This is a genomic window from Ruegeria aquimaris, assembly GCF_025751555.1.
GTDB classification, from domain to species: domain Bacteria; phylum Pseudomonadota; class Alphaproteobacteria; order Rhodobacterales; family Rhodobacteraceae; genus Ruegeria_B; species Ruegeria_B aquimaris.
This window is the reverse complement of record NZ_JAOWLB010000010.1, coordinates 1-55,859: the sequence shown is the minus strand read 5'-3', so window position 1 is coordinate 55,859 and position 55,859 is coordinate 1. Positions and strand designations below refer to the sequence as shown.

Here is a 55,859-nt window from a genome sequence, read left to right as displayed (position 1 = left end):
GCATCACGCCCAATGTGCCGGTGTCACCGGCCGCCGCGATCACACCACAGGCGCCCATCGCCGCGACCGAGACCCAGATCAGCACCCAGCGGCGGTCATACTTGTCGGCCAGCCACCCGACCGGGTATTGCGCCGCTACCCCGCCCAGCACAAAGGCGGCAAGGAAGAAGGCGATCTGGTTCACCGCCAGCCCAACCTCCTGACCATAGACCGGTCCGACCATCCGGAACGAGGCGGAACTGACGGCGGCCACAATCACACCGGCGACGGCGAGCGGCGAACAAGCCCAGGCCAACCCGGGCCGCAGACGCGGGGCGTCGGGGGTTTCGGGCTGGGACGCCTTGCTCAGCGTCAGCGGCAGAAGCGCCGCACAGCACAGGATCGCCAGCAGGTTGTAGGACACGTAGGCGGCAGGCGGCAGCACCGCGATAATCAGCTGCGCACAGAGCGAAGCGCCGGAATCGGCGATCCGGTAGGTGCCCATGGCGCGACCACGGATCTCGTTGGTTAGCTTGGCGTTAAGCCAGGCCTCAATCACCGTATAGCAGCCCGCGACGCAGATGCCCGACGCGACCCGCATCACGGCCCAGGCATAGGGATCCTCGGTCAGGGTATGGCCGATCAACCCCATGGCGCCCAGGGCGGTGCAGGCGGCAAAGGCGCGCGAATGGCCGACCGACCCCATCAGGCGCGGCGCCCACCAGCATCCGATGAAAAAGCCGAAGAAATGCGCCGAACCCAGCATGCCGATCTCTCCTTTGGAGAAACCCAGCGTGAAGCCTGAAATCGCATCCAGCGGCCCGACACCGCCGGTCGAGAGTTGCAGCAGGATGACGGACAGGAACAGGGCGGCAAAGGAAATGATTGTGCGCATGGTCTTGGCTGGTAATGGGGCGGGGCAGAACTGTCCTCTGATTTATCGACGTTTTGAGGTCGATTTCGACCCTTTTGTCATTCCGCGCGCCGGATCGTGGCGGTTATGTCCAGGTCGACCCGGTCCCGCACGATATCGGCGCGGCCCGATGCGCCAAAGGCACGGCGGCTGATACTGCCAGTCAGCCGGATTTCGAGGAGATCCAGATCCTCGGGCGGGCTTCCGGGCTGACGGTAAAGCGCCGCTCGCAGCGTCACGGGCCGGGTGACATCCCGGATGGTCAGGTGGCCGACGATTTCGGCGCCCTCAGAGATTCGGCCTTCGGGTCCAAGTCTGACGCGGGCCGAAACAAACCGAATCTCGGGATAGCGTTCGGCCCACAGGACCTCGGGTCCCAGCATCGCCTGCCGCGCCAGCGGCAGCGCGACCCGGGCCTTGGCGACATCAAGCGTGACATCGACATTGCTGCGGCTCAGGTCATTGAGATCGACCAGCACCTCGGCGCGGGCCACCGGCATGGTGCCGCGCAGCCGTGTCCCGGCAAGATCGAAGCTGAAGCCGACCTCGGACCGGTCTTGATCCAGAACATAGCGGACCGGGGCGGCGGCCGCAGGTCGCCACGCGGGCAACAGCAGGAAAACGGAAAGCAGGGCGCGGCGGGTGAGCAGGGGCATGGAACGACCTCCTTTGTGCCCTTGTCCGGAGAGATGTCAGGCGGGAACCGCCTGTGCCCGCGGCCGGGACCGCGACAGCAGCCAGAGCGCGATGGCGATGTTGAGTGCGTTCCAGGCGATGCCGTTTATGAAGGCGAGCTGATAGCTGGAGGTCAGATCGTAGATCCAGCCCGACATCCAGCCGCCAAGCGCCATGCCCAGAATGGTCATCATCAGGACAAAGCCCACCCGGGCACCGGCCTCGCGCGGAGGCATGTATTCGCGCACGATCAGTGCATAGCTGGGCACGATGCCGCCCTGGCTCAGACCAAAGAGCGTGCTGATCACGTAAAGCGGCACCATCCCGTCATAAGGCAGGAACAGGAACAGCGCCGCGCATTGCAGCACCGAGCCGATGAGCAGGGTCCTGAGCCCGCCCAGGCGGTCGGCGACAAGGCCGGACACGATCCGGCTCACCACGCCACCCAAGAGCATCAGCGACAGCATCTCAGCCCCCACCGCCGGGCCATAGCCCAGCCCGACGCAATAGGACACGATATGGACCTGAGGCATCGACATCGCCACGCAACAGCCGATCCCGGCGATGCCCAGCAGGTATTGCAGCGGCCGGGGGCCGAGCCCGACACTGCGCGCGTTGACCTGAGCGGTGGCGGCGGCGGCCAGATGCGCCTCGTCCGGCAGCCTGCGGCGCAGCACCAGCGACAGCGGGATCACCACCGCCAGTGTCAGCACCGCCAGCGACAGATACACCGCCTGCCAGCCGCGCCCGGCCAGCACATCGGCCATCAGGGCAGGCCAGATGGCACCGGCCAGGTAGTTGCCGCTGGCCACCACCGCCACGGCAATGCCGCGCCGGCGCATGAACCAGTGCGAGATATCCGCCATCAGCGGCCCAAATCCGATCGCGGTGCCCAGCCCCATCAGCAGATGCGTCACCGAGAGCAACAGGATGGTTGGTGCCAGGGTCGCCAGCAGATAGCTCAGCGCCGACAGCAGCGCCGCGCCGATCAGGGCGCGGGTCACGCCCATGCGGTCGACCAGACGTCCCAGCCACATGTTGCCAAAGGCAAATCCGATCATCGTCAGCGTATAGGGCATCGACGAGGCTGCCCGGCCGGTGCCGAATTGCGCCTCGATCGCGGGCATCACAACGATCACCGCCCACATACCGGCAGAGGATACCGCCGCTATTGCCAGGGTGATGGCAAGGCGGAACCAGGAATAGGCGCTGTCGTGAACCGGATGTGTCATGCCGGCACGCTAGGGCCGGTCAAGCAAATGCACCAGTGACTTTTTCGGCATCGCAAAGCGCCCGGTCGCTGCTCCGGGCGCGCTTGGGTTTGCGGCAAGGGCCATCTGTCCGCGTCACGCGCGTGTCACATGCAATATCTATGCCGTGAAGAACCGGACAGACCCGCAACCTCCCCTTTGTTGCGGGCCTGACGCTTGGTGAGTGGCGATGTTTCGCTAACACACAAGTAGCAAACGGCAGCGGCAGGTGCCAAAGCTCAAGGGGATAGCGCCGCTATACCAAAGGATAGTGCCTAATCCGATCGTTCAGCCGCAAGGGGCACTGACTGCCGCAGTTTTCCGGTGGTCTTGTCAAAGATCAGGATGCGGTTGTCATCGGTGACAACCGCGTACCAATTGGATCCGATGGTCACGGCAAGCGCCCGGGCCCCGTCCGGCAATTCGACCTGTTCGGGCAGTGTCGGGGTTCTGTCGCTCAGGCGGATGACAATCAGCGCGAATGTTACTAGAACCCCGCCAATCATCACCGCGGTCAATGCCATGACCATGCGCCGCAGCAGTTTCAGCTGCGGGGTTTCCTGCGGTATCTCGGGATCGGAAGGAACGTTCATGGGCACCCGCATCGTGGAATTCGACATCGCGGCCGCACCGCCGCCCCGCCTTGATAAGGCGCTTTCTCGCGATGTGCCAGACGCCGCCGCCCTGTCGCGCACGCGTCTGGCCCGGCTGATCGCCGAAGGGGCCGTTTCGGTCGACGGGCAGGTGATCACCGACCCCAAGGCGCGCATCGACGAAGGCGCCCGGGTGAAGATCGCCATCGAGGAAGCTGATGAGAGCCATATCGCACCCGAACCCATCTTGCTCGACGTGGTCTTCGAAGACGATGATCTGATCGTGATCGACAAGCCTGCCGGGCTGGTGGTGCATCCGGCACCCGGCACGCCCTCGGGCACGCTGGTCAACGCGCTGCTGGCCCATTGCGGCGACAATCTGTCGGGGGTGGGCGGCGTGAAACGGCCCGGCATCGTGCACCGGATCGACAAGGACACCAGCGGCCTCCTGGTAGTGGCCAAGAGCGACGCCGCGCATCACGGCCTTGCGGCCCAGTTCGAGGCGCATAGCGTCGATCGCCACTATTCGGCGCTTTGCTATGGTGTGCCCGATGGCAGCGATCCGCGCCTGCGCGGGGTGAAAGGCGCCAGTTTCGAGCCGGGCAATGTGCTGCGCCTGACCACCCAGCTGGCCCGGCACCCGCATGACCGCCAGAAACAGGCCGTGGTCTTTCATGGCGGCCGCCACGCGGTGACACGGGCGCGGGTGGTCGAAAGCTTTGGCGCCCCGGCAGCGGTCTCGCTGATCGACTGCTGGCTGGAAACCGGCCGTACCCATCAGATCCGTGTGCATATGGCTCATGCCGGGCACGGACTGCTCGGTGATCCGGTCTATGGCGGGCGGCGCAAACTGTCGCCAAAGGCGCTGTCGCCCGAGGCGGTCGAGGCGGTGGCGGGTTTTCCCCGCCAGGCGTTGCATGCCGCCAGCCTGGGATTTGAACATCCGGTTACCGGCAATGCGATGCAGTTCAACTCTCCGCTGCCGCAGGATTTCGAAACCTTGCTCGACACCCTGCGGGGACGGTGAAACAATCCGCACGTCAAGGTGATGTCCAAGGTCTCACATTTTCTTAATCGAAGCTTAATATCACTACTGTACCGGTTGGGACTTGAATGGGCTATAAAGGTGACCCATATCCTATGTTAAGTCCTTAAACATTATGGGAGGGACACGAACAATGGCGAATTATGCAAATCTCCCGGCGCCTACGCCCGAAGGCGGCCTGAACCGTTACATGCAGGAAATCCGCAAGTTCCCGCTGCTGGAACCGGAAGAGGAATACATGCTGGCCAAGCGCTGGGTCGAAGAGCAGGACAGCGCGGCGGCCCACAAGATGGTCACCAGCCACCTGCGGCTGGCGGCCAAGATCGCTATGGGCTATCGCGGCTATGGCCTGCCGCAGGCCGAGGTGATTTCCGAGGCCAATGTGGGCCTGATGCAGGCGGTCAAGCGGTTCGACCCTGAAAAGGGGTTCCGTCTGGCGACCTATGCCATGTGGTGGATCCGTGCCGCGATCCAGGAATACATCCTGCGCTCGTGGTCGCTGGTGAAGCTGGGCACCACCAGCGCGCAAAAGAAGCTGTTCTTTAACCTGCGCAAGGCCAAGGCCAAGATCGGCGCCCTCGAAGAGGGCGATTTGCATCCCGACAACGTGCGCCAGATCGCCAAGGACCTGGGCGTGAGCGAGGATGACGTGATCAGCATGAACCGGCGCATGTCGGGCGGCGACGCGTCGCTGAACGCGACCGTGGGCGCCGAGGGCGAAGGCTCGATGCAGTGGCAGGACTGGCTCGAGGATGAGGATGCCGATCAGGCCACCGATTACGAAGAGCGGGATGAGCTGGAGGCGCGGCGCGAGTTGCTGGTTGCGGCGCTTGACGTGCTGAACGACCGGGAAAAGGACGTGCTGACCCAGCGCCGCCTGATGGACCAGCCGGTGACGCTGGAAGATCTGAGCGCGCAATACGGGGTCAGCCGCGAACGCATCCGCCAGATCGAGGTGCGCGCCTTTGAAAAGCTGCAAAAGCGCATGCGCGACCTGGCCCGCGAAAAAGGCATGCTGATCCCGGCCTGACCGGCCCGCAGGTGAGTATTTATGGCGGAATGAAGAGAGGGGCCCGGTGGGGCCCTTCTTTGTGCGCAGACGCAGATCAGACACGACTTCGCATTTTGTATCGACCCTGCCGGTATTCTGTGCTGCGGTCCCGTGTTCCGCGCCTTATGCGCAAGTGGTGCAGGAACAACCCGCCACGGTTTTGCTTTCGGTATGATTGTTGTGTTGAGGGCCAAAACCATCATTCTTCGTTTTGACTAGTGTGGGGCACTGATTGTCATAAGACAGATTTGCCTGACCATGGAACCACCGAAGACAGACTGCGCGGGGGATTTATGAGAGCGATTTTGTTGCTGATAGGAATTGCTTTGCCGCTCCTCACGGCGTGCGCAACGGGCAACCGAACATTCGAGCAAATACCTTCTTATGCACCGGAACAGCCGACGCGAACGAAACTGGCGCGCGCGGTACGGGAACTTGGTGATCCGGGCGACGGGCGCTCGGGAGTTAAGCTCATAGGAAACGGCGAGGAAGCTTTTGCGGCACGCCTGGCGCTGGCTGCGGCAGCGGAAAGGACGATAGACGCGCAATACTATCTTCTGCACAATGACCTGACCGGACAGGTCTTTGCATGGAGCCTGCTGGAGGCCGCGGATCGCGGGGTCCGGGTTCGCCTCTTGCTCGATGACATGGATACCAAGGGGTACGATGCCGCGACTGCCGCCTTGGATTCTCATGAGAACATCGAGATTCGACTGTTCAATCCTTTCTGGCGAGACCAGAGCCTGATCGTAGCGGGCCTCACGGATTTCAGGCGGATCAACCGACGCATGCACAACAAGTCGATGACCGCCGACAATGCCATGTCCATCGTGGGCGGCAGAAACGTAGGTGATGAATATTTCCTTGCCAAAAGGGAAATGAACTATGCTGATCTCGACGTTCTTGTGGCGGGACCTGTTGTCGGGGAGGTTTCGAACAATTTCGATGCGTTCTGGAACAGCAGTTTCGCGGTGCCAGCACGGGCCGTCGTTGGCGAACCTGACGAGTTAGGGTTGGAGGATGCGCGCGCTCGGCTCGCAGAGATCATAGGTGACGCGCGGAAGACGGAGTATGCCGATGTCGTGCGCGAGGCCGGACGCCAGAATTTCACTCCCTCCACGCTGAAGCTCAGGTGGGTTCCTGCGAAGATGTATTCTGATCCGCCGTCGAAAGCTGCCGGCAAGAATAGCGGCGAAGAAATCCTTGCGTCTCAGTTGACGCGGTACTTTGTCAATGCGCAATCCAAGGTCGAAATAATATCGGCCTATTTCGTACCGCGCAGACCTGGCACGGATTGGCTTCGCGAGCTTGAGGCGCGTGGGGTGGAGGTGACTGTTGTTACCAACTCACTGGCATCGAACGACGTAAAACCGGTCTATGCACATTACGCCAAGAGCCGTCGCAGCCTGCTGGATGGTGGTATCGAACTGTACGAACTGAAACCCGATGCAGATCAGGAACAGCAACGCGGTATCAACTGGGGCGAGTCCCGATCGGGCCTGCATGCCAAAGCTTTCACCGTTGACGACCGATATCTGTTCGTCGGCTCGTTCAACTGGGACCCAAGATCCGTGAACATCAATACAGAAATGGGGATCCTGATCGATTCAACTGCGTTCACAAGTGAGACGTCGGCAGCTCTGCGGCAGGTCTTGAAGAATGAAACCTATGTCGTAGGGTTGTCCGAGGGCGGGCGAATGTCGTGGACGGAAACGATACAAGGCAACAGGCATAGAATCTACTACTACGAGCCTACCGGATCGTTCTGGGAAAAGGTTGTATCGGGAATCTACGCCGTGCTTCCTATCGGATCGCAACTCTGAGTATCCGGCCGGTCCGACTTTGGCCTGTCCCTAACGCAACCTGGCGCGCAGGACGCGGACCATGTTCTCGCCCATCACCTTGCGGATCTGGTCTTCACTCACGCCCGCATCCAGAAGCGCCGAGGTAAGCGCCGCCAGTTCAGACGTGTCGAAAGCAGTTTCCACCGAACCGTCATAGTCCGACCCAAGCGAGACGTGATCGGCGCCCACTGTCTCGATCGCCTTGACGATCATCCTGGCGATACCGGTGGGGGTGATGTCGTCACAGGCGACCTCGGCCCAGTAGCCCATGCCGATCACCCCGCCGGTGGCGGCGATCTCGCGCATCAGCTCGTCGGGATAGTTGCGTTTCACCGGGCAATGGCCGTGCAGCCCGCCATGGCTGACCACCAGCGGCATGTCGGTCATCGCCAGCACGTCGCGCGCCACCTGCTGGCTGGAATGGGCCAGGTCGATCACCACCGGGCGGCGGGCCAGTTCCGTCACCACCGCGCGCCCGAATTCGGTCAGGCCGGTATCGGCCTCGCCATGCAGTGAGCCGCCCAGTTCGTTGTCGAAGAAATGTTGCAGCCCATAGACCCGGTGCCCGGCGTCATAGATCGGGTCGAGATTGGCCAGATTGCCCTCGAGCGGATGCGCCCCCTCGATGCCCAGGATGCCGCCCACCACCTCCTCGCCGCGCGCCTTGGCGGCGAGCACCTGCTCCAGATCGGCGGCGGTCTTGATGATCTTGAGGCGCCCATCAGATGCGGCCTCGACCTTGTGCAGCTTTTCGGCCTGCCAGATCGCCCGTTCGCGCAGGCTGGTCCAGGTGCGCAGCGGCCAGAGCTGGCCCACCGCCAGCAGGGTGATATTGTCGAACGCCTCGGCCGAGTTGCTGTCATAGTTCAGTCCGGCGGGCGATTTCGTAACGGCGGTAAAGACTTGCAAGGCCACGTTACCTTCGAGCAGGCGCGGCACATCGACCTGGCCCCGGCTGCCGCGCTGGCTCAGATCGCGGCTCCACAGCAGCGGGTCGGCATGCCAGTCGCCCACGATCAACGTCCTGTGCAGGGCGGCGGCGCGGTCGCTGACCGGATAGGGCGCGTGGTCGATCACGTTGTTCGATGTGTCCTCGACATAGGCGGGCAGAAAGCCGAAGAACCCCACCGCCCCGATCACCACCGCCAGCGCGATGAGCTGCGCCACCCATTTCAGAACCTTTCGCATGATCCTCTCCCTGATGCGATTTGGCGCCAGCCTATGCCGCGAACATGTCAGGACAAAGACTGACCCTGCGTCGGGCCCTCGGATTCGCGCGGCGGTATGGCAACGTCCGACCCCGGCAATCATCGGGGCGCTTCATCGCCCGGTCGCCGCAAGAACGGCATGCTTCATGCGTCGGGGTCCAGGAACAGTCGACCGTGTTTTCAGCGGGCCGGGACATCAAGGCTCGGGACCGTCATTGCGCTTGATCACGGATTGCGGGAAGCTGGAGAAATTCAGCGCAGTGGAGCCCGATGAAAAACGCGCAACAACCGCATACCGTTGGCGGCCGTGAACACCCGCTGGACCCGGTCTTGCGGGCCCGTTTGCATCTGTCCGAAGAAAACCGGTTGGGCCTGGGGGTCGTGCGCTCTTGCCTGAGCGCGACCGATGCGATCAGTCGGCTGCTATTCCGCCAACCCTTCATCGCCTTGCGCGAAACCGAGGATCTGCTGGACGAGATTGCCGGACTGGGCGGCAAGGCGTTGGTCGAGCATATTCTGGGCCGCGACGGGGGGACGACGGTTTCGGCCCCTGGCATGGAAAATGTCCCGGCCACGGGACGTGTGATCATCGCCGCCACACATCCCACAGGGATGTTCGATTTTGTCGCCCATGCAGGCGCGCTGCTCGCCCGGCGGCCCGATTTGAAGGTGGTCGCGAACCGGGAAACCGAGCGGTTCCTGGGCAAGGACAGCATCGTCGCGGTGGATATCGACAAACGCAACCGCGCGGTGTCCGCCGGCGCCACCCTGGCCGCGATGGAAGCGCATCTGATGGGTGAGGGCGCGTTGCTGGTGTTCGGATCGGGGCGAGTGCCAAGCTTGCGGAACGGTCGGCTTGTCGAACCCGCGTGGCGCAGCGGCACAACCCGCATGTCGCTGCAATGCCAAACGCAGATCGTGCCAGCGGCGCTGGATGCGCGAAACACCGGCTATTACTATGGCTTGCGCAGGATCGCACAGTTTGTCAGCGGCGGTGACGAACATTTTGGTGCCATGGTCGGTTCATTGCGTTATGCGGCAGAACTGCTGGCGAAACTGGGCGGCTCCTACGATGTGTTCTATGGTGCGCCACACCCGCCCGGCACGCGGCCCGAAGATCTGAAGGCCAGCGCCGAGGCGCTGGTGCCGGGGCTCTACTGGACCGGCGCGCATGGTCAGTCGCCCATGTGACCCGAGCGGCAGGGCTTTGCAAGGCCCGGCGCGGGGGATAGTCTCAATGCCAGAGCGGAGGTGAAACATGGCCGGAGGCTGGGCCCGCGACGGCGCGGTGAGCGAACAGATCGAGGCGTCGATTTCCGACGAACTGGCGCGCATGCAGGCACGCCGCGCGCCGGTGGGCGAGAGCCTGACCCATTGCGCCGAATGCGAAGAGGAGATCCCCGAGCCGCGTCGGCAGGCGATCCCGGGGGTGAAACTGTGCCTCGATTGCCAGCAGGAACGCGACGGCGCCTACAAGGCACGCGGCGGCATCAACCGGCGCGGTTCCAAGGACAGCCAGCTGAAGTGACGCCGGATCAGGCCGCGTTTTTCCGGCCCGGCCCGATGCCGCCGATGCGGTCGAGCAGGGCCAGGACCTGCTCCACACCCTCTCCGTGCCGGACCGAGGTGAAAACGAAGGGCCGTTCGCCGCGCATCCGCGCGGCGTCCCGTTCCATGACACCCAGATCGGCCCCGACATAAGGCGCCAGATCGGTCTTGTTGATCACCAGAATATCAGACCTCGTGATCGCGGGTCCGCCTTTGCGCGGGATCTCCTCGCCAGCGGCTACGTCGATCACATAGAGGGTCACATCGGCCAGTTCCGGGCTGAACGTCGCCGACAGGTTGTCGCCGCCGGATTCGATCAGCACAATTTCGATATCCGGATGACGCCGCTCCATCTCGGCGACGGCAGCCAGGTTGATCGAGGCATCCTCGCGGATCGCGGTATGCGGGCAGCCGCCGGTCTCGACGCCGATCACCCGGTCCTGCGGCAGGATTTGCATGCGCATCAGCGCCTCGGCATCCTCCTGCGTGTAGATGTCATTGGTGATCACACCGATCGAGTGGGTGTCACGCAGCGCGCGGGCCAGCGCGGCGGTCAGGCTGGTCTTGCCCGCGCCCACCGGGCCACCGATGCCGACGCGCAGGGGGCCATTCATCTGGGTCATGTGCGGAATATCCTCGGTTCCTGGGTTTCGTGTTGCATGGCCGCGATCTCGGCCAGAAAGGCGGTGCCGGACAAGGCTGACAGATCGGCGGCAAGCGCCGCCTCTGCCCGCGCGGCGCAGAACGGTGCCATTTGGTGCACCAGCGCCTGTGCCGCGCTCTGGCCCAGCGGCATCAGCCGTTGCGTTGCCGAGACAAGGTTCGAGACGAAGGCATGCAGATACATCTTCGCCGTCAGGTCCACGGGCAGGTCCGCCGCGCGCGCGGCGCGGCCAATTGCGACCGGATAGGACAGGTCGCCCTCGTGACTTCCCCAGATCTTTGACGTGATCCGGACAAAGGCCGCGCCTTGCTGAAGGGTTTCCAAGCGGCGTTCGGCGGGTCCGGCAAAGGCGCGCGCCATCGCGTCGATATCCAGCACCTCGTCGCCGGTGCCTGCGCGCCAGGCCGCGACAAGAAACAGGCTATCGGACCAGCCCGAACCGAAGTCGAGCAGGTCATGCAACCAGTCTTGCAGGTCTGCGACATTCGCCACGGCGCCGGTTTGAACCAGCCGCTCCAGCCCATGCGAATAGGCAAACGCGCCTACCGGATAGGCGGGCGACAGCCATTGCATAAGCGTCAGCAGATCGATGTCAGTGGCCGTTTGCATGCGCGTGCCCGTGACTGTGCCCATGGGTGCGCCCGTGCCCATAGGCTCCACCCTCGGGGGTAAAGGGCGCGTTGACCTCGGTCACACTTGCACCGAGCCTTTCAAGCATGTCGCGGATCACGTGATCCTGCCGGATCAGCAGCCGGTCCGCCTCGATCTGGCAGGGTGTGTGCCGGTTGCCGATGTGCCAGGCCAGCCGGGTCAGGTTGTCGCCCGTGATGGCCAGCAGGGGTTCGTTTGCGGCGACAACCTCGATCAGGCGCCCGTCGCCAAGCTCGAAGGCGTCGCCGCCGTCCAGCGATGTGGTCTGTGCCAGATCGACAAGAAAGTCCTCGCAATGCAGGGTGGTCAGCATCTTGCGGCGCAGGAACCGGTCTTCGTAAGTGAGCAGGACAGACCCGTCTGGCTCGCTCCACTCACCACAACGGCGAATACTCTGGCTGGTGACGACTTGCATCTCGGCTCCCTTCAAAACAAGAAATAGCGTTGCGCCATCGGCAAGACTTCGGCGGGCTGGCAGGTGAGCAGTTCGCCATCCGCGCGCACCTCGTATGTTTCGGGATGGACCTCCACATGGGGCAGGGCGTCGTTCAGCCTCAGATCCCGCTTGCCGATATTACGGGTGTTGCGGACGGCCAGCGTCTGCTTGGCCAGCCCCAGTCTTGCGCGCACGCCATCGGCCTGCGCCGCCTCGGAGACGAAGAGCACGGCCGAATGCTCGACCGAACGGCCATAAGCGCCCCACATCGGACGACTGTACACAGGCTGCGGCGTCGGGATCGAGGCGTTGGGGTCGCCCATCTGGGCACAGACGATGGTGCCGCCCAGCAGCACCATTTCCGGTTTGACCCCGAAGAAGGCCGGGTTCCAAAGCACCAGATCGGCGCGCTTGCCCTCCTCGATGCTGCCGATCTCATGCCCGATCCCATGCGCAATCGCCGGGTTGATCGTGTATTTCGCGATATAGCGACGGACACGGAAATTGTCGTTATCGCCGCTTTCCTCGGCTAGTCGGCCGCGCTGTTTCTTCATCTTGTCGGCGGTCTGCCAGGTGCGGATCAGCACCTCGCCCACCCGGCCCATGGCCTGGCTGTCGGACGCGATGATGGAAAACGCGCCCATGTCGTGCAGGATATCCTCGGCCGCGATGGTCTCGCGCCGGATGCGGCTTTCGGCAAAGGCCACATCCTCGGGGATCGACTTGTCGAGGTGATGACAGACCATCAGCATGTCTAGATGCTCCTCGACCGTGTTCACGGTAAAGGGGCGCGTGGGGTTGGTCGAGGAGGGCAGAACATGCGCCTCGCCGCAGATCCGGATGATATCGGGGGCATGGCCGCCGCCTGCACCTTCGGTGTGGAAGGCGTGGATGGTACGGCCCTTCATGGCCTTGACCGTATGTTCCACGAAACCGCTTTCGTTGAGCGTATCGGTGTGGATCATCACCTGCACGTCCAAGGCATCCGCCACCGACAGGCAACAGTCGATCGCGGCGGGCGTAGTGCCCCAGTCCTCGTGCAGTTTCAACGCGCAGGCCCCGGCCAACACCTGTTCCTCCAGCGCTGCGGGCAACGAGGCATTGCCCTTGCCCGCAAAAGCAAGGTTCATCGGAAAGGCATCGGCCGCCTGCAACATCCGCCCGATATGCCAGGGGCCGGGGGTGCAGGTGGTGGCCAGCGTGCCATGCGCGGGGCCGGTGCCGCCGCCCAGCATGGTGGTGAGGCCGGAATGCAGCGCGTCCTCGATCTGTTGCGGGCAGATGAAATGGATATGGCTGTCGAACCCGCCTGCGGTCAGGATGCGGCCTTCGCCCGCGATCACCTCGGTTCCGGGGCCGACGATGATGTCGACGCCAGGCTGGGTATCCGGGTTTCCGGCCTTGCCGATCTTGTGGATGCGCCCATCCTTGAGGCCCACGTCCGCCTTGTAGATGCCGGTCCAGTCGACGATCAGCGCGTTTGTGATCACGGTATCTACGGCGCCCGCCGCGCGCGTGACCTGAGCTTGCCCCATGCCGTCGCGGATCACCTTGCCGCCGCCGAACTTGACCTCTTCGCCATAGGTCGTCAGGTCGCGTTCAACCTCGATGATCAGATCGGTATCGGCCAGCCGCACCCGGTCGCCCGTGGTGGGGCCGTACATGGCGGCGTAGTCCGCGCGGGAGATAGTGGTGGGCATTTCGTCCTCACGATTGTTTCAAATTGCGTCGGCGTCCGAATGAAAAGCTTTCAGGCAATGTATAACTATTTGATTTAAATACAATTTTTCGAAAAATCAAAAAGTGAACTCTGGTGTTACCTATTGTTTTTGAAAGGTATTTTGAAAGAAATGACGCGAGCATTACAGGAGGTAAAAAAACGGAAAATATTGATACGGTTGCATCTGCAACTGATTTTTGATCAGTGGCTGATATTTCAATGTCAAAAAATAACCACAATGAACCAGATTTATTGACTATTTGTTTGGTCGCCCGAATGCGCGTTGACTGCGCCCAACCAATGAAAGGGGTGACTGTGACATTAACTGAATTGTGCTTGCGCTTGTCTGCGATTGCACTCGCAGCAATTGTGGTCTGGGGAAAATACCGTGGCTGGTTTTGAGGCAAGTTCCTCCGAATCGTCCGCCATTCTGATTGTGGCCGATCTGCCTTCGTCGCGGAGAGTTTGTTCGTGTCCCGCGACGGATCGTGTGATTGCAAATACCATCGGTCGGGGTGCGATGCCATTGAGAGTAGGAGAGACATCACAGCGGTCCCATGATCTGACCGTTGAAGCCGAAGATGCGACGGTTCCCGGATACCGGGATCAGCTGCACCTCGCGGCGCTGACCCGGTTCGAACCGGACGGCAGTGCCCGCGGCGATATCCAGCCGCATGCCCCGCGCCGCCCCGCGATCGAAATCCAGAGCCGGGTTGGTTTCGGCAAAATGATAGTGCGACCCGACCTGAACCGGGCGGTCGCCGGTGTTGGCGACCATCAGGATGGTCGCGGTCCTGTCGGCGTTCAGTTCGATGTCGCCGGGGGCCGGGATTACCTCGCCCGGGATCATCTTGTGGCCTTCAGCCAGGCCAGCAGGGCCAGGCCACATGCGATCAGGCCCAGCGACACGGCGAGCCAGTCGCCGGAACCGTGCGGATGCAGGTGCACGCCGTCATGTGCCATTGCAGGGGCGGCGATCAGGGTCAGTGGCAGGGAAAGCATGGTCTTCATCTGGGGTCTCCTCAGCGGATCGGTTGGTGAACGGTGACAAGCTTGGTGCCATCGGGAAACGTGGCCTCGACCTGCACCTCGGGGATCATGTCGGGCACACCCTCCATGCATTGGGCGCGGCGCACCACCTGGGCGCCTGCTTCCATCATGTCGGCGACCGAGCGGCCGTCGCGGGCGCCCTCGACCACCGCATCGGTGATCAGGGCGATGGCCTCGGGATAGTTGAGCTTGACGCCGCGCGCGAGGCGGCGGCGCGCCACCTCTGCCGCCATGGCGATCAGCAGTTTGTCTTTTTCGCGCGGGGTCAGTTGCATGTCAGATCATCCAGGGTCGGGGCAGGGCGTTGCGGGTCAGGCGGTTGAGGATCGGAACCAGCGTGCGGCGCAACAGGAAACTGTCCGGGGCCAGCAGGCGCATCAGCAGCATGTCCTCGCCCACCAGGCTGGCGCCGCCCGTGGCGGGTAGCGCGGCCCGTACCGGCGCCAGATGCGCGGCCGCATCAGGCCCGATCAGCACGAGGCTGGCCATCGCTCCGGCAGCTGCGGCCACGTGCGGCCGGGCCAGATGATCGGCGACATTGCCATCAAAGTGGAGCGCATCAAGATGCGCGATCCTGCCATCGCGCCGGATCTCGATCCGGTCGCGGAACTGCGCGCCGGTCAGGGTCTCGCCCATCGCCGCGCGACCGAAAACCAGCGATTCCACCATCAGCAGGCGGGCATCCCCGGCCATGTCGATCCGCAGGTTTCGCCGGATCGCGCAGCCATTGAACAGGATGGTCTCTTGCGGCACCCAGTTCAGATGCGCGCGCTCGGCCAGGGTCAGGCGGGTGTCGATCCGGCCCGGCGCGGCGCCCCGGGCGCGGTAGGCCCGTTCGGCCGCCTGGGTGGTCAGGGTCGCCGCGGCGCCCGGCCCGACCTCGGCGCGCAGGGAAAACCGGTCGCCACCGGTGACGCCGCCCGCCGTATTGACCAGAACCGCTTGCAGCGTGCTGTCGTCGCGCCGCGGGAACAGCAGCTTGAGCGATCCGGACTGGCGCAGGCCCTCCAGCTCGCTGAGCCCAGCGTGTGTTTGCACCGACAGAAAGGCCTGCCCGATCGCGCGGGGCTGCGCATCGCCGGAGCGGTCCGGGTGTATGTGCTGCGCTGCGGTAATCTTGGCCTCCGTCTGCGGCGTTCTTTGCTCAAAGAGACAGCACAGTGTCGGTCCGGTGTCAGGGATGCAGGCTGTTTTGCATTGGCCAACCGCTGGATTTGCACGGAAATTGAGCGAATTGCATGGCGTTGGCCTAAAAATCCGGCAACTGGCTTTGGGGTGGGGGGAAAGCTACATCCCAGTGTTGCGATTCATGCTGCGATGCAGAACCGATAAGCCACCCAAGGCGCAAAAGGCCGCGCCGCAAACGGGTGTGTGGCGACCAGACGAATTGGAGCTCTGACCGGCCGCCACACGGGTGCAACGATTTGTTGCAGGGGTCACCTAGGTCGATTTGCCCTTTTCGGCAAGGCCCGGATGCGCGCCCCTGCGAGGAGAAACATATGACTCATCTTAAATCCTCTCTCGCAACCGCCGCTCTGCTCGCCGGGTTTGGCGCCCCGGCCCTGGCGGCAGATTGCCCGGTCAAGGTCGGCGTGCTGCATTCGCTGTCCGGGACCATGGCGATTTCGGAAACCACGCTCAAGGACACCATGCTGATGCTGATCGAGCAGCAGAATGCCAAGGGCGGCTTGCTGGGCTGCGAGCTTGAAGCGGTGGTGGTCGACCCGGCCTCGGACTGGCCGCTCTTTGCCGAAAAGGCGCGCGAGTTGCTGACCGTGCACAATGTCGACGTGATCTTTGGCAACTGGACCAGCGTCAGCCGCAAGTCGGTCCTGCCGGTGATCGAGGAACTGAACGGCCTGCTTTTCTATCCGGTGCAGTACGAGGGCGAGGAAAGTTCGAAGAACGTGTTCTATACCGGGGCTGCGCCGAACCAGCAGGCGATCCCGGCAACCGATTACTTCCTCGAGGAACTGGGGGTCGAGAAATTCGCGCTGCTGGGCACCGACTATGTCTATCCCCGCACCACCAACAACATCCTCGAATCCTATCTCAAGCAAAAGGGAATCGCGGATTCGGATATCTTTGTGAACTACACGCCCTTTGGCCATTCCGACTGGTCCAAGATCGTGGCTGATGTGGTCGCCCTTGGCGCCGATGGCAAGAAAGTGGGCGTGATCTCGACCATCAACGGCGACGCCAATATCGGGTTCTACAAGGAACTGGCGGCGGCCGGCGTTTCGGCGGATGACATCCCGGTGGTGGCCTTCTCGGTGGGCGAAGAGGAGCTCTCGGGTCTCGACACCACCAACCTCGTCGGGCATCTCGCGGCCTGGAACTATTTCCAGTCGGCCGATACCGAGATCAATGCCGATTTCGTCAAGGCGTGGAAGGCCAAGATGGGCGAGGACCGCGTGACCAACGACCCGATGGAGGCCCATTACATCGGCTTCAACATGTGGGTGAACGCGGCCACCGCCGCAGGTTCCACCGATGTGGATGCCGTGCGCACCGCCATGTACGGGCAGGAGTTTCCGAACCTGACCGGCGGCACCGCCGTCATGCTGCCGAACCACCATCTGGCCAAGCCGGTGCTGATCGGCGAGATCCAGGCCGATGGTCAGTTCGATATCATCAGCCAGACCTCCGAAGTGCCCGGCGACGCCTGGACCGACTTCCTGCCGGAATCTGCGGTGCTGATGTCGGATTGGAAGGATCTGGGCTGTGGCATGTACAACACCCAGACCAAGACCTGCGTCCAGACGCTGTCCAACTACTGAGCCAGACAGAGGGGAAGGGGCGTTCCGCCCCTTCCGACCCACAGGCGGAAATCAAGACATGACAAGACTGATGATCGCGCTGGCGGCGCTGGTGCTGTTCTGCGCGCAGGCCATGGCGCAAGAGACCACGGTACAAAGCGTGCTCCAGGCGCATCGCGAAACCATCGAGAAGGGCTCGCGCACATCGATCGGTTCGGCCATCGACGCAATCGCCGCCAGCGGGCTGCCGCAGGCGCAGGAGGTGCTTCAGGTCTGGGCCGCCAAGGAGATGTGGCAGCGCAGCGATGACGGTCTGTTCTATCGCGGGACAGAGAAACCCGCCCGCCAGGTCGAGCTTTTCGATTTCGACACCGGACAAAGCTTTGGGACAGTGAGTCGCGACGAACTGAGCCAGATCAAGCCTAACAGCGGCGTGCGGGCGATGATTGGCACCGCCCTGGTGCAGTTTCAATTGTCAGACCCCGATCCCACCCGCCGCGCCGAAGCGCTGGATGCGATCCAGCGCAGCCCCGGAGCCGATTTGCTGGCGCCTCTGCGCGCGTCGATCCCGGCAGAGCCGGACACTGCCCTGAAAGCCCGCAAGATGCGGGTGGAACGCCTGTTGACCATCGCCTTCGATCCCGACGAGCCGTCCCGGATCGCCGCGATAGAGGAGATGTCGGGCGATCTTGGCGTCGACATGCGCGCGACACTCAATCCGCTGCTGGTCACCCGAATTGCGCTGGCCGAAGGCTTGCCAGAGACCGCAAACATCCGGCGCGAGGTGAAACCGGGCGATCCCGCGCTGGGCGTAGCAGCCGCCTATGACATGCTGATTGCCGCCGGACAGGCGCAACCTATCCCGGATAATGAGGCGCGCAAGGCGCTGTTGATCGCGAACATGGTCGATGGCCAGGTCGCCGGCGTTCCAGTCCACCGCCTCGATAGTCAGGAGGCGCGCGACGCGGCCTATGTGCAATTGGCGCAGGCCGGGTTGGTGCCGCGTTGGTCCACCGCCGAGGCGCCCGAGGTGGTGGTGACCCGGCACCGGTTTGTCGAGGTCTATTCCGAACCCTCCGCCGCCGTTACCGAAGCCGCCGAACAGGCGCTGGCCGAAATCGAGAGGCGCGTCGGCCTCAATCAAGCCATCGACCTAGGGCTGGATGCACTGTCGCTGGCCTCGATCTATTTCCTCGCCGCCATCGGGCTGGCGATCACCTTTGGCGTCATGGGGGTGATCAACATGGCCCATGGCGAGTTCATCATGATGGGGGCCTATACCGGCTATATGGTGCAGCAGGTGATTGCCGATCACACCCTGTCGATCCTGGTGGCGATCCCGCTGGCCTTTGCCGTCACCTTCGCCGCCGGTGTCACGATGGAGCGGCTGGTGATCCGACACCTCTATAACCGGCCTCTGGAGACGCTGCTCGCGACCTTCGGCATCTCGATCGCCTTGCAGCAACTGGCCAAGAACATCTTTGGCACGCAAGCGCGTCCGTTGACCGCGCCGGGCTGGCTGGACGGCGCCTGGGTGCTGAACGACGTGGTGTCGATCAGCTATATCCGCATCGCTATCTTTGTCCTCGCGCTGATCTTTCTGGGTCTCTTCCTGTTCATCATGCGGCGCACCCGGCTGGGGCTGGAGACCCGCGCCGTCACCCAGAACCCGCGCATGGCGGCGTCGATGGGCATCAACCCCGACCGTATCAACATGCTGACCTTTGGCCTCGGCTCCGGCATCGCCGGGATTGCCGGGGTGGCCATCGGCCTCTTTGCCAAGGTCACATCGGAACTGGGCAGCGACTACATCGTGCAAAGCTTCATGACCGTGGTGGTGGGCGGTGTCGGCAATATCTGGGGCACGCTGGCCGGGGCCGCGATGATCGGCACGCTGCAAAAGGGGATCGAATGGCTGAACCCTTCGAACACCCTCGCGGCGCAGACCTACATGATCATCTTCATCATCATCTTCATTCAGTTTCGGCCGCGGGGGATCATCGCCCTCAAGGGCCGCGCGGCGGGGGATTGACGCCATGAGAAACAGCTTTGTCGCGCGTCACCCGTCGGTGCTGGCCTTTCTTGCGCTTCTTGCCCTGTTCACCCTGGGCGTCAGCGTCCTGTCCGAAGGCTTTGGCATCGGCCTGATCTCCACCAGCTTCGTCAAGACGCTGGGCAAGACGCTCTGCCTGTGCCTGATCGCGGTGGCGATGGACCTGATCTGGGGCTATTGCGGCATTCTCAGCCTTGGTCATTTCGCCTTTTTCGGGCTGGGCGGCTACATGATCGGCATGTGGCTGATGTATGAGCGCACCCGGCTCATCGTCGAAGGCTCGCTGGCACAGGGTGCGCTGCCGCCCACGGAACAGGAGGTCGTGGATGCCATCGGCACTCAGATCTTCGGCGTGGTCGGTTCCTCGGATTTCCCCCTGGTCTGGGCCTTTGCCGACAGCCTGATCCTGCAACTGGCCATGGTGGTGCTGGCCCCCGGTCTGCTGGCGCTGGTCTTTGGCTGGCTCGCCTTCCGCAGCCGGGTGACCGGCGTCTACCTGTCGATCCTGACCCAGGCGATGACACTGGCGCTGGCGCTGTACCTGTTCCAGAACGACAGCGGGTTGCGCGGCAACAATGGCCTGTCCGGATTGCAGAACCTGCCCGGCGTAGAGGCGCCGCAAGCGGTGATCAGCCTGTGGTTCTTCTGGGCCTCGGCGCTGGCGCTGGGCCTGGGTTACCTGCTGGCCGCCTGGATCGTGTCGGGCAAGTTCGGCTCGGTCATCCGCGGCATTCGCGACAACGAGGCGCGGGTGCGGTTCCTCGGCTACTCGGTCGAGACCTACAAGCTTGCCGTCTTTACCCTGACCGCCTGTATCGCCGGGATCGCAGGCGCGCTCTACTACCCGCAGGCAGGTATCGTGAACCCGGCCGAGATCGCGCCCATCGCGTCGATCTACCTTGCCGTCTGGGTCGCCATCGGCGGGCGCGGTCGGCTTTACGGCGCGGTGATCGGGGCGGCCTTCGTCAGCCTTGTCTCGTCGTGGTTCACCGGCGGGCAGATCCCCGACCTTGTGTTGGGTCCGCTGACCATCAAATGGGTGGACTGGTGGACCATCGTTCTGGGTCTCTCCTTCGTGCTGGTCACACTCTTCGCGCCCTCGGGCATCGGCGGGCTGTTCGATCTCTGGCAGGGCAGGCGTCCTCCCGACCGGCATGGCGCCGATCTGGGTCCCGATGCGGGCGCCCTGCGCGAACGGGAGGCCACGGAATGAGCACACTTCTCGAAGTTTCCGGCGTCTCGGTCAGTTTCGACGGATTCAAGGCAATCAACAACCTGTCCTTCCGCATCGGCCAGGCCGAAATGCGGGCGGTGATCGGCCCCAACGGGGCGGGCAAGACCACCTTCATGGACATCGTCACCGGCAAGACCCGGCCCGACGAGGGCCGGGTGCTCTGGGGCGAGCGCAGCTTGTCGCTCTTGGGCCTGTCCGAGGCACAGATCGCCCGGGCCGGGATCGGGCGCAAGTTCCAGAAACCCACCGTGTTCGAGGATCAGAGCGTGCACGAGAACCTGCTGATGGCCCTGCAAGGTCCGCGTGGGCCGTGGTCTGTCCTGTTCTATCGCCCCAACGCGGCCCACCTTGCGCGGGTCGGGGAACTGGCTGCCGAAATCGGCCTTGGTGACCATCTGCCCCGCAAGGCGGGTGAGCTGTCGCACGGGCAGAAGCAATGGTTGGAGATCGGCATGCTGCTGGCGCAGGATCCGCGCCTGCTGCTGGTCGACGAACCCGCCGCAGGCATGACCCCCGAGGAACGCGAACACACCACCGCCATTCTGGTCGAGGCGGCAAAGACCCGCGCCGTCGTGGTGGTGGAGCATGACATGGAATTCGTACGGCGGCTGAACTGCAAGGTGACCGTCCTGCACGAAGGCGCGGTTCTGGCCGAGGGCAGCCTTGATCACGTGACCGCCGACAAGCGGGTCATCGACGTTTACCTGGGACGCTGACAGATGCTGAAACTTGACGATATCACCCTGCATTACGGCCATTCGCGCATTCTGGACGGTATCTCGATGGAGGCCCGCGCGGGCGAGGTGACCTGCCTGATGGGATCGAACGGGGTGGGCAAGACCAGCCTGATCAAGGCGATTGCGGGCACCCATCCGCGCTCGGGCGGGCAGGTGACGCTGGATGGCGAGGCGCTGGGCGTGCTCCCCGCCCATGCCATGGCGCGCAAGGGCGTGGCCCTGGTGCCGCAGGGGCGCGAGATCTTTCCGCTGCTCAGCGTGCGCGAGAACCTTGAAACCGGGTTTGGCTGCCTGCCGCGCGCCGATTGGCAGGTCCCCGAAGAGATGTTCCAGCTTTTCCCGGTCCTCAAACAGATGCAGAACCGGCGCGGCGGCGACCTGTCGGGCGGTCAACAGCAGCAACTGGCCATCGCGCGGGCCCTGATCACCCGGCCAAAGCTCTTGCTGCTCGACGAGCCGACCGAGGGGATCCAGCCCAATATCATCCAGCAGATCGGCGAGGTGATCGCGCATCTGCGCATGCAGGGCGGCATGGCCATCATGCTGGTCGAACAGTTCTTCGACTTTGCCTATGGGCTTGGGGACAGTTTCGTGGCGCTCAAACGCGGGCAGGTCTGCCTGCGGGGCCGGGCGGGCGAGGTCGCGCGCGACGATCTGCTGGCCGCCGTCTCGGTCTGACTAGCGCCGTTTGCGCCGTTTCCAGCGGCGATAGAGGTCGACATCCATCGCCGCCACCATGAATCCCAAAGGGATCATCCAGAAGCCGAGCACAGGCAGAAAGCCGAACACGCCACCGACCATCAGCAACGCGCCCAGCACAATCCGCAATCCGCGCGGCACGTTGCGGCGGATGCGTTGCAGCACCGGGCGCAGGCGCATGCGCAGGGCGATGCGCCGCTGGTGCCAGTCGCTCAATCCTCCATCGCCTCCAACTCGTCGATGAAGCCCGAGATCATGTTCAGCCCCTTGTCCCAGAACTTCGGGTCCGTCGCGTCAAGGCCGAAGGGCGCCAGAAGCTCCTTGTGGTGCTTGGAACCGCCCGCCTTCAGCATCTCGAAATAGAGATCCTGGAATCCCGGCTTGCCCTCGGCATAGACCGAGTAAAGCGCGTTCACCAGCCCGTCGCCGAAGGCGTAGGCATAGACGTAGAAGGGCGAGTGCACGAAATGCGGGATATAGGCCCAGAAGCTTTCATAGCCTTCCATGAAGTCGAATGCGGGCCCAAGGCTTTCGCCCTGCACGCTCATCCACAACGCGCCGATATCCTCGGGCGTGAGTTCCCCCTGGCGGCGGGCGGCGTGCAGCTTGCATTCAAAGTCATAGAACGCGATCTGGCGCACCACCGTGTTGATCATGTCCTCGACCTTGCCCGCCAGCAGCACCTTGCGCTGTTTCTGGGTTTCGGCCTTTTCCAGCATCTTGCGGAAGGTCAGCATCTCGCCGAACACGCTTGCGGTCTCGGCGAGCGTCAGCGGGGTCGAGCTGAGCATTTCGCCCTGACCGGCGGCCAGCACCTGATGCACGCCATGGCCCAGTTCATGGGCCAGTGTCATCACGTCGCGCGGCTTGCCCAGATAGTTGAGCATCACATAGGGGTGCACCTCGGTCACGGTGGGATGGGCAAAGGCGCCCGGCGCCTTGCCGGGTTTGACGGCTGCGTCGATCCAGCCCTTGGAGAAGAAGGGCGCGGCGATTTCCCCCATGCGCGGGTCAAAGGCCTCGTAAGCCTCCATCACCATGCGCTCGGCCTGCGCCCAGGGGATGGTGCGGGTGTCTTCCATCGGCAGCGGCGCGTTGCGGTCCCAGACCTGCATACGGTCCAGCCCCAGCCATTTGCGTTTGAGTTCGTAATAGCGGTGGCTCAGCTTGGGATAGGCGGCAACCACCGCCTCGCGCAGGGCCTCGACCACTTCGGGTTCCACATCGTTCGACAGGTGCCGGCCGGTCTGGGCGCTGGGCATCTTGCGCCAGCGGTCGATCACTTCCTTTTCCTTGGCGGCGGTGTTGTGTACGCGGGCGAAGGTCTTGATGTTCTCGCCAAAGACGCGCGCCAACTCGTGGGCGGCGGCCTCGCGCTTGTTGCGGTCCTGCTCGGTCAGCAGGTTCAGCGTGCCCTCGATGTTCAGCTCTTCGCCGTCGATGTCAAAGGTGAGCCCGGCGATGGTCTCGTCGAACAGCCGCTCCCAGGCGTCGCCCACCACGCCCAGATCGTGCAGGAACCGTTCCAGCTCGTCGCTCAGCTGATAGGGTTTCATTGCGCGGATGCGGCGGAACACGGGCGCATAGCGCGCCAGTTCGGCGTTTTCTGCAAAGCGGGCGGCCAGAGCGTCATCCTCGATCCGGTTCAACTCCAGGGTAAAGAACACCAGCGGCGTGGTGAAATTGGTGATCTTTTCCTGGCAGTCGGACATGAACTTGGCCCGGCCCCCGTCGATGGTCAGCTGGTAATAGCGCAAGCCTGCAAAGGACATGATGCGGCCCGCGATGGCGCTGATCTTTTCGTTACGCTGCACACAGGTCAGCAGGGCGGCCGCATCAAGATCGGCCAGCTTGCCCTCGTAATCGGTGGCGAATGCGGCGCATTCGGTTTCCAGCCAGTCGAGGTCGCGCTTCAGTTCCGGCGCATCCTCGCCGGAATAGAGGTCGCTCAGGTCCCATTCGGGCAGGTTGCCGAGATCCTTGGAACCGGAACCGGCATTGGCGTCGCGAAGGGGAAAGGGCAGGTGGAACATGAGAGCCTCGTCATTTCTGGTTGCCTCACACTTAAGGAGCATGGCCGCCCGCCGCAACCGGCAACGCGGCTCAGGTGCCGGGCGGGTCGAGCAACTGTTTGAGATCCTCCAGCCGGTTGGCCTCGGCCGCGGGCTTGTCGCGCCGCCAGCGCAGCATGCGCGGAAAGCGCAGGGCGATACCGGATTTGTGGCGCGGGCTTTGCTGGATACCCTCGAATGCGATCTCGAACACCAGCTCTGGCTTCACCTGCCGCACCGGACCGAACCGTTGCAGCGTATTGCTGCGCACCCAGGCGGTGATCTCGCGAAACTCGGCATCGGTCAGGCCGGAATAGGCCTTGGCAAAGGGAACCAGCGCATCGCCATCCCAGACCGCAAAGGTGAAATCGGTGTACAGCGTGGCGCGCCGCCCATGGCCCGCCTGCGCATAGATCATCACCGCATCCACCGTATGGGGGTCAAGCTTCCATTTCCACCAATCGCCCTTCTTGCGCCCTGCATGATAGGGACTGGCGACCCGTTTCAGCATCAAGCCCTCGGCTTGGCGGTTGCGGGCCTCGGTTCGGATATCCGCCAGCGCCTGCCAGTCGTCAAAGCCTACCAGCGGCGAGGGGCGCACCGGCGCATCCGGGGGCAGGCCACTCAGCGCGCGGTCCAGCAGCGCGCGCCGTTGTACAAACGGCGCCGACCGCAGGTCGCGGCCCTGCCATTCCAGCAGGTCATAGGCCAGCAGGATTACCGGCGCCTCGGCCAGCAGTTTCTTCGGCACGCTCTTGCGCCCGATCCGGCGTTGCAGCGCCGCAAAGGGCAGCGGCGCGATACCGTCCCAGGCCAGGATCTCGCCATCCAGCACCGTGCCCGGCGGCAGGAAATCGAGCGCCCGCGCCAGTTCGGGAAAGCGGTCGGTCATCAGCTCCTCACCGCGCGACCAGACGAAATGCCGCCCCTCGCGCAGGATCAACTGGCCGCGTATGCCGTCCCATTTCCACTCGGCGCGCCAGTCCTGCGGCGGGCCCAGATCGTCCGGCGCGCTCTCCAGCGGATGCGCTAGGCAGAACGGATAGGGGCGCGAGGCATCGGCTCCACCATCCTCCGCTTCGATCAACCGCTCCCAGCTTGTCATCTCGGGCGACCAGCTTCCCATCAGTCGATGCGCCAGCTCTGCCGCATCGTGGCCTGTCGCCTGTGCCAGCGCACGGGTCATCAGCTTCTGGCTGACCCCCACGCGGAACCCGCCGGTGACCAGCTTGTTGAACAGGAAACGCTGCGCGGTGTCGAGCTCGGCCCAGGCCTGAAGGATCGCGGCCCGGCGGGCCGCCTCCGGCTGCCCGGCCAGGTCGCGAAGCAACGCCATCCAGCCCGACAAAGATCGCCGGGACAGGCGATCCGGCGGCGGCAGGATCAGCGCGATGGTCTCGGCCAGATCGCCGACCACGGGATAGCTCTCTTCGACCAGCCACAGCGGCAGCGCTGCCGCCTCCGCCGCCCAGTTGCGCAACTCGGTGGTGGTGACCGCCCGGCGCGGTCTGCGACCCGAGAAGAGCGCCACTGTCCACAGCCGGTCCAGCGGTTCCGCCTCGGCGAAATAGGCGGCCAGCGCGTTGACCTTGTCGGTCGTGCGTGTGCTCTGATCGAGCGCTTCGAAAAGGTGGGCGAACCGGATCATTCAACCTGCGCCTCGTCGCCTGTGAACCGGGTTGGGACGATATCCGCATCCAACCCTCTCGACCTGAGCCATTGCGTAAAGACTTCGGTGTAACCATGCGTTACAAATATCTTTTCCGCACCACTCTCCTTCACCGCCGTGTTCAGCCCAGGCCAATCGGCATGATCGGACAGGACAAAGCCCCGGTCCATCGCCCGCCGTCGCCGCACGCCGCGCAGCATCATCCAGCCGCTGGCGAAGCCGGTCGAGACAGGGCCGAACCGCCGCATCCAGGCACTGCCAAGCGCCGAGGGCGGCGCCAGGACCAGCGCCCCACCATGCGCGCGCGGGTCGGTCTCGGGCGTCACCGCCACCGTCGGTGGCAGGCTATACCCCTGCGCACGCAGAACCGAAGTGGCCGTTTCAATCGCGCCATGGGTCAGGAGCGGACCGATGCCGGGGTCCAGCATCGACAACAGCCTCTGCGCCTTTCCCAGCGCATAGGCACCCAGCACCGGCGTCCGGCCCGCCGCGACACTGTCACGCCACCAGTCGTTCAGGTCCCGCGCCACCTCCGCCGGATCGGGCCAGCGAAACACCGGCAGGCCGAATGTGCTTTCGGTGATGAAGCTGTGGCACCGCACCGGCTCGAACGGCTCGCTCAGCCCGTCGGGTACGGTCTTGTAATCGCCCGAAACTACCCAGATCTCTCCGGCCACCTCGATCCGGATCTGCGCCGACCCCGGCACATGTCCGGCAGGATGAAAGGAAACCAACGCATCGCCGATGCGCAGGCGCGCGCCATAAGAGACGGTCTCGAGCATGATATCGCCCAGACGCTGGCGCAGAATGGGCGCCGCACCGGTGGTGGATAGATAGCGGGAATGGCCGGGGCGGGCATGATCGGCATGGCCATGAGTGATCAGCGCCCGGTCGACCGGGTGCCAGGGGTCGACGTAGAAACCGCCCGCCGGGCAATAGATGCCCCGTTCGGTAAACTCAAGAACCGGATCGCGCGCCATGCGGCAAGTCTAGCCCGAAGCCGGGCGGATGCCAGAGCACGTCACGGGCGGCCCAAGAAAATTCGTCGAATTTTCTTGGCTGGCGCGCGCGGAGAGCGGATTAGCCGGCGGCCCGGAAATGGGCCGCCAGCCGATCATAGACCGGCCCCCGCACTGCGGGCGCCTCCATCAGAACCTCGTGCTCGCCACCGGGAATTTCCACCAGCGCTCCACCCGGCCAGGCCGCCATGCGTCTGCGGATCGCCTTGCGGTCGACGATTTGCTCATGGCTGCCCAGATAGGTCAGGCAGGGTAGGGCAGGCGCGGCGCGCGCTGCCAGCAGGCGGCATTCATTCAGGGCCTCGCGCAGCCAGATATTGGTCGGCGCCCCCAGCGACAGTTCGGGATAGGCGGCCAGTTGATCGCGCATCATCTGGTACATCGCCGGGTCGCGGGTCAGGCTGTTGCCCTCGAACTCTTGCACGACCACATAAGGCTCGGGCGAGGTGGTGGCCGGGTTCTTGTGCCCCATCCCCAGCACCGGCGCCAGGGTCGAGGTGACCCAACTCAGGGGTTTCATCACCGGGGTAAAGAAGATGCCCCACATCGGCCCGGTAAAGGCGCAGGCCACCACCGGTAGCCCCTCCATCACCGCGCGCAGGCCGATGGCGCCGCCCATCGAATGACCGATCACGAACCACGGGCGCGGCAGCTCCAGCGCCGCGGCCAGATCGACCACCGCCGCGACATCGCGCTGATAGTCCGGGAAAGACACGACATGGCCCAACCGCCGGTCGTCCAGCAACCGGTCAGCCAGCCCCTGTCCGCGCCAGTCCACCGCCAGCATGGCCAGGCCGCGCCGGGTAAACTCGCGCGCGGCATCGCCGTATTTCTCGACATATTCGGTGCGCCCGGGAAACAGGAACACGGTGCCTTGCACCGTGCCCTCGGGCCGCCAGTGGCCGACCCGGATGCGAATGCCGTCATCGGTACGCAGCCAATGCGCCGCCCCGCCGGGCGGTCCGCCGGCCACATCCTCGAACAGCGGGGCCGGCGACAGGTCCATCAGGCCAGCGCCGAGGCCAGTTGCATGGCGACACCCATGTCGCCGTCGATGGTCAGCTTGCCCGACATGAACGCGCCGGTCGGGTTCATCTCGCCGCTGATGATCTGCTGGAAGGTGTCGGCATCGGCCGACAGGGTCACATCCGCATCCTCGTCGCTGATCCGCGCGCCGCTGGCGTCCAGCACGATCGAACCCACTTCGGCGATCGCGAACTTGGCCGACGAGGCAAAGCCCGCGCCGCTCATCTTTTGGTTCAGCTCGGCCACGGCCTGGTCAAGAATTTCGCTCATCTTCATCCTCGTTTCGTGACATTGTCCGTGATTGGACAACGGCGCATACCGCGCTAATGTGAGATTTGTTATGACAACTGCGCCACTCAATCTCAAAGGTATCGTCGCGGCAATCGGGCTGCTAGTCGCGATTTCCGGCAGCCTCGCTGCGCAACAGGCCGATTCCAGCGACGAAACCGCGTTGCTGGCGGAACTGGCACAGGCCGATACCACGCGCGCGCGCCAGCTCGACCGGCAATTGCAGGCGCTCTGGGCGAAATCCGGCTCACCCTCGGCCGATTTCCTGCTCAAACGTGGGCGCGACGCGCTCGAGCTACATGACTATGGCGCGGCAATCGAACATCTCACGGCGCTGACCGATCATGCGCCGGATTTCGCCGAAGGCTGGCATGCCCGCGCCTCGGCCTATTTCGCGGTCAATCTCTTCGGGCCCGCCATTGCCGATCTCGAACATGTCCTGGCCCTGAACCCGAACCATTATAACGCGATCTACGGTCTGGGCCTGATGCTCGAAGCACTGGACCGGCCCGAGGCGGCCTTTGCCGCCTATTCCCGCGCGCTGGCTATACATCCCCATCACGAGGAAGTAACCAGTGCCGTGAATCGGCTGAAGCCCCGGATCGAGGGCCAGGCGCTCTGAAGCAGGCCAGGGGCAGGGGGCAGACAGGTGAACGGATCCTCGCGGATCGTGGCCGTTCTTGGCCCGACCAACACAGGCAAGACGCATTACGCGATCGAACGGATGCTGGGGCACCGGACGGGGGTGATCGGCCTGCCGCTGCGGCTGCTTGCGCGCGAGGTCTATGACCGTATCGTGGGCCTGCGCGGGCCGTCGGTCGTGGCGCTGGTCACCGGCGAAGAGCGGATCGTGCCGCCGCGCACGCAATACTGGGTCTGCACGGTCGAGGCGATGCCCGAGGGCATGGGCGCCGATTTTGTCGCCATCGACGAAATCCAGCTCTGCGCCGATCCCGAACGCGGCCATGTGTTCACCGACCGGCTGCTGCGCGCGCGGGGTCTGCATGAAACCCTGTTCCTGGGCTCGGACACCATGCGCGGGGCGATTGCCGCGCTGGTGCCTCAGGCGCAGTTCATGCGCCGCGAGCGGATGAGCCAGTTGGTCTATACCGGCTCGAAAAAGATCACCCGGATGCCGCCACGCAGCGCCATTGTCGGCTTCTCGGTGGAAAACGTCTATGCCATCGCCGAGCTGATCCGCCGGCAAAAGGGTGGTGCTGCCGTGGTGATGGGGGCGCTCAGCCCGCGCACCCGCAATGCGCAGGTGGCGCTCTACCAGAATGGCGAGGTCGACTATCTGGTCGCCACCGACGCCATCGGCATGGGGCTGAACCTCGATATCGACCATGTGGCCTTTTCCAGCTTGTCCAAATTCGATGGCCGCCGGATGCGGCAACTGGCCCCGAACGAGCTGGCCCAGATCGCGGGCCGGGCCGGGCGCGGCATGTCCGACGGTACCTTTGGTGTCACCGGCGAGGCGCGGCCGCTGGACGACGGCATGGCGCAGGCGATCATGGAGCATCGCTTTACCCCGCTCAAGAAGCTCAACTGGCGCAACAGCGACCTCAGTTTCGGCACGGTCGAGGCGCTGATCCGCTCACTCGAACAGCCCCCCGTCGGCGAGGATCTGCTCAAGGCGCGCGAGGCCGATGACCTGATGGCGCTGAAATCGCTGGCCCAGATGCCCGAGGTGATGGCCCGCGCAAGCTCGGGCCAGGCGGTGCGGCTCTTGTGGGATGTCTGCCGGATTCCCGATTTCCGCGGCATCTCTCACGCCGAACATGCCGGGCTTTTGCAGGTGATTTACGAGCATCTGCATGAGCACGGTCATATCCCCGACGACTTCATCGCGCGCCAGATCCGGCGAATCGACCGGACCCATGGCGACATCGACGCGCTGTCGAAACGGCTGGCATATATCCGGACGTGGACATATGTCGCGCAGCGGAACGGCTGGGTTCGTGACGAAACCCATTGGCGCGAGGAAACCCGCGCTGTAGAAGACAGGGTGTCGGACGCCCTCCATGAACGTCTGACGCAGAGATTTGTGGACCGGCGCACCAGCGTGCTGCTGCGCCGGCTCAAGCAGAAGGAGGCCCTTTTGGCCGAAGTGAACGACAAGGGTGAAGTGACCGTCGAAGGCGAATTCGTCGGACGTCTGGAAGGGTTCCGGTTCAGCCCGGACAAAAGCGCGCAGGGCACCGAAGCCAAGGCGCTAAAAGCCGCGTCGATGCAGGCGCTGGCGCCGCAGTTCCATCTGCGAGCGGACCGCTTCTATAACGCGCCCGATACCGAGATCGACTTTACCGAACAGGGCGGGCTGATGTGGGGCGAGAACGCCGTCGGCAAGCTGGTGGCCGGGGCCGATGCGCTGAAACCTCAGGTCGAGGTCTTTGTCGACGAGGTCGCCGGACCGGATGTCGAACAGAAGGTCCGCCGCCGCCTGCAACATTTCATCGACCGCAAGGTGGCCGCGCTGTTCGAGCCGCTATTGGCGCTTTCGCGCGACGAGGCCCTGACCGGGCTGGCGCGTGGCTTTGCCTTCCGCATGGTCGAGAATTTTGGCATCCTGCCGCGCGCCGATGTGGCGCAAGAGGTCAAGGATCTGGATCAGGAGGCGCGTGGCGCCCTGCGCAAGCATGGCATCCGTTTTGGCCAGTTCACCATTTTCATGCCGCTCCTGCTGAAACCGGCGCCGACCCGTCTGCGCCTGGTGCTCTGGTCGCTGGCCAACGGGCTTCAGGAATTCCCCGAGGCACCGCCGCCGGGTCTGGTGACGGTGCCCTCGGTCAAGGATGCCGAGCCGGGCGTCGACACCATGTGCGGCTACCGGATGGCGGGCGAACGGGCGGTGCGCATCGACATGCTGGAACGTTTGGCCGACATGCTGCGCGCCAAGGACAGCCGCGCCGGGTTCGAGGCGACGGCGGACATGCTGTCGATCACCGGCATGACGCTGGAACAGTTCGCCGACCTGATGCAGGGGCTGGGCTATAATGCCGAGCGCGGCGAACGGGCCAAGGTCAAACCGGGCACGCCGGATACCGCGCCCGAAGCAACTGCCGAAGCCGCCGTCGAGCCCGCAGCAGAGCCGACGACAGCGGAGCCGGTCGAGACCGAACCGGTCGAACCCGTAGCCGCAGAGGCCGAAGCCGCACCCGCCGATGCGGCGGCTGCCGAAGAGCCCGAGGTCGAGGTCTTCTACACCTTCACCTGGGCCCGCACGCGCCCGCAGGGCCGTGGCCCGCGCCGCGAGCCGCGCGGCGAAGGCCAGCCCCGACCGCAGGGCGAGGCCCGCCAGGGCCGCCGCGACAAGCCGCAGGACAAATCCCGGGGCAAGGCCAAGGACGGCGAACGCCGCCGCGATGGCAAGCCGTATGGCGGCAAGGGCGGCAAACCGGCTCAGCAGGGGGCCAAGACCTATTCCTCGCGCCCGCCGAAAAAGGAAAAGGCCATCGACCCCGACAACCCCTTTGCCGCGCTGCTGGCGCTCAAAGAGGGCAACTGACGACGGATGGTCGACCAGCCGTCCAAGATGCGGATCGACAAATGGCTCTGGCACGCGCGTTTCTTCAAGACGCGCGGGCTGGCGGCGGAGGCGGCCGGAAACGGCCGCACGCGCGTCAACGGCAGCCGGATCTCGAAACCCGCCCATGCGGTGGCGCCGGGTGATGTGCTGACCTTTGTGCAGGCGGGCAATGTCCGGTTGATCCGGGTCGAAGCGCTGGGAACCCGGCGCGGCCCGGCCAGCGAGGCGCAGACATTGTACCGGGATCTGGACGAAAACCGGGACACTCCCCCTGCGACGGACTAAAGAACGAAACCGCGTCGTCCCTCCGTGGCAAAGCCGCGCATTTCCGGTCTTTCCGTCGCGGAGCAGGGGCGATCCTGACTTGAAGAATGGTCCGCTGTGATTTAGCTAGTCCGGCAAACGAGAAGTGGATTTCTGCCCATGACCTACGTCGTCACCGAGAACTGCATCGCCTGCAAATACACCGACTGCGTCGAGGTCTGCCCGGTCGACTGTTTCTACGAGGGCGAGAACACGCTGGTCATCCATCCCGACGAATGTATCGACTGCGGCGTCTGCGAGCCGGAATGCCCCGCTGACGCGATCCGTCCCGATACCGAGCCGGGGATGGAGCCTTGGGTGGAGTTCAACCGCAAATACGCCGAGCAATGGCCGGTGATCGTGACCAAGAAAGACCCGCTGCCCGATGCAGAGTCGCGGGACGGCGAAGAGGGCAAGATGGAGAAGTATTTCTCCGAGGCGCCGGGACAGGGCGGCTGACCCCCAGGTGATTCGCAGTGCCGCGCCGCCCCGCGCGCGGCTATGCACTGGCAACATGCTGAAATTGCAGTGCAAACATAGCTCTCTTTAGGGTGCATCTTTCAGGATGCCCATTTTTATGGTATGCTTCCTGCCGAAGTAACGCAAAGAACTGGGATGGGACCCAAAAGCCAGGGTGCTTTTGGCAGAATTCGATTGTGACAGTATCAACCCGCTATCGGGGACGCAGTTGCCCCGCGCGTGGTTTTTTGTCGCCGCAAACCCGGTTCGCAACCTAGGAAAGATCTGAATGACCAAGTCGAAGAAGCTCGAGTTCCGCCCCAATGATTATGTGGTCTATCCCGCGCATGGCGTTGGCCAGATCATCTCCATCGAGGAGCAGGAAGTCGCCGGGTTCAAGCTCGAGCTGTTTGTGATCTCCTTCGAAAAGGACAAGATGACCCTGCGGGTTCCGACCAACCGGATCACCGAATCTGGCCTGCGCTCCCTCAGCTCGCCGGACGTGATCAGCCAGGCCATGAAGACGCTCAAGGGCAAGGCCAAGGTCAAGCGCGCGATGTGGTCGCGCCGCGCCCAGGAATACGAGCAAAAGATCAACTCGGGCGACCTGATCTCGATCGCCGAGGTGGTCCGCGACCTGCACCGCACCGACGATCAGCGTGAGCAGAGCTATTCCGAGCGTCAGCTCTACGAGGCCGCGCTGGAGCGTCTCACCCGCGAAGTGGCCGCCGTGTCGGGCGCCGACGAGATCGCCGCCGCCAAGCAGGTGGATGACGTCCTGACCTCGCGCGCCGCCTGATCGGCACGCTGCAAGGCATTCGGGGCCGTCCTTCGGGGCGGCCCTTTTTGCATTCACCTAACCCCTTGCACAACATGCGTCCGTCGGTCTTTGATGGGCTGCCAAAGGGGACAACGGCGACATGCGCGCACTAAAGCTGTGGGTTCGAAGACTCTATGTCGGACGCAACCGGGCGTCGGTTCGGTTTCGCTATGCGTTGATCCTGTTCGATCTGGTCACGATCCTGTTCTTTGTTGCCACCGCCTACATGGTGCACGGACCGGTCCTGACGGCGATCAGCGTTTTTGTGGGCCTCGTGATCCTCGCCGATTTCCTGGCCCGGCTTTGGATCGCACGCAGCAGGCGCGAGTTTCTGACCCGGATCTATACGCTGGCCGATATCGTGGTCATCCTGTCGCTGTTGCTCGATCCGTTCCTGACGCAGAGCCTGGCCTTCCTGCGCATCCTGCGGGGGATGCGCCTGATCCACTCCTATCACCTGCTGCACGACCTGCGCCGCGACAGCCAGTTCTTTCGCACCCGCGAGGATGCCATCATCGCCGCCGTCAACCTTCTGGTCTTCATCTTCCTGACCACAACGGCGGTTCTGGTGTTCTTCATCCCGCCCGGCAGCAGCGAGACCCCCTATATCGACGCGCTCTATTTCACCATGGCGACGCTGACCACCACCGGGTTCGGCGACATCACCCTGTCGACACCTGCGGGCAAGCTGTTTTCGGTCTTTGTCATGGTGGTGGGTGTGGCCCTGTTCGTCCGGCTGGCCACCGCGATCTTCTCGCCGCAAAAGGTGCGCTACAAATGTCCGGGATGCGGGCTTTATCGGCACGATCCCGATGCGGTGCATTGCAAGCATTGTGGCGGGCTGATCAATATCGAAACCGGCGGTGTCAACTAAGCTGAGCCGCCAGCGCCAGCAGGAACACGATCTCGGCCAGTTGCTGACTGGCGCCCAGGATGTCGCCGGTCTGTCCACCGATCTTGGCCTTTGCAAGCGCGCCAAGCCCAAGAACCGCGACGGCGGACAGCAGCGCCGGACCCAGCCCGGCGGCTCCCATGACCGCGACGACCAGCGCCGCCGCCAGCGCAAGCCCCAGCCCCACCGCCTGCGGTGCGGGCCGTCCGACCGACTGGCTCAACCCCGCACCGCGCGCATTGGGCAGGGCGGTCATTACGACCGGCATCAGCGCGCGCGACCAGATCGCGGCAGCCAGCAGCGACCAGAGCGCGCCAGCGCTCACCAGCGCCGCAAGGGCCGACAATCGCAGCAATTGCGACAGGATCAGCGCCAGCACGCCATAGGTGCCGATATGGCTGTCCTTCATGATCTCCAGCCGCCGCTCGGCGGTGAACCCGCCCCAGAGACCGTCGGCCGTATCGGCCAGCCCGTCCTCGTGCATGGCGCCGGTGACCATCACCGAGACGGCCAGCATCAGACCGGCTGCGATCCAGGCGGACAGCCCGACCGCCTGTGCCAGCCAACCGGTGACACAGATCAGGGCACCCACGGCCAGCCCGGCCAGCGGAAACGCCCAGATGGCGGCTGCCTGCCGTGCAAACACGGAATCCGGCAGCCGGGGCAGCGGCAACCGGGTCAGCAGCACCAGCGCCAGCAGCGGATCCCAGGGGGAAATGCCCGTGATGTCGTTTTTGCGCACCTCTCCGCCTTTCAAGGTCTTGTCGCACCGGATGCAACGGTTAAACACGGGCGGACCCCAGTTGCAAAGAGGCTTTCCATGCTGCCGACCCTTACCGATCTCGACCAGTTCCGTGACCTGCTGGTGAATGCGCCCGGGCCCGACAGCGCCGCCCGCGCCGGGGCCGAGGCCCGCAACGGCCAGCTTACCAAACCGCCCGGCGCGCTGGGACGGCTCGAGGATGTGGCGATCTGGTATGCCGGCTGGCGCGGCGATGCCCGACCCCGGATCGAGGCGCCGCAGGTCATCGTCTTTGCCGGCAATCACGGGGTGACGGCGCAGGGCGTCTCGGCCTTTCCGGCCGAAGTGACGGTGCAGATGGTGATGAATTTCGAACATGGCGGTGCCGCCATCAACCAGTTGGCGCGCGCCGCCGGGGCGCGGATGGATGTGCACGCGCTGGAACTGGACCGCCCGACCCAGGATTTCACCCAAGCCCCGGCGATGACCAAGGCCGAATTGCTGACCGCGCTGCAAACCGGCTGGGCCGCCGTCGATCCGGCGGCCGATCTGCTGGTGGTGGGCGAGATGGGCATCGGCAACACCACCCCTGCGGCGGCCATCGCGCATGCGCTTTACGGCGGTACGGCGGGTGACTGGACCGGGCGCGGCACCGGGGTCGACGACGCAGGGCTCGCCAACAAGACGCGGGTCGTGGCCGAGGGCGTTGCCCGGCATACCAGCCGCGACGGGCTGGAGGTGCTGCGCTGCCTGGGCGGGCGCGAGCTTGCCGCCATGGCCGGTGCCATCGCCGCCGCCCGCCAGCTGCGCATACCGGTGATCCTGGACGGGTTCATTTGCACCGCGGCAGCGGCAACGCTGGCGGCGGTCGCGCCGGACGCGCTCGATCACGCGATCGCAGGCCACCAAAGCGCCGAGGGCGCCCATGGCGCGCTGCTTGCCAAGCTGGGCAAAGAGGCGCTGCTGTCGCTTGGTCTGCGGCTGGGCGAAGGCTCGGGTGCGGCGCTGGCGATCAACATCGTCAGAAGCGCGGTGGCCTGCCATTCCGGCATGGCCACCTTTGCCGAGGCGGGTGTCTCGGACGGCTGACCGCCGTCCGCTCAAGCGGCGCTCAGGCCGAGCGCCGCGACGCCAGTTCCTCGTTCAGCTCCATCAGCGCGGTTTCCAGATCCTTTTGCAGCGCCTGCGAGCGCTCGACATAGGCTCTGTTCTCGGCGGTCGGGACGTTGGGGTCCCAGACCTCTGCCAGATCACGCACCGCCTTGCGGTCGTGATGATAGAAGGTCTGCGCCGCCTGCGCCGCCTCGTACTCGCTGAGGCCGACATTTTCCAGCACATAGCGCCCGGCGCGGACCGAACTGTCGAACATCTCGCGCACGATGTCATTGGCACCCGCGCGGTAGAGCTCATAGACATGGTTGCGGTCCCGCGCGCGGGCGATGATATGCAGGTCGGGCCGCTGGCGCCGGGCATAGGCCACCAGTTTCGTGACCTGGGCGTCATCGTCCAGCGCCGCCACCAGCACCTGCGCCTTGGCCAGGCCCGCCGCCTTGAGCAGTTCGGGCCGGGTCGGATCGCCCAGGAAGCCCTTGACGCCGAACCGCCGCATGGTCTGGATCGTTTCCATGTCGTGGTCCAGCACGATGGTCTTGAACCCGCTGGCGGTGACCAGCCGGTTGACGATCTGCCCGAACCGGCCGATGCCCGCAATGATCACCGGTCCCTGCTCGTCGATCTCGTCCGGCACCATATCCGCGACATGCTCGCGTATCCGGCGCGACAGCACCTCGTAAAGGATGAACAAGAGCGGCGTGATCAGCATGGTCAGCGCGATGATCATCAAGAGCTTCTGCGACAGATGCGCCGGGATGACGTTCTGCTGGGTCGAAAACGCCAAGAGGACAAAGCCGAACTCGCCCGCCTGTGCCAGCCCCAGCGTGAACAGCCAGCGGTCGCGTCCCTTGAGCCTGAAAGCGCGCCCGACGACATAGAGGATCACGCCTTTGAACAGGATCACCAGCAACGCCAACCCGATCAGATCCAGCGGATCTGCAAAGAAAAACCCGACGTCGATGCCCGCGCCCACGGTGATGAAGAACAGGCCCAGAAGCAGCCCCTTGAACGGTTCCAGATCGCTTTCAAGTTCGTGTCGGAACTCCGAGTTGGCCAGAACCACGCCAGCGAGAAAGGCGCCAAGCGCGGGCGACAGGCCCACCAGGGTCATCAGAAACGAGATCCCCACCACGATCACCAGCGCCAGCGCGGTGTACATCTCGCGCAGGCGGCTGGCGTGAATAAAGCGGAACAGCGGCCGGGTCAGATAGATGCCCGCCAGCACCACAAAGCCGACCGCGCCGATGGTGACCAGCGTGACCGCCCAGCCGGGCAGCCCCTCGACGAGAGACAGGTCGTGCGCGCCCTTCTCGTCGTCGTGCAACAGGTTGATTGACCCATCGGGGGTAAGCTCGGCCAGCCCCGGCACACTGGCCAGCAGCGGCAGGAGGGCCAGGATAGGGATCACCGCGATATCCTGCGTCAACAGGACCGAGAAGGTGGCCCGCCCGCCATTGGTCTGCATCAACCCCTTTTCCGACAGGGTCTGCAACACGATCGCGGTCGAACTCAGCGACAGGGTCAGGCCCACCGCCAGCGCCACGCTCCAGGGGTGGCCCGCCACCATCGCCACAACCATGATGGCAAGGGTCGAGACCCCCACCTGCAACCCGCCCAGACCCAGCAGCTTGTCCCGCATGTCCCAGAGCGCCCGCGGTTCCAGCTCCAGCCCGATCAGGAACAGCATCATCACGACGCCGAACTCGGCCACATGCTGAAGATCGGCGGTTTCGTCGCCGACAAGACCCAGTATCGGCCCGATGATCAGCCCCGCCGCCAGATAACCCAGCACAGATCCCAGACCCAGGCGTGCCGACAGCGGCACCGCGATCACCGCGGCCGCCAGATAGATCGTCGCCTGGTAGAGGAAGCTTTCCATGCTTGTCCTTTCGTCCGGCTCAGGTGGGCAGCGGAGCGTCCCGTTTCAGTTGGTCCATCACGATCTGGCTCTGCACCCGCGCCACTGCCGGATGCGGCAGGATCACCTCGTGCAGCAACCGATTCAGCGCGGGCAAATCAGCGCAGTAGACATGCAGCAGATAATCCGCTTCGCCGGTCATCGTCCATGCGCTTGTGATCTCCGGGCGGGAATTCACCATCCGGGCGAACTTGGCCGATTGCTCCGGCCCATGGGTGCCCAGATGCACCTGGATGAAGCCCTGCACATGCAGGCCCAGCTTCAGCGGGTCAAGCTTGGCGGCATAGCCGGTGATATAGCCCTCGGATTCCAGCCGCTGCCGCCGCCGCCCAGCCTGGCTGCTGGACAGATGCAGCATCTCGCCCAGCTGCTGGGCGGTCAGATGCGCGTCCTTTTGCAGCGCATCGAGCAGGCGCAGATCCATCGAATCCAACATGTGCGCATTTTCCTCGTTTTTTCTTATTTTAGTGCGTAAATCGCGCACGTAAATGTTGGAATCCAAAAAACAATGCGCAGAACCAGCATGGCTGAACGCGTATTCTCGACTCAGCAATTATTCCGCCAGCCGAGGAGACGCGCCATGGGTCCTTTCCCGCATAACGCCCCGAAATCCGAAATCACCCCCGAAAACCCCGCCGGAACCGACGGGTTCGAATTTGTCGAATTCGCCCATCCCGAGCCGCAGGTGCTGCGCGATCTCTTCGCGCGCATGGGCTTTGATATGGTCGCCCGCCACAAGGACAAGCCCGGCATCGAACTGTGGCAGCAGGGCGATGTGACCTATATCCTGAACGCCGAAAAAGGCAGCTTTGCCGAGAAGTTCATCGAACTGCACGGCCCTTGTGCCCCCTCGATGGGCTGGCGCGTGGTGGATGCGCAGGCCGCCTTCGATCACGCGGTGAAGATGGGCGCCGAACCCTATGAGGGCGACGACAAGACCATGAACGTGCCTGCGATCAAGGGTATCGGCGGCTCGCTGCTGTATTTCATCGACCAGTATTACCACACCTCGCCCTACAACACCGAGTTCGAGTGGCTGAAGCAGTCCAAGCCGCGCGGCGACGGGTTCTATTACCTCGATCACCTGACCCACAATGTCTACAAGGGCAACATGGACAAGTGGTTCAAGTTCTATGGCGACCTGTTCAACTTCCGCGAAATCCGCTTCTTTGACATCCAGGGCAAGTTCACCGGCCTCTACAGCCGGGCGCTGACCTCGCCCTGCGGGCGCATCCGCATCCCGATCAACGAGGATCGCGGCGAAACCGGCCAGATCGTCAGCTACCTGAAGAAATACAATGGCGAAGGCATCCAGCATATCGCCGTGGGCACCGACGACATCTACGACTCGGTGGATGCGATCGCGGCCAAGGGCCTGAAATTCATGCCCGGCCCGAACGAGGCCTATTACGACATGTCCTATGAGCGGGTCGCGGGCCATGACGAGCCCAAGGACCGGATGATGGAACACGGCATCCTGATCGACGGCGAAGGCGTGGTGGATGGCGGCGAGACCAAGATCTTGCTCCAGATCTTCTCGAAGACCGTGATCGGGCCGATCTTCTTCGAATTCATTCAGCGCAAGGGCGATGACGGGTTCGGCGAGGGCAACTTCAAGGCGTTGTTCGAAAGCATCGAGCGCGAGCAGATCGAAAGCGGTGAGATCAAGGCCGCCGAATAAGTCGACCGGGGCAGGGGTGCTGCCCCGTCGCCTGACGGCGACTCCCCGGGAGTATTTTGAGCGAAATGAAGGACGGGGCGCGGGCTCCGTCCTTTTTTGTCAGCCACTGGGGATTTTCAGGGTCAGATTGCGGCCGCCCTTCTGATAGCGCAGCTCGCTGTCGCCGATGGCGGTGATGCGGCCACCCTCGATGCTGTCGCCGACCTTGACCTTCTTGTAGCGGCCAGATGGCAGCCGCACCAGCGCGCGCCGGTTCGACGGGGTGCCATAGACTCCGATAAGGTTCAGGTCACGCAGGTTGATCGCGTTGTCCAGTGTCGCCTGGCGCGCGACCGAGGTCGGCGAGGGCGCCTTGGGCTTGACCGTCGCCGCGACAAACCCGTCGCCGGAAATGTTGGACCCGGCGCCGCGGCTGGGATTGGCCAGCGATCCCAGGTTGGTGTTTGCCGCCGCTGCGGCCACCGCCAGCCCCTCCGGGCGCGGCTTGGGTTTCTTGGCGCTGGCCACCGCCAGCGGGCTGACCGCCTGGGCCTCGTCCTCGGGCGATGCGGCCTGTTCCGCCTCGGCCTGTTCCTGCACCGATGCCGGCCGCGCCTTGGGGCGCAGCGTGGCGAGCTCGGTCAGGGACCGGCCCCCGAACTGCGACCGTTCAGCCTGTTCCACCAGGTCGTCGGGCCGCGCCTTGGGCCGTTTCGCGGCCAGCCGTTCCTGCGCAGGGTCAGCTTCGGGCGCGGCTTCGAACCGGACCGGCGGCGCGGGCGGCACCCGGGCGGGCCGCCCGGCAAAGATCAGCACGCCATCGGGGTTGAGCGCGCCTTCGGGGCTGGGCTCGACCAGCCCCTTGTCATCCAGGGCAAAGGCCTGTCCGGCGGCGGCGGGGGCATTGTTGCCCTCGGGCAGGGCGTCGGTGTCGAACCGGGTTCCATCCGGCAGCGCCACCGCGTCCTGAAAGATATCGGTGCGGTCGATCGAGGCGACAAAGAGATCGCCCAGCCCGATCAGCCCCGGCACCTCGGGCGCGTCCGGGGCGGTGACCAGAATTCCGGCCTCGTTCTCGCCCGTAGCCGTATCCGGCTCGGGTTCGAACTCCATTTCCTCGACCTGTTGCGGCTCCACCTGAAGCGCCTGAAGCACCGCATCGTCGGTGCTGCTCAGGGCCGGGCGGTCGGCCGGATCCTGTAGCGCCGAGAGCTGTACCGGATCCTCGTCGATCGAGGCCGGTTCCAGAGCGGGTGCCGGGCCGTTGTCCGGACTCTCCGCCAGTGGCGCGATCGCGGGCGCCTCGGGCTCCGGGGCGGCCGCAGGATCGGTCGCAGGATCGGTCGGCGGGCTGAATGCGGCGGGCGCCGGATCGCCACTGCGGTCGGACCCGTCCCGGAACACGCCGGTCCCCACCACTGCGGCAAAGACAGCAATCGCGGCAAGGAACAACAGCAGACCCACGGTCAGCGACAGGCCCAGGAACCGTGGCTTGCCGCCGATCATGCCGCCCTTGCGCGCGCCAAAGATGGTGAGCCGGTCGGCCTCGTCGCGCGGGACCTGGTCGGGCCGCGCGGCCGGGGTAAACGCGGGGGGCGGCATCTCCTCGGTGATCAGGCGCGCCGCGACCGGTGGTGCGACCGGTGGCGCAACCGGTGGCGCGACGGGTCTTGCCGGAGCGGGAGCGCTGGTGGCCTTTGGTCTGACCGGCGGCGGGGCCGCCGGCTCGTCGCCGCGAACCGACTGGAAACTGAGGCCCGCCGCGTCTTGCGGCGGCGCATCGGCGGGCGGCGCTGCGGCAGGGGCCTCGGACACAGCCGCGCTTTCGGGCGGTTTGGCGGCGATGCTCTCGTCGGGTTTGCTCCGGCGCGATGAGAACCCGACCACCGGCGCGGCGCTCTGCGCCTTTGGCGGCTCGGCCTTTTTCGCCACGGGCGCCTTGCTGGACGCCTCGGGTGCCTGGGCCACGGGCGCGCTGTCGGGGATCACCGCCGGGCCGATCACCACAACTGCGATGCCGTCGGGTTCCACCGCATCGGTGCCGGTCAGCTCCCGCAGACCCGAGGCCGGGCCAAAGAACGGCTCGCCGAGAAAGGCATTGTCATCGGGCACCGCGACAAAGCTGACCGGATGAAACCCGTGCTCCTCGGCAAAGGCTTCGGCCTCGGCCAGGGTTTCCCGCGCCACCGCCGCCACATGGGTCACGCTGCCATCGGGCGAGGTGTCCCAGATCAGCTCCTCCAGCGCATAGGGGGTCGCGTTGGCAACCGCGTCCTCGATGACATTCAGCCGCGTCTCGCCCCGGAACGGGCCGGTATCGACGGTCAGATACCGGATCTGGTCGTTGGGCAGGATCAGCTTGCATCGCAGGTCCGGGTCCAGCCGCAGGGCAAGGTCGCGCAGACGGGCCAGCGACCGGGCCAGATCGGGATCGTCAAGCGTCACCGCCCCCACCTGCCGCCAGCCACCGGCGGCACGGTGAAGAAGGGAGATCCCCTCAAACGACAAGGATAACGCAAACGCGGGTTTCATCTGACCAGTTAACCAATCCAATCAAGGCCGTAGCACGCGCCGCGGCGCATCCCGGCGCGACATTAGAGCAGAGAACCGCCGAGGGAAAGAAAAACGCGTAACTTCCCCTTGTCGCGCGACATGCCGCCGCCCCATCTTTGGAACAAAGAATAACAGGAGAGCAAAGTTGAGGACATTGGTTTTTCTGGTGGTGGCGTTGCTGTTTGCCGCAGTGGGCTTGGCCCGCGCCGACGAGCAGCCCGGACAGATCACCGTAACCGGCACAGGGGTGGTGGAAACCGTGCCCGACATGGCCGTTATCACCCTTGGCGTGACGCAAGAGGCCAAGGAGGCGCGGGCGGCGCTCTCGGCGACATCCGAGGCGGTCGGCCGGGTTCTTGCCCGTCTGACCGAACTGGGGGTCGAGGCGCGCGACATGCAGACCTCGGACCTGTCGCTGTCGCCGGTCTGGTCCAACCGTGGGTCCAGCACCGAACCCCCGGCGATAACCGGCTTTCAGGCCTCGAACCGGGTGACGGTGCGGGTCCGTGACCTGGCGCGGCTGGGCGAGATCCTGGATACGGTCGTGTCCGACGGGGCCAACACGTTCAACGGGCTGGAATTCTCGGTCAAGGAGCCCAAGCCGCTGCGCGATCAGGCGCGGGCCAAGGCGGTGGCGGATGCCCGCGACAAGGCACAGCAACTGGCCGAGGCGGCCGGGGTGTCGCTGGGCCGGATCGTGTCGATCTCGGAGCTTTACTCCGACCCGCAACCGCGCCCGATGATGCGCATGGCCGCCATGGCCGAGTCGATGGATGTGCCGGTGGCCGGTGGCGAGATCGGGCTGAGCGGCACCGTCACCATGGTCTACGAAATCCGGCAGTGAACCGGGCAGGGGGCGGGCGGCTGGCCGCCCCCCCGCATTGACCATCACGCACGGTCGCGCCACTCTGACCCGGACTTGACCCGGAGACAGACATGGCGGCACCGCTGGTAATCCGAAATCGCAACTTCCGCCTGCTCTTCACCGCGGGCGCCCTGACCAATCTGGGCGACGGGGTGCTGGTGCTTGCGGTGCCGTGGCTGGCGGCGCTGATGACCCGCGATGCGGTGGCGATTGCCGCCGTGGCGGCGGCGGCGCGGTTGCCCTGGTTGCTCTTTGCCCTGCCTGCGGGCGTGATCATCGACCGCAGCGACCGTCGCAAGCTGATCGCGCGGGCCGATCTGATGCGGGCAGGCATCGTGCTGGCGATCCTGCTCTTGGCGCTGGGCGATCCGGTGCCGGGCGCGATCTGGGCGCTGGCGGGGCTGGCCTTTCTTCTGGGCTCGGCAGAGGTGCTGCGCGACAATGCCGCCCAGACCATCCTGCCCGCGCTGGTCGATCCCGACGATCTGGAGGCCGCCAATGGCCAGCTCTGGAGCACCGAGCAGCTGACCGGCCAGTTCATCGGCCCGCCGCTGGCCGGCGTGCTGATCTCGGCCGGGATCGCGGTGCCCTTTGGCCTCGATGCGGCGGTTCTGGTGCTGGCCGCCGGTCTGGTCTGGCTGATCTCGCTGCCGCCGCAGGTGCCCAGCCGCGCGCGGTTCGCCGAGGCGCTGGCCGAGGGCATCGCCTTCATGCGCGGCGACGCGCTGCTGTTGCGGCTGGCGGTGGTGCTGGGGCTGGCCAATTTCATCGCCATGGCCACGATCACCGTGCAGGTCCTCTTTGCACAAGAGGTGCTGGGACTTGGGGCCGCGCAATACGGGCTGGTGCTGTCGGCGGGGGCGGTGGGGGCGATTTGCGGCAGCCTCCTGGCACCGCGCGCGATGCGGCTGATCGGCACGCAAGCGTGCCTGTTCCTGTCGGTTGCGGTCTGGGGCGCGGGCTATGCCATCATCGGCCTGTCGAACAGCGGCTGGATCATGGGGCTGGCGCTGACCGCGATCATGGCGGCGGCGATGCTGTGGAACGTGATCACCGTGTCCTGGCGCCAACGACGCATCCCGCCCGCCATGCTGGGCCGCGTGAACAGCATCTATCGTTTTTTCGGCTGGGGTTCGATGCCGCTGGGGGCACTGGCGGGGGGCGCCGCGGTGGCGCTGGCCGAACAGCAGATGAGCCGCGAGATGGCTTTGCGTGCGCCCTTCCTGCTAGCGGGCCTGTGCTGTCTGGCGCTGCTGGTCTATGCGCTGGCGCGGCTGCGGCTGGACTGAGCGGAGAGCGGCCCGCAGGGCCGCCTCCATTGGCTTGTTCCGACGCACCCGGGGGTCAGGGTCGGGTGATCTTGATCTCTCCGGTCTTGCCACTGATGAAGATGGTCGCACTGTCGCCGCTGGCCGAACGTACTTTCACCTTGGTGTTGCCGCTCGATCCACCGGTCGTGGTCTCGACGCTGGAACCGTCCCCGTTCTTGGTCGTGGTCCGGGTCGAACCGTCGTTGGGATTTGTTTCGGTGGTGGTGGTTGAATCACCCATGACTTGATCTCCAAATGAATTGCTGAAATGGCGGGAAAATGACCCGCAGATACAATTCTGGGTTATGTCAGGGGATCGGGAAAGTCAGGTTTTCCATAGCCGGAAACCTGTGCCGCAAGCGAAGAAGCAGCCGGTTCCGGCTGCTTCTCTTGTCAAACATATCAGGCGGTTGCCTTGGTCAGGGCCTGGTCGAGGTCCGCGATGATGTCGGCGGCATCCTCGATGCCGATCGATACCCGCACAACATTGGGGCCGGCGCCTGCCGCCTCCTGCTGCGCGGGGGACAACTGGCGGTGCGTGGTCGAGGCCGAATGGATGATCAGCGAGCGCGCGTCACCCAGGTTGGCCACATGGCTGAAGATCTCCAGCGCGTTGACCAGCTTGACGCAGGCCTCGTAGCCGCCCTTGACCGCAAAGGTAAAGAGCGCGCCCGCGCCTTTGGGATAGCATTTCTGCACCCGGTCATAATAGGGCGACGAGGGCAGCCCGGCATAGGTCACGTAATCCACCCGCGGATCGGCCTCGAGCCAGGCCGCCACCTTCTTTGCGTTCTCCACATGGCGCTGCATGCGCAGGCTCAGCGTCTCGATCCCCATCAGCGTGTAATGGGCGGCCTGCGGGTTCATCGTCATGCCCAGGTCCCGCAACCCGATGGCGATGCCGTGGAAGGTAAAGGCAAGCGAGCCAAAGGTCTCGTGGAACTTGAGCCCGTGATAGGCCGGTTCCGGCGCGCTGAGCGAGGGGAACTTATCGTTGGCCGACCAGTCGAAGCGCCCCGAATCCACGATACAGCCGCCGGTGACGGTTCCGTTGCCGGTCAGGTACTTGGTGGTCGAATGTACCACCAGTGTCGCGCCTTGTTCGATGGGGCGGCACAGATAGGGGGTGGCGCTGGTATTGTCGACGATCAGCGGGATGCCCGCGGCATCGGCCACGTCGGCCAGGGCGCGGATATCGGTGACATAGCCGCCGGGATTGGCGATCGATTCACAAAACACCGCCCTTGTGTTTTCGTCGATGGCGGCCTTCACCGCCTCCAGATCGTCGGTATCGACGAACTTGGCCGACCAGCCGAACCGCTTGATGGTCTGGCTGAACTGGGTGACGGTGCCACCATATAGCCGGGTCGAGGCCACCACGTTGCAGCCCGGTCCCATCAGCGGAAAGAGCGCCATGATCTGCGCCGCGTGACCCGACGAGCAGCAGACCGCGCCGACCCCGCCTTCGAGCGTGGCGATACGCTCCTGCAACACGGCGACGGTGGGGTTGGTCAGGCGGGAATAGATATAGCCCACCTCTTGCAGGTTGAAGAGCGCGGCGGCGTGATCGGCGTCGCGGAACACATAGGCCGTGGTCTGATAGATCGGCGTCTGCCGCGCGCCGGTGGCCGGGTCGGGCCGGGCGCCGGCATGGATCTGCAACGTGTCGAAGCCGTAGCTGGGGGTATCGGACATGGGTGGAGTCTCCCTTTGGAAATGTCTTGCCCGAATCTCTAAGCGATACGCGCCCGCCAGACAACAAGCGCCCGCCTGCGGCAGGCGCGGGATCAAGGATTTAAGGAAATCCTTGTCCACAGGATTTTTGAAAATCCTGTACAAGCGCCTGTTCCAGGCGCTTGGGGCAAAGTGTCATTGACACTTTGTGACCGCGCGCGTTCAGGTCTTTTCGATCACCGGACCGTCCTGCTTCACCCATTCGGTGAAGCCGCCTTCCAGATGCATCACCGGTCTCAGCCCCATTTCCTGAGCCACCTTCGCCGACAGGGCCGACCGCCAGGCGCTGGCGCAGTAAAAGACATAGGTCTTGTCCTGGTTGAACACCGCCTTGTGATAGGGACTCTCGGGGTCGATCCAGAATTCCAGCATGCCGCGCGGGCAGGAAAACGCCCCCGGGATCATACCGGAACGCTGCAACTCGCGAATGTCGCGCAGATCGACGAAGACATAGCCGGGATTGTCAAAAAGCCCCTTGGCCTCTTCGACCGACAGCGTGTCGACCACCGCGTTCGCCTCTTTCAGCAGCGTCTTGATGCCCTTGGTTATCTTCTGTGCCATGCCCGTCCTCCCGCGACTCGTCCACAGGCTGACCGAAACCTGCAGCCAGCTCAAGAGGGGTTGCCGACGATCCTCATCCCGCTAGGCTTCCCCGGATCGGAGACAAGGGGATGTGCGATGAAACAGAGACCGCTGGGCCGCACCGGCATGAGTGTAAGCGAACTGTGCCTGGGCACGATGACCTTTGGCACCCAGACCACGCAGGAGCAGGCGCATGCCCAGATCGACCATGCGCTCGCGGCGGGGATCAACTTCATCGACACCGCCGAGATGTACCCGGTGAACCCGGTCAGCAAAGAGACCATTGGCCGTACCGAGGAGATCATCGGCGCCTGGAACGCGGCCAATCCCGCCCGGCGCGGTGAGTTCATCCTGGCCACCAAACATTCCGGCAGCGGCATGGCGCATGTGCGCGACGGCGCGCCGATCTCGGGCGCGACCATCCGCGCCACGCTCGAGGCCTCGCTCAAGCGGCTTCGCACCGATTATGTCGACCTCTACCAGTTCCATTGGCCCAATCGCGGCAGCTACATGTTCCGCCAGAACTGGAGCTATGATCCCTCGGGGCAGGATCCGGCGGCGATACGCGACAACATGATCGACTGTCTCGAGGCGCTGCAACGCGAGGTCGATCGCGGCACCGTCCGCGCCTTTGGCCTGTCGAACGAAAGCGCCTGGGGCACCGCGCAATGGCTGCATCTGGCCGAGGCCGGGCATGGGCCGCGCGTCGCCTCGATCCAGAACGAATATTCGCTGCTCTGCCGTCTCTTCGACACCGACATGGCAGAGCTGAGCGTGAACGAGAAGGTGGGGCTGATGGCCTTTTCGCCGCTGGCGGCGGGATTGCTGACCGGCAAGTACCAGGGTGGGCAGGTGCCCGAGGGCTCGCGCATGTCGCTGGTGCCGGAACTCGGCGGGCGCAAATCCGACCGCGTCTTTGGCGCGGTCTCGGCCTATCTCGACATCGCCCGCCGCCACGGGATCGACCCGGTGCATATGGCGCTGGCCTGGGCGCTGACACGCCCCTTCATGATGTCGGCGATCTTTGGCGCAACCACACTGGCACAGCTCGACCATGCGCTGGGCGCCGCCGATGTGACGCTCTCTGATGAGATCCTGGGTGAGATCGCAGCCGCCCACAAGGCGCATCCGCTCCCCTATTGAGGATCGCGGGGACGCGGGAAGCGTCGCTTCCCGCGTCCCCGCCCAATGTAGAAGCCGGTCAGATCAGCTTCACGATCTGCTTGCCGGTATTGCCGCCCCTGAGCATGGACATGAAGGCGGCGGGCGCGTTTTCCAGCCCTTCGGCCACATCTTCCAGGTACCGGATCTCGCCATTGGCCAGTTTCGGCGCGACCTCGGACAGGAAGGCCGGGTAACGGTCGAAATGGTTCGAGATGATGAAACCGTTGACCGACAGGAACTTGACCAGGATCGAACGCCAGATCGCCGGGCCGGTCAGTCCGGGGTCCGAGGCGCCCGCGCCCAGGCCCCCGGCATTGTACCAGCTGATCATGCCGCAGATCGGGATACGGCCAAAGTTGTTCATCAGCGGCAATACGGCCTCCAGCACCTTGCCGCCGACATTCTCGAAATAGATGTCGATCCCGTCCGGGCACTCGGTGGCAAGCGCCCGACGCAGATCGGCGGCGCTGTCATAGGCGCGGTGATCCAGACAGGCGTCAAAGCCGAATGTCTCGATTGCGATCCGGCATTTGTCGGCGCCACCCGCGATACCCACCGTGCGCAGCCCGGCCAGGCGCGCGACCTGACCCACCATCGAGCCCACCGGCCCGGTGGCCGCAGCCACCACCAGCGTCTCGCCCGCCTTGGGCCGGCCATGCTCCATCAGCCCGTACCAGCCGGTGAACCCCGGCATGCCCAGCACACCCAGCGCGGTGGTGATCGGCATCACCTTGGGGTCGATCTTGCGCAGCATCTTCGCCGGTTGCACGCCGTGTGTCGCCCAGCCGAACATGCCAAAGGCGAAATCGCCCGGCGCAAACCCCGGATCGTTCGATGCGATCACCTCGCCCACGCCACCGGCCTCCATGGTGCCGCCGAGCGGCACCGGCGCGGCATAGGATTTGGCATCGTCCATCCGGCCCCGCATATAGGGGTCCAGCGACATGTAATGGACCCGCACCAGCACCTCACCGGGGCCGGGGGCGGGGACGGGCGCCTCTTCATACGAGAAATTCGCGGCCTCGGGCGCGCCGGTCGGGCGGCTGGCCAGGGCGATGCGGTACATGCGGTCGGTCATGGGAAAACTCCTTTGCTCCCCGCAAATCTAGTCGCTTGCGGCACCGCTGCAAACCTTGCCGCCCCAGTGACGCCGCGCCATACGCCGGTACGGCAGCCGCCTTGCACAGAGAGCCCCTTGGCAAGCCGGGCCCGCGCGAGTATACGCGCGGCTTGACCAAGGCAGGAGCTCCCCGATGATTGGCAGTGCGAACCTCAACATCATGATCAAGGCCGCCCGCAAGGCAGGCCGGTCGCTGGTGAAGGATTTCCGCGAGGTCGAGAACCTGCAAGTGTCGATGAAGGGCGCGGGCGATTTTGTGTCCAAGGCCGATATCGCCGCCGAGGCGATCCTAAAGGAAGAGCTGCGCAATGCCCGCCCGACCTATGGCTGGGTGGCCGAAGAGGGCGGCTCGGAAGAGGGCGAGGACCCCACCCGCCGCTGGATCGTCGATCCGCTGGACGGCACCACCAACTTCCTGCACGGTCTGCCGCATTGGGCGATTTCCATCGCGCTCGAGCATAAGGGCAAGATCGTCGCGGGCGTCATCTATGACGCCGCCAAGGACGAGATGTTCTTTGCCGAAAAGGGCGAAGGCGCCTGGATGAACGACCAGCGCATCCGGGTGTCGGGCCGCCACCGGATGATCGAGTCGATCTTTGCCACCGGCCTGCCCTTTGGCGGGCGTGCCGACCTGCCGTTGACGCTACAGGATCTGGCGCGACTGATGCCCGCCTGCGCCGGTGTGCGGCGCTGGGGCTCTGCTGCGCTCGACATGGCCTATGTGGCGGCGGGCCGCTACGAAGGCTTCTGGGAGCGGCGCCTCAATGCCTGGGATGTGGCGGCGGGCATCATCATCGTCAAGGAAGCGGGCGGTCTGGTCGAGGCGCTCGATCCCGAGGATTCGATCCTCGACAGCGGCGAGGTGATCTGCGCCAATGGCAATATCTTCGATCCATTCGCCAAGGTGATCCGCGGCTGAGCCGAACCCAAGAGTTATCATCGACAAGCCTGGAACCCGGCCCATGGCCGGGTTTTGCATGTCTGGCGCCTATTTGCGCGGGATCTTCGGGATCCGGCTGGGCGACAGGCGGTATTTCTGCTCGGGATGCGGCGGGTGGCCCTCGGTCCGGCGCCAGAACCCCCGCCCGCCACGCCTGAGCCACAGCGGCAGCGTCAGAACCAGCCCCACCGCAAAGCCGCCCGTATGCGCCCAATAGGCGACGCCGCCAGTATCCGGGTCGGAACTGAACCCGCCCAGGAACTGGAACCCCAGCCAGACCCCGAGCATCACAAAGGCCGGGATCGTGAAAATGCGGAAATAGACAACCAGAATCAGCAGGATATCGACCCGCGCACGCGGAAACAGCAGCAGATACCCTCCCATCACCCCGGCAATCGCGCCCGAGGCGCCGATGGTCGGCACCATCGACCCCGGCCCGCTCAGCACATGGATCAGCCCGGCGCCAATCCCTGCGGCAAGATAGAAGAGCGCAAAGCCCAGATGCCCCATCTCGTCTTCCAGATTGTCGCCAAAGATCCATAGAAACAGCATGTTGCCGCCCAGATGCATCCAGCCGCCATGCAGAAAGACCGAAGTGACCAGGGTCAGCCACCCGTCCCCGTCCGAGATGCGGGCGGGGATGATCGCATAGTCATAGTAAAAGCGGCTGACCAACCGGGGATCCTCCATGATGCCCAGAGTGGTCAGGAAAATACCGATATTTGCCGCCAGCAGCAGATAGACGACATAGGGCGTTCGGCCCGAGGGGTTGTGATCGCGGATCGGAAACATCCCGCGACGCTGCGGTCAAACGGGGCAGAGGTCAAGGGGCGCCGACGCGCCGCGTCGGCGGCGCGCCCGGCCCAACTGCCGCGGATCGCAAGATCCGGCGGCAGGCGGGAGCGCTCCCTGCCTTAGCCCATGCCACCCAGCAGCGCGGCATTGCCGCCCGCGGCGGTGGTGTCGACACAGACATGGCGCTCGGCCAGCACCCGGGCGCGGTCGGGCAGGCCGGGGATCAGCGGCAGGATCGGACCGGACCGGCGCGACAGCGCCAGCTCGTAGGCGCGCGCCGTCTCTTCATCGCCCCACCAGATCACGCCCGAAATCCCCTCAACCGTTTCCAGAGCTTCCGCCGCCAGTGAACCGGTGGCGCGGATCGCGGTGCCGCCCAGCGCCTCGACCGCCTGCGCCTGCGCCGCGACCGCCGCTGCCGTCGGGCCAAGGCAGAGGAGCGGCGGCCGCGCCATCTCGCTCAACCGGTTCGACTCACCGGTCGGGCCAGGCAGGCTTTGCGTCCGCACCGGTGCGGGCGTGCCGGTCGCGCGGGGCAGGGTGGCCATCGGCGCGGCCCAGTCAGCCGCCGCCTGCTGCCGGTCCGGCGCACAGAAGCGCGCCATGTAGTTCGGCCCGCCCGCCTTGGGTCCGGTGCCCGACAGGCCCTCGCCGCCAAAGGGCTGGCTGCCGACAATGGCGCCGATCTGGTTGCGGTTGACATAGATATTGCCCGCATGCACCGCCTCGGTCACATGCTGCACCCGGTCGTCGATCCGGGTTTGCAGGCCGAATGTCAGACCATAGCCGGTGGCGTTGATCGCCCCGATCACCTGATCCAGCTCATCCGAGCGGAAGGTGGCCACATGCAGCACGGGGCCGAAAATCTCACGCTCCAGCGCTTCGATGCCGGAAACCTTGATAAGGGTGGGGGCCACGAATGTGCCCTCGGGCGGCAGGGCCAGTTCCTTCAGTACCCGTCCCTCGGCGCGCGCGCGGGCCACATGGTCGGCGATGGTCTGGCGCGCGGCCGCGTCGATCACCGGGCCGCTGTCAGTGGACAGCGCCCAGGGATTGCCCAGGCTCAGCGCATCCATCGCGCCCTTGAGCATGGTCAGCACATCCTCGGCGATATCCTCTTGCAGGTAGAGACAGCGCAGCGCCGAACAGCGCTGGCCCGCCGACTGGAACGCGCTTTCGATCACCGCCTGCACCGCCTGTTCCGGCAGCGCGGTGGAATCGACGATCATCGCATTGAGCCCGCCGGTTTCCGCGATCAGCGGCGTGCCCGGGCGCATGTGCACGGCCATTGCGGCGCGGATCTTCTGCGCGGTTGCGGTCGAGCCGGTGAAGGCCACGCCCGAAACCCGTGGGTCCGAGGTGAGCGCGGCGCCGACCGCCGGGCCACCCGGCAAGAGTTGCAGCGCGTCGCGCGGCACCCCGGCCTCGTGCAGCAACTCTACCGCGCGATGGGCGATTAGCGGCGTTTGCGGCGCGGGTTTCGCCAGCACCGCGTTGCCGGTGGCCAGCGCCGCCGCGATCTGACCCGAGAAGATGGCCAGAGGGAAGTTCCACGGGCTGATGCAGGTGAAAATGCCCGCAGGCGCCGCATCGGGGATGTTGGCCGCGTAATAGCGCAGGAAATCCACCGCCTCGCGCAGCTCGGCCACCGCGTCCATCAGGGTCTTGCCCGCCTCGCGATGCAGCAGCGCAAACAGCTCGCCATAATGCGCCTCGTAAAGGTCGGCGGCGCGGTTCAGCACGGTCGCGCGCTCGGCGGCAGGGGCCTGCCACGGCCGAGCGCTGGCCAGTGCTAGTTCGGTATCAGCGTCACTTGCAGGCGCCACGCTGCCCGGTATGTCATGCGGGTCGGCGGGGTTGACCACTGCTTCCTCCGCCTCGGGCGCGGCCGCCTCGGACAAAAGCGGCCCGGCCTGCCAGCGATGGGCGCGGAACGGCGCGCGCGCGGCGTCGATCGCATCCAGCGTCGGCTGATGCCCCAGATCGAACCCTTTCGAGTTCGGACGCTCCGGTGCAAACAGCTCGGGCCCGCGCTTCAGCGGTTTGGCCGGTTTTTGCGCGATCTCGAACGGATCGCCGGCCACCACCTCGGGCGGGACGTTCTCGTCCACGATCTGGTTGACAAAAGAGCTGTTGGCGCCGTTCTCCAACAGGCGCCGCACCAGATAGGCCAACAGGTCGCGATGCGCCCCTACCGGCGCATAGATGCGGCAGCGGGTCTTGTTGGCGGTCAGCACAAGATTATGCAGCGTCTCGCCCATGCCATGCAGGCGCTGGAACTCGAAGGGCTGGCCATCGCGCGCCATATGCAGGATCGCGGCCACGGTATGGGCGTTATGGGTGGCGAATTGCGGATAGATCCGGTCGGTCATACCCAACAGCTTGCGCGCATTGGCGATGTAAGAGACATCGGTCACCGCCTTTTGCGTAAAGACCGGGAAGCCATCGACGCCGGCCACCTGGGCGCGCTTCACCTCGGTATCCCAATAGGCGCCCTTCACCAGTCGCACCATCAGGCGCCGGTCATGGCGCTGCGCCATCTCGTAGAGCGTGTCGATCACCAGCCCGGCGCGCGGCCCATAGGCCTGTACCACGATGCCGAACCCGTCCCAGCCCTTCAGCGCCGGTTCCGCCATCACCGCCTCGATCACCTGCAACGACAGCGCCAGCCGGTTGGCCTCTTCGGCGTCCACGTTCAGCCCCATGCCAGCGGCCTTGGCCAAAAGTGCCAGCGCCCGCAGGCGCGGCACCAGCTCGTCCATCACGCGGGTCTCCTGCGCCAGCTCGTAACGCGGATGCAGCGCCGACAGCTTGACCGAGATGCCCGGATTGGCGCGGATGTCGCCATGGGTGCAGGCCTCGGCAATGGCCGCGATGGCGCGCGAATAGCTCAGGTGATAGCGCGCGGCATCGGCTTCGGTGCGGGCGGCCTCGCCCAGCATGTCATAGGAATAGGTATAGCCCTTGGCCTCCATCCCCTGTGCGCGTTTCATCGCCGCCTGGATGTTTTCGCCCAGCACGAACTGGCGGCCCATCTCCTTCATCGCGCGGGAAACGGCGGTGCGGATCACCGGCTCGCCCAGCCGCTTGATGGCGCCGCGCAGCGCGCCCACGGGGCTCGCCTTGCGCTCGTCCAGCACCTTGCCGGTCAGCATCAGCGCCCAGGTCGAGGCATTGACCAGCGAGGACGAGGAATGCCCCAGATGCTTGCCCCAGTCCGACGGCGCGATCTTGTCCTCGATCAGCGCGTCGATCGTGTCGGCATCAGGCACGCGCAAGAGCGCCTCGGCCAGGCACATCAGCGCGATGCCCTCGTCGGTCGAAAGCCCGTATTCGGCCAGGAATACCTCCATCATGCCCGGCGCGGTGCTGGCGCGAATATCGCGCACCAACCCGGCGGCGGCGCCGCTGATCGCGGCGCGATCCTCAGCGCTCAGCGCGGCCTGCGCAACCAGCGCGTCGAGCAGCGCCGATTGGTCGGCATAGGTGAAGGTGTCGATTTGGGTGCGCAGGGCGTGGGTCATGATGCCTCCGGTTCAGTTGGCGTATGATACATCGCAATCACAGGTTCATTCGCCTGATTTTTATGGTAACGCAGTCCAAATGACCAAAGATGGGGGCGCATGCGATGCAAACGGACTTTCCAGACCTCGACCGGCACGACCGGGCGATTCTGGCCGAACTGGCCGCCGATGGGCGGATGTCGGTGGCCGACCTTGCCCGCCGCATCGGCCTGTCGAAATCGCCAACCCAGGCGCGGGTCAAACGGCTTGAGGCCGAAGGCATCATCACCGGCTACCGCGCGCTGGTCGATCCCATCCGTCTGGGGCTCGATCACGTGGCCTTTGTCGAGGTGCGTCTGAGCGACACCCGCGAAAAGGCGCTAGCCGAATTCAACGCCGCCGTCCGCCGCATCGCCGAGGTGGAACAGGCCCATATGATCGCCTCCAATTTCGACTACCTGCTCAAGGTAAGGACCCGCTCGATGAACGAATACCGCGCGGTGCTGGCCGAGCGGATCTCGGCCCTGCCGCATGTCTCCAGCACCTCGACCTTTGTCGCGATGGAGGCGGTCAAGGAACCGGGGTTGTTGGGCGCGCTCGAAACTGTGACTTGACGGAAATCCACTTTGCGTCAGCATTGGTGCATGAAACACGCGCTTATTGCCTTGCTGCTCCCGCTGTCGCCGGGCCTGCTCTGGGCCTCGGACTGCCCTGAGGCGCCGGATCATTCGGCCCAGATCAACCGCCTGATCGCCGAAATCCGCGTGGCCCCGAACGAGGGACAGGCGCGGCAGATCTCTAACCGGATGTGGGAGTTCTGGGCCGACGCGCCCGACGAACAGGCGCAGGCGATCCTGGATCGCGGCATGTCGCGGCGGTCGTCCTGGGACCTGCTCGGCGCGCTTGAGGATTTCGACCGGCTTGTGGCCTATTGCCCGGACTATGCCGAAGGCTACAACCAGCGCGCCTTCGTCAACTACCTGCGGCAGGATTTTGCGGCCGCACTCGTCGATCTCGACCGCGCGCTGGAGCTGTCACCCACCCATGTGGCGGCGATGAGCGGGCGGGCGCTGTCGCTTCTGGGGCTCAGCCGTATCGACGAGGCGCGCGAGGGGCTGCAAGAGGCGCTCGAGCTGAACCCCTGGCTGCCTGAACGCGGCCTTGCGGGCCCGGGCGGTCCGCTCGAACCCAAGGGCAAGGACATCTGATCCCGGCGCCACAGGCATGGTGAGCGTCCCCCGAGGTTGGCGGAACCCCATTGAAATTTTTCGGTTTCGTGACCCAAGTCACATTGAGGTCGGCGCAAATTCTGGTTAGACGGACTCTGCGCCGGTTGGGGCCGGGCGTCTTGCGTGAACCGGATCGGGCCAAGTCAGCGCCGGGTCCCAGAAACGCCTGTCCAGATGTTTGGGTCCTGCCTGCCCGAACGCCGGAAACGGACTATGCCCTCCCCAATGAATGCGCTGTGCGGGCGTGGTGGAATGGTAGACACATGGCACTTAAAATGCCTGGGCTGAAAGGCCGTGCCGGTTCAAATCCGGCCGCCCGTACCACATCTCCCGGTGCCAGCGCGACGCGGCATCGGTGACGAGAGCCGGGAACGCGGCCCGCATCTCGGGCCTGAGGCCCGAGCACCGCAACCATGTCTGGAGCTACGACTTCGTGCATTGCCGCACTGACGACGGCAAGGCGTTC

54 protein-coding genes and 1 tRNA gene (1 of these 55 running past the window's edge) are annotated in these 55,859 nt (G+C 64.8%); 26 read left to right on the top strand and 29 right to left on the bottom strand.

The window, feature by feature from the left end; translation table 11 throughout:
* From OE747_RS14370 to OE747_RS14355, 4 genes are all read right to left on the bottom strand, one after another.
* Positions 1–874: the 5' portion of an MFS transporter gene (locus OE747_RS14370; RefSeq protein WP_263829264.1), read on the bottom strand. Its footprint begins 350 nt before the window's first position; 874 of the gene's 1,224 nt are visible here — the first part of the coding sequence; its start codon is at positions 872–874; its stop codon lies off the left edge, out of view.
* Positions 875–951: 77 nt separating this feature from the next.
* On the bottom strand, positions 952–1,548 hold the full coding sequence (locus OE747_RS14365) for a YceI family protein (RefSeq protein WP_263829263.1): 597 nt from the start codon (positions 1,546–1,548) through the stop codon (positions 952–954).
* A gap of 36 nt (positions 1,549–1,584) precedes the next feature.
* Positions 1,585–2,799: an MFS transporter gene (locus OE747_RS14360; protein ID WP_263829262.1), complete on the bottom strand. Its 1,215-nt coding sequence runs from the start codon at positions 2,797–2,799 to the stop codon at positions 1,585–1,587.
* Between the two features lie 293 nt (positions 2,800–3,092).
* Positions 3,093–3,410: a DUF6476 family protein gene (locus OE747_RS14355; protein WP_263829261.1), complete on the bottom strand. Its 318-nt coding sequence runs from the start codon at positions 3,408–3,410 to the stop codon at positions 3,093–3,095.
* On the opposite strand from OE747_RS14355, the gene OE747_RS14350 reads away from it, so the two are divergent.
* The 3 genes from OE747_RS14350 (at position 3,409) to OE747_RS14340 (ending at position 7,329) form a co-directional block, all read left to right on the top strand.
* Complete coding sequence (locus OE747_RS14350; RefSeq protein ID WP_263829260.1) at positions 3,409–4,437, top strand: RluA family pseudouridine synthase; 1,029 nt, start codon at positions 3,409–3,411, stop codon at positions 4,435–4,437. The two genes, OE747_RS14355 and OE747_RS14350, sit on opposite strands and share 2 nt — an antisense overlap.
* A 151-nt stretch (positions 4,438–4,588) precedes the next feature.
* Positions 4,589–5,485, top strand: coding sequence for an RNA polymerase sigma factor RpoH (rpoH, locus tag OE747_RS14345; RefSeq protein WP_263829259.1), 897 nt, complete (start codon positions 4,589–4,591; stop codon positions 5,483–5,485).
* A gap of 314 nt (positions 5,486–5,799) precedes the next feature.
* A complete protein-coding gene (locus tag OE747_RS14340; RefSeq protein WP_263829258.1) occupies positions 5,800–7,329 on the top strand; it encodes a phospholipase D family protein in 1,530 nt (509 codons plus the stop codon).
* 30 nt (positions 7,330–7,359) lie between these two features.
* On the opposite strand, the gene OE747_RS14335 is transcribed toward OE747_RS14340, so the two are convergent.
* Complete coding sequence (locus tag OE747_RS14335) at positions 7,360–8,538, bottom strand: dipeptidase (RefSeq protein ID WP_263829257.1); 1,179 nt, start codon at positions 8,536–8,538, stop codon at positions 7,360–7,362.
* Between the two features lie 290 nt (positions 8,539–8,828).
* Here OE747_RS14335 and OE747_RS14330 point away from each other — a divergent pair, with 290 nt between their 5' ends.
* Positions 8,829–9,749 (top strand): 1-acyl-sn-glycerol-3-phosphate acyltransferase, encoded by a 921-nt coding sequence (locus tag OE747_RS14330; protein WP_263829256.1) that lies wholly within the window; start codon positions 8,829–8,831, stop codon positions 9,747–9,749.
* A gap of 67 nt (positions 9,750–9,816) precedes the next feature.
* Complete coding sequence (locus tag OE747_RS14325; RefSeq protein ID WP_263829255.1) at positions 9,817–10,086, top strand: DksA/TraR family C4-type zinc finger protein; 270 nt, start codon at positions 9,817–9,819, stop codon at positions 10,084–10,086.
* A 7-nt stretch (positions 10,087–10,093) separates the two neighbouring features.
* Here OE747_RS14325 and ureG read toward each other — a convergent pair whose 3' ends face one another.
* The 4 genes from ureG to ureC are packed head-to-tail and all read right to left on the bottom strand — an operon-like array spanning position 10,094 to position 13,557.
* Positions 10,094–10,729 (bottom strand): urease accessory protein UreG, encoded by a 636-nt coding sequence (gene ureG, locus OE747_RS14320; protein ID WP_263829254.1) that lies wholly within the window; start codon positions 10,727–10,729, stop codon positions 10,094–10,096.
* Positions 10,726–11,379: an urease accessory protein UreF gene (locus tag OE747_RS14315; RefSeq protein WP_263829253.1), complete on the bottom strand. Its 654-nt coding sequence runs from the start codon at positions 11,377–11,379 to the stop codon at positions 10,726–10,728. The genes ureG and OE747_RS14315 overlap by 4 nt, the downstream gene beginning before the upstream one ends.
* Positions 11,363–11,836, bottom strand: a complete 474-nt coding sequence (ureE, locus tag OE747_RS14310; protein ID WP_263829252.1) for an urease accessory protein UreE — start codon at positions 11,834–11,836, stop codon at positions 11,363–11,365. The genes OE747_RS14315 and ureE overlap by 17 nt, the downstream gene beginning before the upstream one ends.
* 11 nt (positions 11,837–11,847) lie before the next feature.
* Positions 11,848–13,557 carry an urease subunit alpha gene (gene ureC / locus OE747_RS14305; RefSeq protein ID WP_263829251.1) on the bottom strand — a complete coding sequence of 570 codons (1,710 nt, stop codon included), beginning with the start codon at positions 13,555–13,557 and terminating at the stop codon, positions 11,848–11,850.
* 224 nt (positions 13,558–13,781) lie between these two features.
* On the opposite strand from ureC, the gene OE747_RS14300 reads away from it, so the two are divergent.
* On the top strand, positions 13,782–13,979 hold the full coding sequence (locus tag OE747_RS14300; protein WP_263829250.1) for a hypothetical protein: 198 nt from the start codon (positions 13,782–13,784) through the stop codon (positions 13,977–13,979).
* 142 nt (positions 13,980–14,121) lie between these two features.
* Here OE747_RS14300 and OE747_RS14295 read toward each other — a convergent pair whose 3' ends face one another.
* Genes OE747_RS14295 through OE747_RS14280 form a run of 4 tightly spaced genes read right to left on the bottom strand, consistent with a single transcriptional unit; the run spans position 14,122 to position 15,665 of the window.
* Positions 14,122–14,427: an urease subunit beta gene (locus tag OE747_RS14295; protein WP_263829249.1), complete on the bottom strand. Its 306-nt coding sequence runs from the start codon at positions 14,425–14,427 to the stop codon at positions 14,122–14,124.
* On the bottom strand, positions 14,424–14,588 hold the full coding sequence (locus OE747_RS14290) for a hypothetical protein (RefSeq protein ID WP_263829248.1): 165 nt from the start codon (positions 14,586–14,588) through the stop codon (positions 14,424–14,426). Before OE747_RS14290 ends, OE747_RS14295 begins: the two co-directional genes overlap by 4 nt.
* 11 nt (positions 14,589–14,599) lie before the next feature.
* Positions 14,600–14,902 carry an urease subunit gamma gene (locus OE747_RS14285; RefSeq protein WP_263829247.1) on the bottom strand — a complete coding sequence of 101 codons (303 nt, stop codon included), beginning with the start codon at positions 14,900–14,902 and terminating at the stop codon, positions 14,600–14,602.
* Position 14,903: 1 nt separating this feature from the next.
* Positions 14,904–15,665, bottom strand: a complete 762-nt coding sequence (locus OE747_RS14280) for an urease accessory protein UreD (protein ID WP_263829246.1) — start codon at positions 15,663–15,665, stop codon at positions 14,904–14,906.
* Positions 15,666–16,126: 461 nt separating this feature from the next.
* Here OE747_RS14280 and urtA point away from each other — a divergent pair, with 461 nt between their 5' ends.
* The 5 genes from urtA to urtE are packed head-to-tail and all read left to right on the top strand — an operon-like array spanning position 16,127 to position 22,088.
* Positions 16,127–17,407, top strand: coding sequence for an urea ABC transporter substrate-binding protein (urtA, locus tag OE747_RS14275; protein ID WP_263829245.1), 1,281 nt, complete (start codon positions 16,127–16,129; stop codon positions 17,405–17,407).
* A gap of 58 nt (positions 17,408–17,465) precedes the next feature.
* Entirely contained in the window at positions 17,466–19,418 is a 1,953-nt protein-coding gene (gene urtB / locus OE747_RS14270) for an urea ABC transporter permease subunit UrtB (protein ID WP_404818321.1), read from the top strand.
* Positions 19,419–19,422: 4 nt separating this feature from the next.
* Complete coding sequence (urtC, locus tag OE747_RS14265; RefSeq protein WP_263829244.1) at positions 19,423–20,652, top strand: urea ABC transporter permease subunit UrtC; 1,230 nt, start codon at positions 19,423–19,425, stop codon at positions 20,650–20,652.
* Positions 20,649–21,389, top strand: coding sequence for an urea ABC transporter ATP-binding protein UrtD (gene urtD, locus OE747_RS14260; protein ID WP_263829243.1), 741 nt, complete (start codon positions 20,649–20,651; stop codon positions 21,387–21,389). Before urtC ends, urtD begins: the two co-directional genes overlap by 4 nt.
* A 3-nt stretch (positions 21,390–21,392) precedes the next feature.
* The gene (urtE, locus tag OE747_RS14255) at positions 21,393–22,088 is read left to right on the top strand and encodes an urea ABC transporter ATP-binding subunit UrtE (protein WP_263829242.1); all 696 of its coding nucleotides are present in this window, start codon (positions 21,393–21,395) and stop codon (positions 22,086–22,088) included.
* Here urtE and OE747_RS14250 read toward each other — a convergent pair whose 3' ends face one another.
* The 6 genes from OE747_RS14250 to OE747_RS14225 form a co-directional block, all read right to left on the bottom strand.
* Positions 22,089–22,325, bottom strand: coding sequence for a hypothetical protein (locus OE747_RS14250; RefSeq protein WP_263829241.1), 237 nt, complete (start codon positions 22,323–22,325; stop codon positions 22,089–22,091).
* On the bottom strand, positions 22,322–24,142 hold the full coding sequence (locus OE747_RS14245; RefSeq protein ID WP_263829240.1) for a M3 family oligoendopeptidase: 1,821 nt from the start codon (positions 24,140–24,142) through the stop codon (positions 22,322–22,324). Before OE747_RS14245 ends, OE747_RS14250 begins: the two co-directional genes overlap by 4 nt.
* A gap of 70 nt (positions 24,143–24,212) precedes the next feature.
* Positions 24,213–25,808 carry an ATP-dependent DNA ligase gene (locus OE747_RS14240; protein ID WP_263829239.1) on the bottom strand — a complete coding sequence of 532 codons (1,596 nt, stop codon included), beginning with the start codon at positions 25,806–25,808 and terminating at the stop codon, positions 24,213–24,215.
* The gene (locus OE747_RS14235) at positions 25,805–26,809 is read right to left on the bottom strand and encodes a ligase-associated DNA damage response exonuclease (RefSeq protein ID WP_263829238.1); all 1,005 of its coding nucleotides are present in this window, start codon (positions 26,807–26,809) and stop codon (positions 25,805–25,807) included. The genes OE747_RS14240 and OE747_RS14235 overlap by 4 nt, the downstream gene beginning before the upstream one ends.
* A 100-nt stretch (positions 26,810–26,909) precedes the next feature.
* Entirely contained in the window at positions 26,910–27,854 is a 945-nt protein-coding gene (locus tag OE747_RS14230) for an alpha/beta hydrolase (protein WP_263829237.1), read from the bottom strand.
* Positions 27,854–28,144 carry an SCP2 sterol-binding domain-containing protein gene (locus tag OE747_RS14225; RefSeq protein ID WP_263829236.1) on the bottom strand — a complete coding sequence of 97 codons (291 nt, stop codon included), beginning with the start codon at positions 28,142–28,144 and terminating at the stop codon, positions 27,854–27,856. Before OE747_RS14225 ends, OE747_RS14230 begins: the two co-directional genes overlap by 1 nt.
* Positions 28,145–28,214: 70 nt before the next feature.
* On the opposite strand from OE747_RS14225, the gene OE747_RS14220 reads away from it, so the two are divergent.
* The 6 genes from OE747_RS14220 to OE747_RS14195 all read left to right on the top strand — a co-directional run bounded on the left by OE747_RS14220 (position 28,215) and on the right by OE747_RS14195 (position 34,147).
* Positions 28,215–28,784: a tetratricopeptide repeat protein gene (locus OE747_RS14220; protein ID WP_263829235.1), complete on the top strand. Its 570-nt coding sequence runs from the start codon at positions 28,215–28,217 to the stop codon at positions 28,782–28,784.
* A 27-nt stretch (positions 28,785–28,811) separates the two neighbouring features.
* The gene (locus OE747_RS14215; RefSeq protein WP_263829234.1) at positions 28,812–31,670 is read left to right on the top strand and encodes a helicase-related protein; all 2,859 of its coding nucleotides are present in this window, start codon (positions 28,812–28,814) and stop codon (positions 31,668–31,670) included.
* Between the two features lie 6 nt (positions 31,671–31,676).
* Positions 31,677–31,976 carry an RNA-binding S4 domain-containing protein gene (locus OE747_RS14210; protein ID WP_404818320.1) on the top strand — a complete coding sequence of 100 codons (300 nt, stop codon included), beginning with the start codon at positions 31,677–31,679 and terminating at the stop codon, positions 31,974–31,976.
* A gap of 138 nt (positions 31,977–32,114) precedes the next feature.
* Positions 32,115–32,453, top strand: a complete 339-nt coding sequence (fdxA, locus tag OE747_RS14205; protein ID WP_164129382.1) for a ferredoxin FdxA — start codon at positions 32,115–32,117, stop codon at positions 32,451–32,453.
* 289 nt (positions 32,454–32,742) lie between these two features.
* Positions 32,743–33,252, top strand: a complete 510-nt coding sequence (locus tag OE747_RS14200) for a CarD family transcriptional regulator (RefSeq protein ID WP_164129380.1) — start codon at positions 32,743–32,745, stop codon at positions 33,250–33,252.
* Between the two features lie 121 nt (positions 33,253–33,373).
* Positions 33,374–34,147, top strand: coding sequence for a potassium channel family protein (locus tag OE747_RS14195; protein ID WP_263829233.1), 774 nt, complete (start codon positions 33,374–33,376; stop codon positions 34,145–34,147).
* On the opposite strand, the gene cobS is transcribed toward OE747_RS14195, so the two are convergent.
* The gene (gene cobS / locus OE747_RS14190) at positions 34,140–34,907 is read right to left on the bottom strand and encodes an adenosylcobinamide-GDP ribazoletransferase (protein WP_263829232.1); all 768 of its coding nucleotides are present in this window, start codon (positions 34,905–34,907) and stop codon (positions 34,140–34,142) included. The two genes, OE747_RS14195 and cobS, sit on opposite strands and share 8 nt — an antisense overlap.
* A 78-nt stretch (positions 34,908–34,985) precedes the next feature.
* Here cobS and cobT point away from each other — a divergent pair, with 78 nt between their 5' ends.
* A complete protein-coding gene (gene cobT, locus OE747_RS14185) occupies positions 34,986–35,996 on the top strand; it encodes a nicotinate-nucleotide--dimethylbenzimidazole phosphoribosyltransferase (protein ID WP_263829231.1) in 1,011 nt (336 codons plus the stop codon).
* Between the two features lie 22 nt (positions 35,997–36,018).
* Here cobT and OE747_RS14180 read toward each other — a convergent pair whose 3' ends face one another.
* Complete coding sequence (locus OE747_RS14180; RefSeq protein ID WP_263829230.1) at positions 36,019–37,899, bottom strand: monovalent cation:proton antiporter-2 (CPA2) family protein; 1,881 nt, start codon at positions 37,897–37,899, stop codon at positions 36,019–36,021.
* Between the two features lie 19 nt (positions 37,900–37,918).
* Positions 37,919–38,374, bottom strand: a complete 456-nt coding sequence (locus OE747_RS14175) for an Lrp/AsnC family transcriptional regulator (RefSeq protein ID WP_263829229.1) — start codon at positions 38,372–38,374, stop codon at positions 37,919–37,921.
* Between the two features lie 144 nt (positions 38,375–38,518).
* On the opposite strand from OE747_RS14175, the gene hppD reads away from it, so the two are divergent.
* Positions 38,519–39,619: a 4-hydroxyphenylpyruvate dioxygenase gene (hppD, locus tag OE747_RS14170; RefSeq protein ID WP_263829228.1), complete on the top strand. Its 1,101-nt coding sequence runs from the start codon at positions 38,519–38,521 to the stop codon at positions 39,617–39,619.
* 99 nt (positions 39,620–39,718) lie between these two features.
* Here hppD and OE747_RS14165 read toward each other — a convergent pair whose 3' ends face one another.
* On the bottom strand, positions 39,719–42,130 hold the full coding sequence (locus OE747_RS14165; RefSeq protein WP_263829227.1) for a hypothetical protein: 2,412 nt from the start codon (positions 42,128–42,130) through the stop codon (positions 39,719–39,721).
* A gap of 166 nt (positions 42,131–42,296) precedes the next feature.
* On the opposite strand from OE747_RS14165, the gene OE747_RS14160 reads away from it, so the two are divergent.
* Positions 42,297–42,995 carry an SIMPL domain-containing protein gene (locus OE747_RS14160; RefSeq protein ID WP_263829226.1) on the top strand — a complete coding sequence of 233 codons (699 nt, stop codon included), beginning with the start codon at positions 42,297–42,299 and terminating at the stop codon, positions 42,993–42,995.
* 92 nt (positions 42,996–43,087) lie between these two features.
* Positions 43,088–44,305 (top strand): MFS transporter, encoded by a 1,218-nt coding sequence (locus OE747_RS14155; RefSeq protein WP_263829225.1) that lies wholly within the window; start codon positions 43,088–43,090, stop codon positions 44,303–44,305.
* Between the two features lie 55 nt (positions 44,306–44,360).
* On the opposite strand, the gene OE747_RS14150 is transcribed toward OE747_RS14155, so the two are convergent.
* The 3 genes from OE747_RS14150 to OE747_RS14140 all read right to left on the bottom strand — a co-directional run bounded on the left by OE747_RS14150 (position 44,361) and on the right by OE747_RS14140 (position 46,621).
* A complete protein-coding gene (locus OE747_RS14150) occupies positions 44,361–44,567 on the bottom strand; it encodes a hypothetical protein (RefSeq protein ID WP_263829224.1) in 207 nt (68 codons plus the stop codon).
* A 161-nt stretch (positions 44,568–44,728) separates the two neighbouring features.
* Entirely contained in the window at positions 44,729–46,021 is a 1,293-nt protein-coding gene (locus tag OE747_RS14145) for an O-acetylhomoserine aminocarboxypropyltransferase/cysteine synthase family protein (protein ID WP_263829223.1), read from the bottom strand.
* Positions 46,022–46,222: 201 nt separating this feature from the next.
* Positions 46,223–46,621, bottom strand: a complete 399-nt coding sequence (locus tag OE747_RS14140; RefSeq protein WP_263829222.1) for a rhodanese-like domain-containing protein — start codon at positions 46,619–46,621, stop codon at positions 46,223–46,225.
* A 117-nt stretch (positions 46,622–46,738) separates the two neighbouring features.
* On the opposite strand from OE747_RS14140, the gene OE747_RS14135 reads away from it, so the two are divergent.
* Positions 46,739–47,785 (top strand): aldo/keto reductase, encoded by a 1,047-nt coding sequence (locus OE747_RS14135; protein ID WP_263829221.1) that lies wholly within the window; start codon positions 46,739–46,741, stop codon positions 47,783–47,785.
* A 58-nt stretch (positions 47,786–47,843) separates the two neighbouring features.
* Here the strand turns inward: OE747_RS14135 and OE747_RS14130 are convergent, their stop codons facing one another.
* On the bottom strand, positions 47,844–48,884 hold the full coding sequence (locus OE747_RS14130; protein ID WP_263829220.1) for an NADP-dependent oxidoreductase: 1,041 nt from the start codon (positions 48,882–48,884) through the stop codon (positions 47,844–47,846).
* Between the two features lie 175 nt (positions 48,885–49,059).
* On the opposite strand from OE747_RS14130, the gene OE747_RS14125 reads away from it, so the two are divergent.
* Complete coding sequence (locus OE747_RS14125; RefSeq protein ID WP_263829219.1) at positions 49,060–49,845, top strand: inositol monophosphatase family protein; 786 nt, start codon at positions 49,060–49,062, stop codon at positions 49,843–49,845.
* Positions 49,846–49,914: 69 nt separating this feature from the next.
* On the opposite strand, the gene OE747_RS14120 is transcribed toward OE747_RS14125, so the two are convergent.
* Complete coding sequence (locus OE747_RS14120) at positions 49,915–50,658, bottom strand: rhomboid family intramembrane serine protease (RefSeq protein ID WP_263829218.1); 744 nt, start codon at positions 50,656–50,658, stop codon at positions 49,915–49,917.
* Positions 50,659–50,780: 122 nt separating this feature from the next.
* Positions 50,781–54,185: a bifunctional proline dehydrogenase/L-glutamate gamma-semialdehyde dehydrogenase PutA gene (putA, locus tag OE747_RS14115; RefSeq protein ID WP_263829217.1), complete on the bottom strand. Its 3,405-nt coding sequence runs from the start codon at positions 54,183–54,185 to the stop codon at positions 50,781–50,783.
* A gap of 104 nt (positions 54,186–54,289) precedes the next feature.
* On the opposite strand from putA, the gene OE747_RS14110 reads away from it, so the two are divergent.
* The 3 genes from OE747_RS14110 (at position 54,290) to OE747_RS14100 (ending at position 55,717) form a co-directional block, all read left to right on the top strand.
* Positions 54,290–54,778 carry an Lrp/AsnC family transcriptional regulator gene (locus OE747_RS14110; protein ID WP_263829216.1) on the top strand — a complete coding sequence of 163 codons (489 nt, stop codon included), beginning with the start codon at positions 54,290–54,292 and terminating at the stop codon, positions 54,776–54,778.
* Positions 54,779–54,808: 30 nt separating this feature from the next.
* Positions 54,809–55,372, top strand: coding sequence for a tetratricopeptide repeat protein (locus OE747_RS14105; protein WP_263829215.1), 564 nt, complete (start codon positions 54,809–54,811; stop codon positions 55,370–55,372).
* Between the two features lie 259 nt (positions 55,373–55,631).
* A tRNA-Leu gene (locus OE747_RS14100) sits at positions 55,632–55,717 on the top strand.
* Positions 55,718–55,859 lie beyond the last annotated feature (142 nt).

What these genes read in the sequence shown, in the direction of transcription:
- OE747_RS14365 (WP_263829263.1), bottom strand. Translation starts at nt 1,548, where the DNA reads ATGCCCCTGCTCACCCGCCGCGCCCTGCTTTCCGTTTTCCTGCTGTTG.
- OE747_RS14360 (WP_263829262.1), bottom strand. Translation starts at nt 2,799, where the DNA reads ATGACACATCCGGTTCACGACAGCGCCTATTCCTGGTTCCGCCTTGCC.
- OE747_RS14350 (WP_263829260.1), top strand. Translation starts at nt 3,409, where the DNA reads ATGGGCACCCGCATCGTGGAATTCGACATCGCGGCCGCACCGCCGCCC.
- OE747_RS14355 (WP_263829261.1), bottom strand. Translation starts at nt 3,410, where the DNA reads ATGAACGTTCCTTCCGATCCCGAGATACCGCAGGAAACCCCGCAGCTG.
- rpoH (WP_263829259.1), top strand. Translation starts at nt 4,589, where the DNA reads ATGGCGAATTATGCAAATCTCCCGGCGCCTACGCCCGAAGGCGGCCTG.
- OE747_RS14340 (WP_263829258.1), top strand. Translation starts at nt 5,800, where the DNA reads ATGAGAGCGATTTTGTTGCTGATAGGAATTGCTTTGCCGCTCCTCACG.
- OE747_RS14335 (WP_263829257.1), bottom strand. Translation starts at nt 8,538, where the DNA reads ATGCGAAAGGTTCTGAAATGGGTGGCGCAGCTCATCGCGCTGGCGGTG.
- OE747_RS14330 (WP_263829256.1), top strand. Translation starts at nt 8,829, where the DNA reads ATGAAAAACGCGCAACAACCGCATACCGTTGGCGGCCGTGAACACCCG.
- OE747_RS14325 (WP_263829255.1), top strand. Translation starts at nt 9,817, where the DNA reads ATGGCCGGAGGCTGGGCCCGCGACGGCGCGGTGAGCGAACAGATCGAG.
- ureG (WP_263829254.1), bottom strand. Translation starts at nt 10,729, where the DNA reads ATGACCCAGATGAATGGCCCCCTGCGCGTCGGCATCGGTGGCCCGGTG.
- OE747_RS14315 (WP_263829253.1), bottom strand. Translation starts at nt 11,379, where the DNA reads ATGCAAACGGCCACTGACATCGATCTGCTGACGCTTATGCAATGGCTG.
- ureE (WP_263829252.1), bottom strand. Translation starts at nt 11,836, where the DNA reads ATGCAAGTCGTCACCAGCCAGAGTATTCGCCGTTGTGGTGAGTGGAGC.
- ureC (WP_263829251.1), bottom strand. Translation starts at nt 13,557, where the DNA reads ATGCCCACCACTATCTCCCGCGCGGACTACGCCGCCATGTACGGCCCC.
- OE747_RS14295 (WP_263829249.1), bottom strand. Translation starts at nt 14,427, where the DNA reads ATGATCCCGGGCGAGGTAATCCCGGCCCCCGGCGACATCGAACTGAAC.
- OE747_RS14290 (WP_263829248.1), bottom strand. Translation starts at nt 14,588, where the DNA reads ATGAAGACCATGCTTTCCCTGCCACTGACCCTGATCGCCGCCCCTGCA.
- OE747_RS14285 (WP_263829247.1), bottom strand. Translation starts at nt 14,902, where the DNA reads ATGCAACTGACCCCGCGCGAAAAAGACAAACTGCTGATCGCCATGGCG.
- urtA (WP_263829245.1), top strand. Translation starts at nt 16,127, where the DNA reads ATGACTCATCTTAAATCCTCTCTCGCAACCGCCGCTCTGCTCGCCGGG.
- urtB (WP_404818321.1), top strand. Translation starts at nt 17,466, where the DNA reads ATGACAAGACTGATGATCGCGCTGGCGGCGCTGGTGCTGTTCTGCGCG.
- urtC (WP_263829244.1), top strand. Translation starts at nt 19,423, where the DNA reads ATGAGAAACAGCTTTGTCGCGCGTCACCCGTCGGTGCTGGCCTTTCTT.
- urtD (WP_263829243.1), top strand. Translation starts at nt 20,649, where the DNA reads ATGAGCACACTTCTCGAAGTTTCCGGCGTCTCGGTCAGTTTCGACGGA.
- urtE (WP_263829242.1), top strand. Translation starts at nt 21,393, where the DNA reads ATGCTGAAACTTGACGATATCACCCTGCATTACGGCCATTCGCGCATT.
- OE747_RS14245 (WP_263829240.1), bottom strand. Translation starts at nt 24,142, where the DNA reads ATGTTCCACCTGCCCTTTCCCCTTCGCGACGCCAATGCCGGTTCCGGT.
- OE747_RS14240 (WP_263829239.1), bottom strand. Translation starts at nt 25,808, where the DNA reads ATGATCCGGTTCGCCCACCTTTTCGAAGCGCTCGATCAGAGCACACGC.
- OE747_RS14235 (WP_263829238.1), bottom strand. Translation starts at nt 26,809, where the DNA reads ATGGCGCGCGATCCGGTTCTTGAGTTTACCGAACGGGGCATCTATTGC.
- OE747_RS14230 (WP_263829237.1), bottom strand. Translation starts at nt 27,854, where the DNA reads ATGGACCTGTCGCCGGCCCCGCTGTTCGAGGATGTGGCCGGCGGACCG.
- OE747_RS14225 (WP_263829236.1), bottom strand. Translation starts at nt 28,144, where the DNA reads ATGAGCGAAATTCTTGACCAGGCCGTGGCCGAGCTGAACCAAAAGATG.
- OE747_RS14220 (WP_263829235.1), top strand. Translation starts at nt 28,215, where the DNA reads ATGACAACTGCGCCACTCAATCTCAAAGGTATCGTCGCGGCAATCGGG.
- OE747_RS14210 (WP_404818320.1), top strand. Translation starts at nt 31,677, where the DNA reads ATGGTCGACCAGCCGTCCAAGATGCGGATCGACAAATGGCTCTGGCAC.
- fdxA (WP_164129382.1), top strand. Translation starts at nt 32,115, where the DNA reads ATGACCTACGTCGTCACCGAGAACTGCATCGCCTGCAAATACACCGAC.
- OE747_RS14200 (WP_164129380.1), top strand. Translation starts at nt 32,743, where the DNA reads ATGACCAAGTCGAAGAAGCTCGAGTTCCGCCCCAATGATTATGTGGTC.
- OE747_RS14195 (WP_263829233.1), top strand. Translation starts at nt 33,374, where the DNA reads ATGCGCGCACTAAAGCTGTGGGTTCGAAGACTCTATGTCGGACGCAAC.
- cobT (WP_263829231.1), top strand. Translation starts at nt 34,986, where the DNA reads ATGCTGCCGACCCTTACCGATCTCGACCAGTTCCGTGACCTGCTGGTG.
- OE747_RS14180 (WP_263829230.1), bottom strand. Translation starts at nt 37,899, where the DNA reads ATGGAAAGCTTCCTCTACCAGGCGACGATCTATCTGGCGGCCGCGGTG.
- OE747_RS14175 (WP_263829229.1), bottom strand. Translation starts at nt 38,374, where the DNA reads ATGTTGGATTCGATGGATCTGCGCCTGCTCGATGCGCTGCAAAAGGAC.
- hppD (WP_263829228.1), top strand. Translation starts at nt 38,519, where the DNA reads ATGGGTCCTTTCCCGCATAACGCCCCGAAATCCGAAATCACCCCCGAA.
- OE747_RS14165 (WP_263829227.1), bottom strand. Translation starts at nt 42,130, where the DNA reads ATGAAACCCGCGTTTGCGTTATCCTTGTCGTTTGAGGGGATCTCCCTT.
- OE747_RS14155 (WP_263829225.1), top strand. Translation starts at nt 43,088, where the DNA reads ATGGCGGCACCGCTGGTAATCCGAAATCGCAACTTCCGCCTGCTCTTC.
- OE747_RS14150 (WP_263829224.1), bottom strand. Translation starts at nt 44,567, where the DNA reads ATGGGTGATTCAACCACCACCACCGAAACAAATCCCAACGACGGTTCG.
- OE747_RS14145 (WP_263829223.1), bottom strand. Translation starts at nt 46,021, where the DNA reads ATGTCCGATACCCCCAGCTACGGCTTCGACACGTTGCAGATCCATGCC.
- OE747_RS14140 (WP_263829222.1), bottom strand. Translation starts at nt 46,621, where the DNA reads ATGGCACAGAAGATAACCAAGGGCATCAAGACGCTGCTGAAAGAGGCG.
- OE747_RS14135 (WP_263829221.1), top strand. Translation starts at nt 46,739, where the DNA reads ATGAAACAGAGACCGCTGGGCCGCACCGGCATGAGTGTAAGCGAACTG.
- OE747_RS14130 (WP_263829220.1), bottom strand. Translation starts at nt 48,884, where the DNA reads ATGACCGACCGCATGTACCGCATCGCCCTGGCCAGCCGCCCGACCGGC.
- OE747_RS14125 (WP_263829219.1), top strand. Translation starts at nt 49,060, where the DNA reads ATGATTGGCAGTGCGAACCTCAACATCATGATCAAGGCCGCCCGCAAG.
- OE747_RS14120 (WP_263829218.1), bottom strand. Translation starts at nt 50,658, where the DNA reads ATGTTTCCGATCCGCGATCACAACCCCTCGGGCCGAACGCCCTATGTC.
- putA (WP_263829217.1), bottom strand. Translation starts at nt 54,185, where the DNA reads ATGACCCACGCCCTGCGCACCCAAATCGACACCTTCACCTATGCCGAC.
- OE747_RS14110 (WP_263829216.1), top strand. Translation starts at nt 54,290, where the DNA reads ATGCAAACGGACTTTCCAGACCTCGACCGGCACGACCGGGCGATTCTG.
- OE747_RS14105 (WP_263829215.1), top strand. Translation starts at nt 54,809, where the DNA reads ATGAAACACGCGCTTATTGCCTTGCTGCTCCCGCTGTCGCCGGGCCTG.